Origin of the sequence: Nissabacter archeti (assembly GCF_018257325.1) — a bacterium.
GTDB classification, from domain to species: Bacteria; Pseudomonadota; Gammaproteobacteria; order Enterobacterales; family Enterobacteriaceae; genus Chimaeribacter; species Chimaeribacter arupi.
Genome location: NZ_JAERKB010000004.1, coordinates 288,358 through 333,651, shown reverse-complemented (window position 1 = coordinate 333,651; position 45,294 = coordinate 288,358). Strand labels below are relative to the sequence as shown.

At 57.5% G+C, this 45,294-nt stretch carries 44 protein-coding genes and 2 pseudogenes; 24 read left to right on the top strand and 22 right to left on the bottom strand.

Features of this window, described 5'->3' with window-relative positions; all coding sequences use genetic code 11:
* The 3 genes and pseudogenes from JK232_RS07600 to JK232_RS07590 all read left to right on the top strand — a co-directional run.
* Positions 1-508 (top strand): annotated as a pseudogene (locus JK232_RS07600) (T6SS immunity protein Tli3 family protein); the annotation flags it as partial.
* A 17-nt stretch (positions 509-525) separates the two neighbouring features.
* Complete coding sequence (locus JK232_RS07595; protein ID WP_212589007.1) at positions 526-1,242, top strand: T6SS immunity protein Tli3 family protein; 717 nt, start codon at positions 526-528, stop codon at positions 1,240-1,242.
* 41 nt (positions 1,243-1,283) lie between these two features.
* On the top strand, positions 1,284-1,976 hold the full coding sequence (locus JK232_RS07590) for a T6SS immunity protein Tli3 family protein (RefSeq protein ID WP_246538390.1): 693 nt from the start codon (positions 1,284-1,286) through the stop codon (positions 1,974-1,976).
* 21 nt (positions 1,977-1,997) lie between these two features.
* On the opposite strand, the gene JK232_RS07585 is transcribed toward JK232_RS07590, so the two are convergent.
* A complete protein-coding gene (locus JK232_RS07585) occupies positions 1,998-2,816 on the bottom strand; it encodes a helix-turn-helix transcriptional regulator (RefSeq protein ID WP_101836178.1) in 819 nt (272 codons plus the stop codon).
* Positions 2,817-2,956: 140 nt separating this feature from the next.
* Here JK232_RS07585 and JK232_RS07580 point away from each other — a divergent pair, with 140 nt between their 5' ends.
* Positions 2,957-3,388: a DUF2000 domain-containing protein gene (locus tag JK232_RS07580; protein ID WP_101828075.1), complete on the top strand. Its 432-nt coding sequence runs from the start codon at positions 2,957-2,959 to the stop codon at positions 3,386-3,388.
* A gap of 79 nt (positions 3,389-3,467) precedes the next feature.
* On the opposite strand, the gene JK232_RS07575 is transcribed toward JK232_RS07580, so the two are convergent.
* Positions 3,468-5,009 (bottom strand): methyl-accepting chemotaxis protein, encoded by a 1,542-nt coding sequence (locus tag JK232_RS07575; RefSeq protein ID WP_072927994.1) that lies wholly within the window; start codon positions 5,007-5,009, stop codon positions 3,468-3,470.
* 580 nt (positions 5,010-5,589) lie between these two features.
* On the opposite strand from JK232_RS07575, the gene JK232_RS07570 reads away from it, so the two are divergent.
* The 10 genes from JK232_RS07570 to JK232_RS07525 all read left to right on the top strand — a co-directional run bounded on the left by JK232_RS07570 (position 5,590) and on the right by JK232_RS07525 (position 15,849).
* Positions 5,590-5,955 (top strand): GtrA family protein, encoded by a 366-nt coding sequence (locus tag JK232_RS07570; RefSeq protein ID WP_072928318.1) that lies wholly within the window; start codon positions 5,590-5,592, stop codon positions 5,953-5,955.
* Positions 5,952-6,956 (top strand): glycosyltransferase family 2 protein, encoded by a 1,005-nt coding sequence (locus JK232_RS07565; protein ID WP_079205196.1) that lies wholly within the window; start codon positions 5,952-5,954, stop codon positions 6,954-6,956. The genes JK232_RS07570 and JK232_RS07565 overlap by 4 nt, the downstream gene beginning before the upstream one ends.
* On the top strand, positions 6,953-8,425 hold the full coding sequence (locus tag JK232_RS07560; RefSeq protein ID WP_072927995.1) for a glycosyltransferase family 39 protein: 1,473 nt from the start codon (positions 6,953-6,955) through the stop codon (positions 8,423-8,425). Before JK232_RS07565 ends, JK232_RS07560 begins: the two co-directional genes overlap by 4 nt.
* A gap of 313 nt (positions 8,426-8,738) precedes the next feature.
* On the top strand, positions 8,739-9,968 hold the full coding sequence (locus JK232_RS07555; protein ID WP_212589006.1) for an SfnB family sulfur acquisition oxidoreductase: 1,230 nt from the start codon (positions 8,739-8,741) through the stop codon (positions 9,966-9,968).
* A gap of 14 nt (positions 9,969-9,982) precedes the next feature.
* Complete coding sequence (locus JK232_RS07550; protein ID WP_072927999.1) at positions 9,983-11,188, top strand: SfnB family sulfur acquisition oxidoreductase; 1,206 nt, start codon at positions 9,983-9,985, stop codon at positions 11,186-11,188.
* A complete protein-coding gene (locus JK232_RS07545) occupies positions 11,188-12,555 on the top strand; it encodes an LLM class flavin-dependent oxidoreductase (RefSeq protein WP_072928001.1) in 1,368 nt (455 codons plus the stop codon). Before JK232_RS07550 ends, JK232_RS07545 begins: the two co-directional genes overlap by 1 nt.
* 83 nt (positions 12,556-12,638) lie before the next feature.
* Complete coding sequence (locus JK232_RS07540; protein WP_072928002.1) at positions 12,639-13,427, top strand: MetQ/NlpA family ABC transporter substrate-binding protein; 789 nt, start codon at positions 12,639-12,641, stop codon at positions 13,425-13,427.
* A 2-nt stretch (positions 13,428-13,429) separates the two neighbouring features.
* Positions 13,430-14,527: a methionine ABC transporter ATP-binding protein gene (locus JK232_RS07535; RefSeq protein ID WP_212589005.1), complete on the top strand. Its 1,098-nt coding sequence runs from the start codon at positions 13,430-13,432 to the stop codon at positions 14,525-14,527.
* Complete coding sequence (locus JK232_RS07530; RefSeq protein WP_072928005.1) at positions 14,511-15,164, top strand: methionine ABC transporter permease; 654 nt, start codon at positions 14,511-14,513, stop codon at positions 15,162-15,164. The genes JK232_RS07535 and JK232_RS07530 overlap by 17 nt, the downstream gene beginning before the upstream one ends.
* Before the next feature lie 145 nt (positions 15,165-15,309).
* On the top strand, positions 15,310-15,849 hold the full coding sequence (locus tag JK232_RS07525; protein WP_072928007.1) for a GNAT family N-acetyltransferase: 540 nt from the start codon (positions 15,310-15,312) through the stop codon (positions 15,847-15,849).
* 67 nt (positions 15,850-15,916) lie between these two features.
* Here the strand turns inward: JK232_RS07525 and JK232_RS07520 are convergent, their stop codons facing one another.
* The 6 genes from JK232_RS07520 to mntR all read right to left on the bottom strand — a co-directional run bounded on the left by JK232_RS07520 (position 15,917) and on the right by mntR (position 20,925).
* Positions 15,917-16,597, bottom strand: coding sequence for a type 1 glutamine amidotransferase domain-containing protein (locus JK232_RS07520; protein WP_212589004.1), 681 nt, complete (start codon positions 16,595-16,597; stop codon positions 15,917-15,919).
* Positions 16,598-16,715: 118 nt separating this feature from the next.
* The gene (locus JK232_RS07515) at positions 16,716-17,324 is read right to left on the bottom strand and encodes a TetR/AcrR family transcriptional regulator (RefSeq protein WP_212589003.1); all 609 of its coding nucleotides are present in this window, start codon (positions 17,322-17,324) and stop codon (positions 16,716-16,718) included.
* Positions 17,325-17,449: 125 nt separating this feature from the next.
* The gene (locus JK232_RS07510; RefSeq protein WP_101828080.1) at positions 17,450-18,262 is read right to left on the bottom strand and encodes a MetQ/NlpA family ABC transporter substrate-binding protein; all 813 of its coding nucleotides are present in this window, start codon (positions 18,260-18,262) and stop codon (positions 17,450-17,452) included.
* 16 nt (positions 18,263-18,278) lie between these two features.
* Positions 18,279-18,947, bottom strand: a complete 669-nt coding sequence (locus JK232_RS07505) for a methionine ABC transporter permease (protein WP_072928016.1) — start codon at positions 18,945-18,947, stop codon at positions 18,279-18,281.
* Positions 18,944-19,963 (bottom strand): methionine ABC transporter ATP-binding protein, encoded by a 1,020-nt coding sequence (locus JK232_RS07500; protein WP_072928018.1) that lies wholly within the window; start codon positions 19,961-19,963, stop codon positions 18,944-18,946. The genes JK232_RS07505 and JK232_RS07500 overlap by 4 nt, the downstream gene beginning before the upstream one ends.
* A gap of 494 nt (positions 19,964-20,457) precedes the next feature.
* Positions 20,458-20,925, bottom strand: coding sequence for a manganese-binding transcriptional regulator MntR (gene mntR, locus JK232_RS07495; RefSeq protein WP_072928019.1), 468 nt, complete (start codon positions 20,923-20,925; stop codon positions 20,458-20,460).
* 210 nt (positions 20,926-21,135) lie between these two features.
* On the opposite strand from mntR, the gene JK232_RS07490 reads away from it, so the two are divergent.
* From JK232_RS07490 to JK232_RS07460, 7 genes are all read left to right on the top strand, one after another.
* Positions 21,136-22,077, top strand: a complete 942-nt coding sequence (locus tag JK232_RS07490; RefSeq protein ID WP_212589001.1) for a metal ABC transporter substrate-binding protein — start codon at positions 21,136-21,138, stop codon at positions 22,075-22,077.
* Positions 22,074-22,853, top strand: a complete 780-nt coding sequence (locus tag JK232_RS07485) for an ATP-binding cassette domain-containing protein (RefSeq protein ID WP_072928023.1) — start codon at positions 22,074-22,076, stop codon at positions 22,851-22,853. Before JK232_RS07490 ends, JK232_RS07485 begins: the two co-directional genes overlap by 4 nt.
* Entirely contained in the window at positions 22,850-23,719 is an 870-nt protein-coding gene (locus JK232_RS07480) for a metal ABC transporter permease (protein WP_101828081.1), read from the top strand. Before JK232_RS07485 ends, JK232_RS07480 begins: the two co-directional genes overlap by 4 nt.
* A complete protein-coding gene (locus JK232_RS07475; RefSeq protein WP_072928026.1) occupies positions 23,707-24,528 on the top strand; it encodes a metal ABC transporter permease in 822 nt (273 codons plus the stop codon). Before JK232_RS07480 ends, JK232_RS07475 begins: the two co-directional genes overlap by 13 nt.
* Before the next feature lie 206 nt (positions 24,529-24,734).
* Positions 24,735-25,271 carry an SRPBCC family protein gene (locus tag JK232_RS07470; protein ID WP_241506196.1) on the top strand — a complete coding sequence of 179 codons (537 nt, stop codon included), beginning with the start codon at positions 24,735-24,737 and terminating at the stop codon, positions 25,269-25,271.
* Complete coding sequence (locus JK232_RS07465; protein WP_072928030.1) at positions 25,271-26,437, top strand: zinc-dependent alcohol dehydrogenase; 1,167 nt, start codon at positions 25,271-25,273, stop codon at positions 26,435-26,437. Before JK232_RS07470 ends, JK232_RS07465 begins: the two co-directional genes overlap by 1 nt.
* A gap of 285 nt (positions 26,438-26,722) precedes the next feature.
* Positions 26,723-27,211 carry a YciE/YciF ferroxidase family protein gene (locus JK232_RS07460; protein ID WP_072928031.1) on the top strand — a complete coding sequence of 163 codons (489 nt, stop codon included), beginning with the start codon at positions 26,723-26,725 and terminating at the stop codon, positions 27,209-27,211.
* A 354-nt stretch (positions 27,212-27,565) separates the two neighbouring features.
* Here the strand turns inward: JK232_RS07460 and JK232_RS07455 are convergent, their stop codons facing one another.
* The 5 genes from JK232_RS07455 to JK232_RS07435 all read right to left on the bottom strand — a co-directional run bounded on the left by JK232_RS07455 (position 27,566) and on the right by JK232_RS07435 (position 32,185).
* Positions 27,566-28,462, bottom strand: a complete 897-nt coding sequence (locus tag JK232_RS07455) for a manganese catalase family protein (RefSeq protein WP_072928033.1) — start codon at positions 28,460-28,462, stop codon at positions 27,566-27,568.
* A gap of 148 nt (positions 28,463-28,610) precedes the next feature.
* Entirely contained in the window at positions 28,611-29,117 is a 507-nt protein-coding gene (locus JK232_RS07450; RefSeq protein WP_072928034.1) for a ferritin-like domain-containing protein, read from the bottom strand.
* A gap of 434 nt (positions 29,118-29,551) precedes the next feature.
* Positions 29,552-29,698 carry a hypothetical protein gene (locus tag JK232_RS07445; RefSeq protein WP_165698514.1) on the bottom strand — a complete coding sequence of 49 codons (147 nt, stop codon included), beginning with the start codon at positions 29,696-29,698 and terminating at the stop codon, positions 29,552-29,554.
* A gap of 94 nt (positions 29,699-29,792) precedes the next feature.
* Complete coding sequence (locus tag JK232_RS07440; protein ID WP_212588999.1) at positions 29,793-30,800, bottom strand: cytochrome d ubiquinol oxidase subunit II; 1,008 nt, start codon at positions 30,798-30,800, stop codon at positions 29,793-29,795.
* Positions 30,800-32,185, bottom strand: coding sequence for a cytochrome ubiquinol oxidase subunit I (locus JK232_RS07435; protein ID WP_212588997.1), 1,386 nt, complete (start codon positions 32,183-32,185; stop codon positions 30,800-30,802). Before JK232_RS07435 ends, JK232_RS07440 begins: the two co-directional genes overlap by 1 nt.
* Before the next feature lie 356 nt (positions 32,186-32,541).
* On the opposite strand from JK232_RS07435, the gene JK232_RS07430 reads away from it, so the two are divergent.
* Positions 32,542-32,802: a hypothetical protein gene (locus JK232_RS07430; RefSeq protein WP_072928040.1), complete on the top strand. Its 261-nt coding sequence runs from the start codon at positions 32,542-32,544 to the stop codon at positions 32,800-32,802.
* 192 nt (positions 32,803-32,994) lie between these two features.
* On the opposite strand, the gene JK232_RS07425 is transcribed toward JK232_RS07430, so the two are convergent.
* Together JK232_RS07425 and JK232_RS07420 are read right to left on the bottom strand one after the other, a co-directional pair.
* Complete coding sequence (locus JK232_RS07425) at positions 32,995-33,291, bottom strand: hypothetical protein (RefSeq protein WP_072928041.1); 297 nt, start codon at positions 33,289-33,291, stop codon at positions 32,995-32,997.
* Between the two features lie 247 nt (positions 33,292-33,538).
* Positions 33,539-34,639: a tyrosine-type recombinase/integrase gene (locus tag JK232_RS07420; RefSeq protein WP_101828098.1), complete on the bottom strand. Its 1,101-nt coding sequence runs from the start codon at positions 34,637-34,639 to the stop codon at positions 33,539-33,541.
* Between the two features lie 289 nt (positions 34,640-34,928).
* On the opposite strand from JK232_RS07420, the gene JK232_RS07415 reads away from it, so the two are divergent.
* Positions 34,929-35,327, top strand: a complete 399-nt coding sequence (locus tag JK232_RS07415) for a hypothetical protein (protein ID WP_139300280.1) — start codon at positions 34,929-34,931, stop codon at positions 35,325-35,327.
* Between the two features lie 52 nt (positions 35,328-35,379).
* Here the strand turns inward: JK232_RS07415 and JK232_RS07410 are convergent, their stop codons facing one another.
* Positions 35,380-36,408 (bottom strand): ABC transporter substrate-binding protein, encoded by a 1,029-nt coding sequence (locus JK232_RS07410; RefSeq protein WP_212588995.1) that lies wholly within the window; start codon positions 36,406-36,408, stop codon positions 35,380-35,382.
* A 171-nt stretch (positions 36,409-36,579) separates the two neighbouring features.
* On the opposite strand from JK232_RS07410, the gene JK232_RS07405 reads away from it, so the two are divergent.
* Positions 36,580-38,691 carry a TonB-dependent receptor gene (locus JK232_RS07405; protein WP_212588993.1) on the top strand — a complete coding sequence of 704 codons (2,112 nt, stop codon included), beginning with the start codon at positions 36,580-36,582 and terminating at the stop codon, positions 38,689-38,691.
* Positions 38,692-38,741: 50 nt separating this feature from the next.
* Here the strand turns inward: JK232_RS07405 and JK232_RS07400 are convergent, their stop codons facing one another.
* The 6 genes and pseudogenes from JK232_RS07400 to JK232_RS07380 all read right to left on the bottom strand — a co-directional run bounded on the left by JK232_RS07400 (position 38,742) and on the right by JK232_RS07380 (position 45,007).
* Positions 38,742-38,885: a hypothetical protein gene (locus tag JK232_RS07400; protein ID WP_165698513.1), complete on the bottom strand. Its 144-nt coding sequence runs from the start codon at positions 38,883-38,885 to the stop codon at positions 38,742-38,744.
* A 105-nt stretch (positions 38,886-38,990) separates the two neighbouring features.
* Positions 38,991-39,551: an RBBP9/YdeN family alpha/beta hydrolase gene (locus JK232_RS07395; RefSeq protein ID WP_072928048.1), complete on the bottom strand. Its 561-nt coding sequence runs from the start codon at positions 39,549-39,551 to the stop codon at positions 38,991-38,993.
* Between the two features lie 298 nt (positions 39,552-39,849).
* Positions 39,850-40,317, bottom strand: a pseudogene (locus JK232_RS22830) (DUF6392 family protein).
* A gap of 79 nt (positions 40,318-40,396) precedes the next feature.
* Positions 40,397-40,864, bottom strand: a complete 468-nt coding sequence (locus tag JK232_RS07390; protein WP_101854677.1) for a DUF6392 family protein — start codon at positions 40,862-40,864, stop codon at positions 40,397-40,399.
* A complete protein-coding gene (locus JK232_RS07385) occupies positions 40,861-42,549 on the bottom strand; it encodes an S-type pyocin domain-containing protein (RefSeq protein WP_212588992.1) in 1,689 nt (562 codons plus the stop codon). The genes JK232_RS07390 and JK232_RS07385 overlap by 4 nt, the downstream gene beginning before the upstream one ends.
* A 238-nt stretch (positions 42,550-42,787) precedes the next feature.
* Positions 42,788-45,007, bottom strand: coding sequence for a putative bifunctional diguanylate cyclase/phosphodiesterase (locus JK232_RS07380; protein ID WP_246538388.1), 2,220 nt, complete (start codon positions 45,005-45,007; stop codon positions 42,788-42,790).
* Positions 45,008-45,294: the final 287 nt, after the last annotated feature.

Here is a 45,294-nt window from a genome sequence, read left to right as displayed (position 1 = left end):
GGCGTATAGCAAGAAATATGTCCACCCCTCCGAGCGCTATATTGCCGTTCCTTGGTGGGATTCCACGGCATTTACCGTCTCAAAGGATTATGGACAAACCTGGCAAACCGCATCATTTGCCACAAATACTCACTCTGTAGAACCTGAGGGAAGAGGCTGGAATCCATCAAGAGAAAACAATCTCTCATTTACCGTGGTAAATGATCAGGGGTTTCTGCTGACCCGGCAGGGCAATCTTTATATGAGTTCAAAACCCTTTGATGACCCACGTGTCCAACCTGGAGAAGCGGGTATCGACTTTATTGATCAAGATGGCAACAAAGATACTCTATTACCCAGAGAGTCTGGCCCTAAGTGGGGGCTTTCCTATATTGCGCCCAAAGTTATTGATCAATTAACTGATTCTCTCCTGGCCAACTGGCAGGATTTGCCCACCCAGGTTCCCGAGGTCAAAAATTATCAAGGTTGGGATCATATGCAGTGTGACCCCAATAAAGGGCTGCAATGATGTGGCGGGTAATTGCTATGAAGGCAAAAGGAATGACGCTAATGATGCTGACCAGCTTATTTGTCCTGTCAGGCTGTACCCGCCCGCAGCAGCCACCGACGCAGGTTATCTATCGTTTCGATGATCACCGTTACCTTGAATTAACAGGGTGGTTTTGCGAAGGGGCGCTTCATTATGTCGATACAGCACGAGGTATTCGCTCTGAAATTACCAGCCAGTTTTATCGGGCTTTTGCGGATAAATATATTCATCCCTCAGAACGCTATATTGCTATTCCCTCATGGGATTCCAGCGCTTTCATTGTGTCCAAAGACTTTGGAAAAACTTGGAAAATTGCACCATTTGCCACAAATACTCACTCTGTAGAACCTGAGGGAAGAGGCTGGAGTCCAAAAAGAGAAAATATGCTGTCATTTACCGTGGTAAATGATCAGGGCTTTTTACTGACGCGGCAGGGCAATCTCTATATGAGTTCAAAACCCTTTGATGACCCACGTGTCATGCCGGGCGGGGCGGGAATTGATTATTTAGATGTGGATGGTGATCCACACCACCTGCGCCCCGGTTCGGCCGGGCCAGCCTGGGGGCTGGAGTATCTTGCGCCGAAAAATATTGAATATATTACTGCCTCTGAACTGACAAACTGGCAGGATTTACCTACCCAGGTTCCCGAGGTCAAGAACTATAAAGGTTGGGATCATATGCAGTGTGACCCCAACAAAGGGCTGCAATGATGTGGCGGGTAATTGCGGTGAAGGCAAAAGGAATGACGCTAATGATGCTGACCAGCTTATTTGCCCTGTCAGGCTGTACCCGCCCGCAGCAGCCACCGACGCAGATTATCTATCGCTTCGATGACCACCGTTACCTTGAATTAACAGGGTGGTTTTGCGAAGGGGCGCTTCATTATGTCGATACAGCACGAGGTATTCGCTCTGAAATTACTAGCCAATTTTACCAGGCGTATAGCAAGAAATATGTCCACCCCTCCGAGCGCTATATTGCCGTTCCTTGGTGGGATTCCACGGCATTTACCGTCTCAAAGGATTATGGCAAAACCTGGCAAACCGCATCATTTGCCACAAATACTTACTCCGTGGAACCTGAGGGAAGAGGCTGGAGTCCAAAAAGAGAAAATATGCTGTCATTTACCGTGGTAAATGATCAGGGCTTTTTACTGACGCGGCAGGGCAATCTCTATATGAGTTCAAAACCCTTTGATGACCCACGTGTCATGCCGGGCGGGGCGGGAATTGATTATTTAGATGTGGATGGTGATCCACACCACCTGCGCCCCGGTTCGGCCGGGCCAGCCTGGGGGCTGGAGTATCTTGCGCCGAAAAATATTGAATATATTACTGCCTCTGAACTGACAAACTGGCAGGATTTACCTACCCAGGTTCCCGAGGTCAAGAACTATAAAGGTTGGGATCATATGCAGTGTGACCCCAATAAAGGGCTGCAATGATGTGGCGGGTAAGGGTAACCCTTACCCCATAGCCCGCTGATACTGGCCGGGCGTGACGCCCATAAACCGCCGGAACCAACGGGTAAAATGGGCCTGATCGGCAAACCCGGCCTGTAGCCCCGCCTCGCTGAGTGAACAGTGCCGGCGGAGCAACCGCATGGCATACCTGATGCGCGCCTGCCGCTGATAGGCGTGGGGCGTCATGCCGTAGAGGCGTTCAAACGCACGGAACAACCGGTATTGCGGCAAGCCCGCTTCTGTCGCCAGATCAATCAGGCTCACTGAGTCTTCAAGGTGCTCATCCAGATAGTCCCGTACCCGCCGCACGGCCGCCATCTCTGCGCCCGGCGGCGGTGCGCTGCGGCGTTGGGTGACGTGGCGCGCCAGCAATTTGTCCGCGAAACTGAGGTAAGCCTGATCGCGGAACAGGTGGGAACCGTTGATTTCTGAACAGTGATGAAGGGCGTGCAGGCAGGCGGCGACGTCCGGGTCACGGATAATCGGCCCGGCCAGCGCGGCAGCGGGCGCAGCGGCGCGCTCCCTGACTAATTGCCGCAGGTGGGCCATATCCACGTAAAGCGTGCGTAACCGCCAGCCCGCTTCATCAGTGGCCCAGCCCGCGTGGGGTTCATCGGCATCAATGGCATAGAGATCACCCTGACGCGCTGTGAATTCGTTGCCCCGCATCCGGATGCGGATACTGCCTGCGGTCAGCAGCGCAAAACAGGCGGTTTCATGGGTATGCACGTCATAGGCGTAATCCACAAACCGCCCGCGAATCAGCTCCGCCTGCAACGCCGGCGCACGCCAGATGGTGATATCTGTTCCGGTCTCTGACATCCGATACACCCCAGTCTGTAGGATTCTCTGCAATAGCGTTCAAGACGCCCCCTCCCCTTTTTAGCATAGTGATTCCCGACATGACACAACCTGTTAACCACATCACAACGTTAACCGTAGGCAGCAAGTAAGGGGAAAAAATGAACGAACAGGCACAATCCATCAAGCTGGAGCGCTGCGTCATCGTGCTGGATGAACAATTGCCCGCCGGACGGGCAGCCAACGCGGCCGCAGTGATCGCCTTGACCGTCGGGCAGCGCCATCCTGAATTAGTCGGGCTGCCGCTGACCGATGCGTCCGGCCACGCCCACCCAGGGTTAATCCCGATTGGGATTGCGGTGCTCTCGGCCACTGCGGAAGAACTGGGGGCAATCCACCGGCAGGCCACCGCCTCAGCAGAGGTGGATGTGGTGGACTTCCCGATTCAGGGGCAAATGACCACGAATTATGGGGAGTTTATGGCCGTGATGGCGCAGATCCCGGCTGATGAACTGCGGTACCTTGGCCTGGCGCTGGTGGGCGAAAAAAAGAGCATCGCCAGACTGGTGTCGAAAAAGAAACTGTTCAGCTAAGCCGCCGCACCCATAAAAACGCCCTCATCTGAGGGCGTTTTTCACATCATCCGGCCGTACAAGGCAGGGGTTATGCCGATCAGTGCTGGGTTTTGAACACCGCTACCGTCTGGCGCAACACATCGGACTGCTCCTCCAGTGAACCGGCCGCCGCCGCGACCTGCTCCACCAGCGCGGCGTTCTGCTGCGAGACTTCATCCATCTGTGTCACCGCGATATTCACCTGATTGATGCCGTGGCTCTGCTCCTGCGTCGAGACCGCGATTTCGCTCATGATCTGGGTCACGTTCTGGATGGCGGTGCCGATACGCTGCATACTTTCGCCCGCTTTCGCCACCAGTTTGCTGCCGGCGTGTACCCGCTCATCGGAGACTTCAATCAGCGCGCGGATATCTTTGGACGCAGACGCAGAACGCTGGGCCAGGTTGCGCACCTCGGCCGCCACCACGGCAAAGCCGCGCCCCTCTTCTCCGGCACGTGCCGCTTCTACCGCGGCGTTCAGCGCCAGGATGTTGGTCTGGAACGCGATGCTCTCAATGATGCTGATGATGCTGGCAATGCGTTCTGAGCCTTCCTCGATACCGGCCATGGTATCGATCACTTCTGTCACAATCCCGTTGCCCTCAGAGACGATGCTGCGCGCCTCTTTCGCCAGCCCGTTCACCTGTTCGGCGTGATCGGAGGTCTGTTTCACGGTGATGGTCAGCTGCTCCATACTGGCGGCGGTTTCCCCGAGTGAGGAGGCCTGCTCCTCGGTACGGGCGGAGAGGTCCATATTGCCGGACGCAATCTCTTTGGCGGCGTGCGCCACGGCGTCACTGGAGTCACGCACCCGGCCAATGGTTTCAGAGAGCGAACGGCGCATGGTTTCCAGCGCGCCCATCATCTCGCCAATCTCATCACGATGGGCGGAGAGAATCGGCGTCTGCAACTGGCCCTGCGCAATCTCTTCGCAATGTACCCGTGCCTCTTCAATCGCGTTCAGCAGGCGTTTTTTCAGCAGCACCACAATTGCGCCCATCGTCAGCAGGAACAGGGCAGTAAAGATGATAAGCAGCGTCAGGCTGAGGCGGAAGTTGGATTGCGCGGTCTCATTCAGTGAACGTGCATAGCTTTCGCGGTAAGAGAGCAGCTCATCCAGGGAGATTTCGAACTGGCGATCCAGCTGCGGCACCTGGGAGGTGATCATCTGCTCAAACCGGGCACGGTCGCCCTGTTGGGCCACGGCCATCAACGGCTTCAGGGCGTTGTCGTGGTAATCCTGCCAGCGCTGGTTAAAGTTGTCGGCCAACGGGGCCTCTTTATCGAGTTTTGGCCAGGCCATATAGCCGGAGAAAGATTTTTCCGCCAGGCCCATCACCCGCTGCGCGTTTTTCAGGGAGTCGGCCGCCGCGTCTTCTTTGCCCTGCTCACGGTACGCGATGTACTGGGAGAGGTGCACCCGCAGGGTACGGCTGTGGTTAATGGTATCCACAATGGAAAGCACCACGCGGATTTCACGGTTAACATCATTCAAAGAAGCATTGCTGCGCTGAAGGTAATAGCTGCTGAGGGCAATGCTGGTAATAAAAAGCAACGACAGGAATGCCAGGACAAGCAAGGTAAAACGGCGAATTGACATAGTGCTAACCTAAATAAGTCGCTGAGAGGGGAGAAATGTGAACATTAGATGACACGCCAGTATTAACGGCCGCAGCAGGGAAAAACTTGAGGGGAGTGATCAAAAAGCCAGCGGAAGGGAAAGTTTACGGGGCATGGGTTGCCGGCCGCCTCCCCCAATCTCGCTCAACCCCGCTTTTCCCCCGGATAAATCCCGTCAGGTTTGCTCTTTTTTTGAGCAGATAAACTTATGGATAGCTTTGCGCCGGCCTGTGATGCAGTTCAAATTTTCTGTATCAACTTTCCATCAATGAGGCCGGCGGGCAGCAAAAGGGCGCTTTATTTGCCGCTTCGCTTACAAAATGTTTAGTGAGGGCAATCAGGTTGTTGCAGGGCGTGCAGGCAATAATTTCCGGTGGCTTATTCTTTGTCAGAAATAATAAACATTATTTACATCATAGGAATTATTTATATTAGCTTTTCATAAAATTAAAAGTAATGATAATTACATAAATTCTTAATTTCCCGCCTGCGCGGGTTTTTTATTGATCGTTAAAAAAGCCGACGTTACACTGAAAAAAATTCTGCATGAAGGCATGGCTATGCTGAACACCTTTAAACGCTACCTGTCTGTTGGGGTGCTGAATACCTTAATTCATTGGGTCGTCTTTCTGGCGCTGGTCTATCTGATGGGCACCAACCAGTCCTTTTCCAATCTGATGGCGTTTTGTGTCGCCACCACCTTTGGCTTTTTTGCCAATGCGAAATGGACATTTAATAAAGAGTATTCTCTCTACCGTTATTTTATCTATGTGTCATTTTTGGGGCTGATGGCGGTGCTGTTTGGCCGGGCCGCAGATTTACTCTCCCTGCCGCCCTTGATCACCACGGTGTCATTTTCTTTGTTTAGCCTGGTGATTGGTTTTCTTTATTCTAACTTCATTGTCTTTAAGGACAGCAAAAGATGAAAATCTCCCTGGTGGTGCCGGTTTACAATGAAGAAGACGCGATCCCTGTTTTTTACCGCACCGTCAGGGGCTATCAGGCATTATCGGATTATGATATCGAGATTATTTTTATTAACGACGGCAGCCGTGATAAGACCGCGGAAATTATTCAAACATTGGAAGATCAGGACCCGCTGGTCACCGTGGTGAATTTTTCCCGCAATTTCGGCAAGGAGCCGGCGCTGTTTGCCGGGCTGGAGTACGCCACCGGTGACGCAGTCATCCCGATAGATGTTGACCTGCAAGACCCGATCGACGTGGTGCCGCAACTGATTGACCAGTGGCAGCAAGGGGCGGACATCGTGCTGGCCAAGCGTAAAGACCGCTCGTCAGACAGCCGCCTGAAGCGCCAGTCCGCCGGCATCTTTTACCGGCTGCATAACATGATCAGCCGCCCGAAAATTGAGGAAAATGTCGGGGATTTCCGGCTGATCTCCCGCGAGTTTGTTGAAAAAATCATTCAGTTGCCGGAACGGAACCTGTTTATGAAGGGCATCCTGAGCTGGGTGGGCGGCAACATCGCCATTGTGGAGTACACACGCGATAAACGGGTGGCAGGCAACAGCAAATTCAATGGCTGGAAGCTGTGGAACCTGGCGCTGGAAGGGTTTACCTCCTTCTCTACCGTGCCGCTGCGCATCTGGACTTACCTCGGGTTCGCCATCTCATTGCTCTCCTTTGCTTACGGTGCCTACATGGTCATCGACAAACTGGTATGGGGAAATGAGGTGAAAGGCTATCCCTCGCTGCTGGCGTCGGTGCTGTTCCTCGGTGGTGTACAACTGATTGGCATTGGGGTGCTGGGCGAATACATCGGCCGCATCTATATCGAATCCAAAGGCCGGCCGCGTTATATCGTCAAAGGCAGCCGACCCAAAAGCAATGTGATTCAACGCGATTTTGCCCGGAAAAACCGGCTTAACCCAGGTGACGCCGTCGCCCGAAACAGGAGGGAACCTTGAAAAATACTGTGATTTATCTTCCCCTGATGACGATTGGCGTCTGCATGGCGCTGGCCGGTATGGGGGCCAACTCATTCTGGGTTGATGAAATTTTCACGATGGAGTCGGTGACCAGCGGCTTCAGGAATCTCTACGTCAATTACCTGCTTAATGACGTCCACCCGTTCCTCTATAACACCCTGCTGTTTTTCTGGGTGAAAGCGTTCGGCATCAGTGAAACGGCCGCCCGCTCGCTGAGTTTTGCCTTTTCTGTCGCCACCGCGCTGTATGTCTATTTCCGTGGGCGCCAGCTTTTCAGCCAGGGGGTGATTACCCTCTACCTGCTGCTGTTCCTGACCAGTTTCGGTTTTATCCATTTTGCCCAGGAGGCGCGCTCCTATTCCCTGCTGGTGCTGCTTTCCACTATCCAGACGTTCGAATTTATCGCCTTTTTACGCGGCAACCAGAATAAAGCGGCGTTTTATCTGGCGTCGGTGCTGGTCTCCTGGACGCACATCATTGGGCTGTTTCTCACGGCGGCCTTTCTGCTGACGCTGTTTATCTCACGCCCGCAACGGCTGCGGATGTTTATTGAATTTACGCTGCTGATGCTGGTGAGCGTCTCACATTTTATTGTGATTTTTATGGTTTCCGGGTTTGGCGGCAAAAACTCCTGGGTGCAGGCAGTCAGCCCGGTGCACCAGATCTATAACGCCATCCATATCGCGTTCCCGGTGGCTAACCTGCCGAAAATGGTGGTGGGCGGCGGCATGGGCAGCCTGCTGGTGGCGCTGGTGTTCGCGCTGGTTTGCGCCTGGCCGTTTATCCGCCGCCCGCGCCACCCGGAGTTCGCGACCCCGCGTGATTACCTGCTGAGCCTGATTGTGCCGCTGGTGGCGTTTATTGCCTTGTCATGGCTGATTTCGCTCTATAAGCCGATCCAGCTCGACCGGACCATGTACATCTGCGCCCCGCTGGCGATTTTAATTGTGGCGCTGTTCCTGCAAGAGATAAAAACCGCCGGGGCGGTGGCAGCCTCACTGCTGGCGGTGGTTTCCCTGGCGTCCTCTTACAAGAACGCCTATTCCGAAAACCTGAATTACCTCAGCGGAAAAGAGAGTTATGACGAAAGCACGCTTTATATGGTGGCGGCCTGTAATGCCGGTTATTCGGTAGGGTATCTGTCGATTGAGTACCCGCACTGGAAATATAACGACTTCTACCGGCAGAAATATGCGCCTTACATGCTGAATGCGCGCTGCAAGGGGTTGACGACTTTACTGAACCCGCAAAAAGAACAGCCTGATCTGGTTCAGTTTAATCATCCGTCGCGTGTGGCCATTGATATGGCGCGGCCGTTACTGGCAGCCGGTTATAAATTTATCGACCTGCCGGATAATGAACGGAAATATAACCTGAATATTTTGGTTTCCCCGCGTTATGTGCAGGAAACCGGCGTGAAAATCCGTGACGTGCCCTTTAAGTCATAATGAATAATCAACGTGCGCCCCGGCTCAATATCGCTGGGGCGTTTTTTTTGCCTGAGAAAACCCCGCGTTATTCCCCCTTCCCGGTAAAGCTATTTATCTGCTAAGCATTGCGTTTATTACACTAAGCACAGGCTTTACACTCTGCTACCCGGCTAATTACACTCGCGTTAATACACCCGATGCCGTAGCGCACGGCGCATCTTAATTAAACAGCAATGCGTTTATTGCAGCCGCACGGTAATGCGTCATCCGCATTGCCCTGCCCCCCTGCACCCTATTTTCGTGTCAGACACAAACAGCCGGGAGAATAATCATGGTTGATGCTGTAACACCTGCGCCGACACGCTGGGCGGAAGCGCCGTCAGCGGCGCGAATCCGCACCGCCGCGCAAGCCCTGGAGGCCGCGCACGCCGTGGCGGCATTGGCCGCACCCGGTGCCGTGGCGCGTGACCGTGACCGGGTTTACCCGCTTGAGGCGCTGGCGCTGTTCAGCCGCAGCGGGCTGGGGAGCATCACGATTGCCGCCGAATATGGCGGTGCCGGCCTGCCTTTCACCGTGCTGGCCGAGGTATTCCGGGTGATTTCAGCCGTGGACCCGGCGCTGGGGCAAATTCCACAAAACCATTTCGGCCTGATCCGGCTGATCGATGAACTGGCCCCGGTGGCGCTGAAACAGCAGATTTTCAGTGCGGTGGTGAACGGGCAGCGCATCGGCAATGGCGGACCGGAGAAGCACACCCGGCATACGCTGGAGATGCAGGCCCGCCTGCGCACCACCGGGCAGGGGTTGCGCCTGACCGGTGACAAGTTTTACTCCACCGGGGCGCTGTTTGCCCACATTGTGGCGGTCAAGGCGCTGGATGACGCCGGGCAACCGGTGCTGGCGCTGATCCCGCAACCGGCGGCGGGGCTGGAGATTATTGATGACTGGTCAGGCATGGGGCAACGCACGACCGCCAGCGGCAGTATGCGGCTGCGCGAGGTGGCAGTCGCCGATGACCACGTCGTGCCGCTGGCCCCATTGGCGCAACGGCCCAACATTCAGGGCGCGATTTCGCAGCTGATCCAGGCGGCGATAGATGCCGGTATTGCCCAGGGCGCACTGGACGAGGCGCACGCCTTTATCCGTGAGCGCTCGCGCCCGTGGGTGGATGCGCAGGCTGAACGCAACGCGGATGACCCTTACATTCTGGCGGATGTCGGGCGGCTCGATACCGAACTGGCGGCGGCCAATGCGCTGCTGCACTGGGCGGCGCGCACGCTGGATGACACCGATGCCCGGCCGGTCACGGCGGAGAGTGCCGCGCGCGCGTCGATTGCCGTGGCACAGGCCAAAGTGCTGACCACCGAGGTCGCCTTGCGGGCCAGTGAGAAATTGCTGGAATGGGGCGGCAGCCGCGCCACGCTGGCTGAATTCGGGCTGGACCGCCACTGGCGCAATGCGCGCACCCACACCCTGCATGATCCGGTGCGCTGGAAATACCACGCCATCGGCGCGTACACCCTGAACGGCCAGCTTCCGGCCCGCCACTCCTGGATCTGAACAAGGACATCACCATGACGACCCACATTACGCCGCCCCGCCCGGCGGCACGGATTACGTCTGCGGCGCAAGCACTGGAGGCGGCAAATGCGCTGGCGGTGCGTTTCGCCGCCGGGGCCGCCCGGCGTGACCGCGAGCGCCGGTTGCCGCGCGAGGAGCTGGCGGAACTGTTTGCCTCCGGGCTGGGCGGCATCACCGTGCCGGCAGCCTTTGGCGGCCCGGCCCTGCCGAACGCGGTGCTGGCGCAGGTGATTGCCCTGCTGAGCGAGGCGGACGGTTCGATAGGCCAGGTGCCGCAAAACCATTTTTATGCGTTGGAAGTGCTGCGGGTGAACGGCTCACCCCAACAGCAGGCGCGCCTGTATGCGGAAGTGCTGGCAGGGGCGCATTTTGGTAACGCGCTGGCGGAGTTCAGCTCGGCGGCGGCGCACCAGCGCCATACCCGCCTGGTGCGCAATGGGGCGCACTGGCAGGTGATTGGGAAGAAATTCTATGCCACCGGCGCACTGTACGCCGGGCGGGTGCCGACGGCCGCGCTGGGTGAGGACGGCAAAGAGCGGCTGGTGTTTCTGCCCGCTGACGCGCCGGGGTTAACCATTGTGGATGACTGGTCAGGTTTCGGCCAGCGTACCACCGGCAGCGGCACCGTCACCTTTGACGCCACCCCGGCAGATGAGCAGGACATCGTCCCGTTCCAGACGGCCTTTGAGCGCCCGACGCCGGTCGGCCCGCTGGCGCAATTGCTGCACGCCGCCATCGATCAGGGCATTGGCCGTGCCGCCTGGCGGGATATGCTGGACTTTGTGCGCAGCCGGTCGCGCCCCTGGATCGATTCCGGCGTGGAGAAAGCCAGTGATGACCCGCTGACGCTGGATCGCATCGGGCAGCTTACGGCGCGGTTACAGGCCGGTGAGGCGCTGCTGGAACTGGCCGGTGAGGCGGTGGATGTGGCCCAGCGCCACACTGACGCTGCCACGGTGGCGGAGGCGTCCATTGCCGTGGCGCGTGCGCGCGCCTGGACCACGGAAACCTCGCTGGCGGCCGGAAACCTGCTGTTTGAGCTGGCCGGCAGCCGCGCCACGCTGGCGGAGTTTAATTTCGACCGCCACTGGCGCAATGCCCGCACCCATACCCTGCATGACCCGGTGCGCTGGAAATACCCGGCGATCGGCAATTATGTGCTGAACGGCGTACTGCCGCCACGTCGGGGGACGATCTGATGGCCGGGAAAGAGGTGCTGCTCAACGCCTTCACCATGAATTGTGTCGGCCATATCCACCACGGCATGTGGACGCACCCCCACGACCACTCAGCTGATTTCAACCAGCTGAGTTACTGGACAGGCTTGGCGCAGCTGCTGGAGCAGGGGCTGTTCGACGGCATATTCATCGCCGACATCCTGGGCGTGTATGACGTCTACCAGAACGGCATCGGCCTGACCGCGCGGGAGGCGATCCAGTTGCCGGTTAACGACCCGCTGATGCTGGTGTCAGCGATGGCCGCCGTGACCCAACACCTGGGTTTTGGCCTGACCGCCAACCTCAGTTATGAAGCGCCCTACCCGTTTGCCCGCCGCCTGTCGACGCTCGATCACCTGACGAACGGCCGCATTGGCTGGAACATCGTGACCGGCTACCTCGACAGCGCCGCGCGGGCGATGGGTATGCAAACACAGGTGGCGCATGACCGCCGGTACGATCAGGCCGATGAGTTTCTGGAGGTGGGTTACAAACTCTGGGAAGGCAGTTGGGAAGATGGCGCGCTGGTGGCGGATAAAGCCCGGCGGCTGTACGCCGATCCGGCAAAAATTCACGCCATCCGTCATCAGGGTGAATTCTACCGCATGGAGGGTTATCACCTGACGTCGCCCTCGCCCCAGCGCACCCCGCTGCTGTTCCAGGCGGGCAGTTCGGCGCGCGGCCTCGCTTTCGCCGGTCGCCATGCTGAATGCACCTTTGTTACCGGCAGTACGCCGGAAGCGATGCGCAAACAGGTACACGCCCTGCGGCAGGCCGCGGTGGACGCCGGTCGCCCGGCCGATGCGCTGAAAGTCTTTATGGGCGTCGGGGTGATTGTCGCGCCCACCGCCGCCGAAGCGCAGGAGAAGTACCGCGACTACCTGCGCTACGCCAGCCCGGAAGCGGGTATCGCCCATTTTTCCAGCTCAACCGGTATCGATCTGGCGCGTTTCGGGCTGGATGAGCCGATTCAGGCCGGGCCGACGCAGGCGATTGAGTCCGTCACCAAAACCTACAGCGGCTGGACGCGCCGCCGCCTGCTGGAACAGCACGCGATGGGCAGCCGTTACCCGCTGCTGGTCGGTGACCCGTCGCAGGTCGCTGACCAGTTGCTGCGCTGGATGGATGAGGGGGAGATTGACGGCTTTAACCTGTCGCGCATCCTCAACCCCGGCAGCTATGAAGAGGTGATCCGCTGGCTGGTTCCGGAGCTGCAATCCCGCGGCCGCTATAAAACAGCTTACCGGCCCGGCACGCTGCGGCAAAAACTGTTCCGGCATGGCGATCGCCTGCCCGCCAGCCACCCGGCGGCCGCGTGGCGCACCCCGGCCAGTGGCTTCACCAGATAACACCGCCGGATAATACGGCGCTTTTACCTTTACTTTTTTCATAGGGAAACGAGATGACAACACCACGCTGGAAACACGCCCTCATGGGCAAAAGCCTGCTGCTGGCCGCGTTGATGGCCTTGTCCGGCACAGCCGCGGCAGCCGACGGCACGCTGAAAGTCGGCACCACTGCCGCCTTTTCGCCCCCGCTGGAGACGGCGGCGGATGAGGCACGCAAACAGGGGCTGAACGTCGAGATCATCGAATTCAGTGACTGGATCGCGCCGAATGTCAGCCTGGAGAACGGCGACATTGACGTTAACCTGTTCCAGCATCGCCCATTCCTGGCGAACGCCAATCAGGAGGGCGGTTTCCACCTGGTGGCCTACGCCCCGGCGATCATCAACCAGGTCGGGTTGTATTCGAAAAAACATGGTGCGATAGCTGACCTGCCGGACGGCGCAAAAGTGGCGATCCCCAACGACCCGATCAACGGCGGGCGCGGCCTGCTGCTGTTGCAGAAAGCCGGGCTTATCACCCTGAAACCGGGCGTCGGCATCAAGGCCACCACGGCGGACATCGTCACCAACCCGAAGCATATCGACATTATCGAGGTGGAGGCGGTGCAACTGGCCCGCACACTGGATGAAGTCGATCTGGCGGTGGGCTACCCGCACTACCTGCGGCTCTCCGGCGTCATCGACCCCAATAAAGCGCTGCTGTTCGATGGGCTGGAGCACCCGGAGTATGTCATCCAGTTTGTGGTGCGTGACGGCCACCAGAACGACCCGCGCCTGAAGCAGTTTGTGGCGATCTACCAGCATTCACCGGCAGTGCGCGCCAAACTGGACAGTTTCTACGGCAAACTTTACCAACCCGGCTGGAACCCATAATCATGAGCGTGATTGAGCTTCCCAACCCCGGCCGCACCGCCACGGCGGCCATTCCCTGGCACTCCCATGATGAGGTGCACCTGCATCTGGCCGGGGTCAGCAAAGTCTACCCCGGCCAGCAGGTGGCCGCACTTCAGGCGGTGGACCTGACCATCCGCCGCGGGGAGATTTTCGGCATCATCGGCCGCAGCGGGGCGGGAAAATCCACGCTGATCCGCACCCTGAACCGGCTTGAACGCCCCACCGGTGGCCATGTGGTGGTGGACGGTACCGACATCGGCACGCTGGATGAGGATCAGCTGGTGGCTTACCGCCGCCGCACCGGCATGATTTTCCAGCACTTTAATCTGCTCTCGGCGAAAACGGTGCGGCAAAACATTGAACTGCCCCTGCGCGTTGCCGGGGTTGAGGCCGGGGAACGGCGGCAGCGGGTCGATCGGCTGCTGGCGCTGGTCGGGCTGGAGGCGCGGCAGGACGCCTACCCGGCGCAGCTTTCCGGCGGCCAGAAACAGCGGGTCGGCATCGCACGGGCGCTGGTGCATGACCCGGCGCTGCTGCTGTGTGATGAGGCGACGTCGGCGCTCGACCCGGAAACCACCCGCGCGATCCTTGACCTGTTGCGGCAGATTAACCGCGAGATGGGGATTACGATCGTGCTGATTACCCATGAGATGGATGTGATCCACGATCTCTGCCACAGGGTGGCGGTGATTGAGCGCGGGCAGATTATCGAACAGGGGCCGGTGTGGGCGGTATACGGTAACCCGCAACAGCCCACTACCCGCAGCCTGCTGACGCCGGGGCATGACCGGCTGCCTGCCCGCTTCAGCGACCAACTGAGCGCGACCCCGGAGACACCGGGATCCTCGCTGCTGGTGCGGCTGCGTTACCACGGTGACGGTGTCACGCCTGATCTTAACCGGGTGCTGGCGGCGTTTGACGGCGCGGTCACGCTGGTGGAAAGCGCGCTGGAAGCGATTCAGGGGCGTGCAGTAGGCCATTTGCTGCTGACGGTAACCCCGGCGGGCGGCGTGCCGCTGCCGCGTTTTGATAACATTGCCGATCGTGTGGAGGTACTGGGTTATGTCACTGCTGCTTGACCGCCTGTGGGGCGGTTTTCTGGACACCTTACTGATGGTGGGTGTGTCGTCCCTGCTGGCGCTGCTGCTCGGGCTGCCGCTGGCGGTGGTGCTGGTAGTGAGCGATCGCAACGGCCTGTATGAGAATGTGTCGCTGAACCGGGTGCTCGGCGGCTTTGTGAATCTCTTTCGTTCGATTCCCTTTCTGATCCTGATGGTGGCGCTGATCCCCTTTACGCGGATGCTGGTCGGCACGTCGTATGGCGTCTGGGCGGCGGTCGTGCCGCTGACGGTGGCGGCGATGCCGTTTTTCGCCCGGATTGCTGAAGTCAGCTTACGCGAGGTCGATCACGGCCTGACGGAGGCCGCACAGGCGATGGGCTGCAAGCGTGGGCATATCATCCGCCATGTGCTGTTGCCGGAGGCGCTGCCGGGGATTGTCAGCGGGTTTACCATCACACTGGTCACCATGATCAATGCGTCTGCCATGGCCGGAGCGATTGGCGCAGGCGGGCTGGGCGACCTCGCCTACCGTTACGGCTACCAGCGTTTCGACACCCAGGTGATGCTGACGGTGATTGTGGCGCTGGTGGCGCTGGTCACGCTGCTGCAACTGGGCGGTGATCGCCTGGCGCGCCGTCTTAACCACCGCGCCTGACCGGCGCGGCAGGGGATTCTTCTGCGTTTTTCAGCTTCCGTTTCCCGGATTTGTTGTTTTACTTCCGGTCGGCAGTCGGGAATAGTGCCTGTACGGCATACCCCTCCCGTTTATCTTCATGCCGTGCAGAGAGTGAGGAGATCCCATGAACCCGTACTGCTTTGTTGAAACCACCCCTGACGATCCCTGTATCACGCCGTTAACCGACGCGCTGGCGGCTGAATGCCGGCTTCGCTACGGGACACATTTCGGTGACCGGGAATATGGCCCGGCCTCCCTCTATTGCGCGCCGCAGGGGAGTTTTCTGGTGCTGAAGCGCGGTGATGAGGCGCTCGGCATCGGGGCGTATTCCGCTTATGACCACGACACCGCGGCGCTCTCCCACCTCTGGACGCGGCAGGATCAGCGCCGGCAGGGCGTGGCGCTGTATATGGTGCAGGAGCTGGAGCGCCGCGCCCGGCTGGCGGGTTACAAACAGGCGTTCTTCACTACCGGTTACCGCCAGCCCGAAGCGGTCAGCCTCTGCCTGTCGCTGGGTTACACCCCGCTGTTTGACGTCAATGCCGATCCGGCGCGCTACAGCGAACCGCCCTACGACGGCCACCTCTCGTTTGTGAAATGGCTGGTGCCGCTGACGGCCGTGAAACCAGGGCGGGCCGGAAATGATGTGGTGTCGTTGCCTTGAGCCGGCAATCGACCATAAAAAACCCGGACATCCATGCCGGGTTTTAGGTTTCTTCACGCCGTATCAATTATTGCGCGAACTGCTCAATCAGCCGCGCGGCGGTGGCGGCGGAGGACGTCGGGTTCTGCCCGGTGATAAGCCTGCCGTCAGTCACCACGTAGGAACCCCAGTCTTCGCCTTTGGAGTAGATCCCCCCTTTGGCAATCAGTTCATCTTCCACCAGGAAAGGCACCACGTTGGTCAGCCCAACCGCCTCTTCTTCCGTATTGGTAAAACCGGTCACTTTCTTGCCTTCCACCAGCGGCTTGCCGTCCGGGGTTTTCACATGGCGCAGTACACCGGGAGCGTGGCAGACAAAGGCCACCGGCTTGTTGGCCGCCACAAAGGATTCAATCAGCGCGATGGAGTGGCTGTCTTCAGCCAGATCCCACAGCGGGCCGTGGCCGCCCGGATAAAAGACCGTGTCGAAATCCGCTGAGGATACGCTGTCAAGGCGCACGGTGGCAGCCAGTTGCGCGGTGGCCTCGGCATCGGCTTCAAAGCGGCGGGTCAGGTCGGTCTGGAACATCGGTTCATTGCTTTTTGGGTCCAGCGGCGGCTGGCCACCGGCCGGTGATGCCAGGGTGATGTGCGCCCCTGCCTCTTTGAAGGCGTAATACGGGGCAGCCAGTTCTTCCAGCCAGAAGCCGGTTTTACGGCCGGTGTTGCCAAGCTGGTCATGGGATGTCAGGACGATTAATACGTTCATGGTGTCTCTCCAGATGTCAGGGTTTAGGTTTGTCTAAAATAGACCGGTCGTCTTAAAATTGTCTCTAAAAAAACGCCGCGAAGGCGTTTTTCATCAGCCGGATACGGCGGCTGTTTTATTACTGCGGCGGCAAATTAAGCCACTGCCGGGTTGCTGACATCGCCGCATCAAACGGCTGCGTATTGCGCGAAATTTTGACCATCACGCTTGCGCCCAGCCAGAGCTGGTAGAGGCTCTGCGCCATCTCATCCGGGTTCCCTTCAGGATGAAGCGACCCATCACTTATGCCTGCTTTCATCACCTCAGCCATATGCCGGGTGATGGCCTCAGTGCCGCGCTGAAGCGACGTCCGCATCGCTTCTGATAAATCTGCCACTTCCGTCCCGAGTTTCACCGCCAGGCATTTGCCCTGGCACTCTTCGAACGACTGGTTATCCCGCCATTGCTGGAAATAAGCCAGCAGCCTTTGGGCAGCCGTGAGATCCTGCCGGGAAAACAGCGCATCCATGTCGGCAAGGTACTCTTCAAAGTAGTTATCCAGCAGGGCTTCGCCAAATGCCTCTTTGGAGCTGAAGTAGTTGTAAAACGAGCCTTTTGGCACAGAGGCTGCGGTCAGGATTTCATTCAGCCCGACGGCTGAAAACCCTTTGGCGGCCATGATGCGGTTTCCGGTTTCGAGGATCCGCTGTTGAGTGCCGGCTGTTTTGTGTGCTGTTGTCTTGTTCATGAACTAACCTTAGCCTTAATTAGACCAGTCGTCTACAAAAATCTCAGATTATTTTTACCCTGCCCTTCAGCCATAAAAAACCCCAGGCGCCAGGCCCGGGGTTGTTGTGCGTATCAGAGCGGGAATCAGTTATTAACCGGGATCACCGCGCCTTTGTATTTGGTGCGGATCCAGTCCTGAATCGGTTTGGAGTGCAGCACGGTCACCAGCGCTTTGATGTCCGGCTTATTCTCGTCGCCGCGATGCACGGTGATGATGTTGGCGTATGGGTTGTTCTCGCCGCTTTCAACCGCGATCGGGTCTTTCACCGGGTCGAGGCCGGCATCGATGGCGTAGTTGGCGTTGATCACCACCGCATCGCCTTCGTCATTGTTGTACATCTGCGGCAGCAGGGAGCCTTCCACGTTCGGCAGGAATTGCAGGTTTTTCGGGTTGTCCACGATGTCGCTGATACGTGCGTCAGTTTTGCTGACACCCGGTTTCAGTTTGATCACGCCTTCACGCTCGAAAATAGAGAGGATGCGCCCCTCTTCCGCCACGGCGTCACGCATGATGACTTTGCCTTTGTTCGGCAGGTCTTTCAGGCTTTTGTATTTTTTGGAGTAGATGCCGATAGGCTCGATGTGGATCGCGCCTGCGCTGACAAAATCATACTCTTTGTCGCCTTCGTGGTCTTTCAGCACGCTGTTCAGGTACGGCACATGCTGGAAATAGTTGGCGTCGATGTCACGGCTGGCCAGCGCGGTGTTCGGCAGGATGTAGTCCTGGAACGGTCTGATCTCGAGGTCGATACCCTGTTTCGCCAGAATCGGTTTGGCCTGCTCCAGGATTTCGGCGTGCGGCACGTTAGACGCGCCCACGGTCAGGGTGTCTGCCCACGCGGAGAGGCTCAGGGCGGAGAGCGTGGCCGCAGCCAACAGTGTCAGTGCTTTTTTCATGGTTATTATCCGTCTGTTAACGTTTATCGAGCAGGGAAGTGATCAGATCGCCCACCAACTGAATGATGAACACAATGATCAGAATCATCACGGTCGCCACCAGCGTGACGTCGTTATGGTTACGCTGGAATCCTTCCAGATACGCGAGGTTGCCGAGGCCGCCTGCGCCAATCACCCCGGCCATCGCGCTGTAGCTGACCAGCGCGATCAGCGTCACGGTAATCCCGGAGACCAGCGCCGGGGAAGACTCCGGCAACAGCACGCGGAAAATCAGGGTGCTGACGCGCGCGCCCATCGAGCGCGACGCCTCAATCACCCCTTTGTCCACTTCACGCAGGCCGATTTCCACCAGCCGGGCATAGAACGGGGCGGCACCCACAATCAGTGCCGGCAGCGCAGCGTTGGCACCGAGGATGGTGCCGATCAGCGTTTTGGTGAACGGGATCAGCAACACAATCAAAATGATGAACGGGATGGAGCGGAACACGTTCACCACCACCGAGATCACCGAATAGAGCGGCTTATTCTGGAACAGGCCGCCGCGCGCGGTTAAAAACAGCGCCAGACCCAGCGCAATGCCCAATACGAAAGTGGCAATGCCGGACAACGAGGTCATGTAGAGCGTTTCCAGCGTGGCGTCCCAGAGTTTATCCACCTTCAGGTGCGGGAACAGGGAGGCGATCATTGGACTACCTCGGTTGCGATGTCGTGGTGTTGCAGGTCGTGCAAAATTTTCTCCAGCAGGTCTGGGGTGGCATTGAGGTGCAGCCAGAGTTCGCCAAACGCGCCGTTGGCGGTCTGGGTCATCTTGCCGTGCAGAATGTTGAACGGGAGCTGGTAGCGCAGAGCGAGTTCAGACACCACCGGCTGGTGGGCATTGGTGCCGGTAAAGGTCAGTTTCAGCACGCTGCCGCCCAGGGCTTTCACCAGTTGCGGGTCGAATGCCTCTTCCGTCTGCTGGTATTGGTTAACCTGGTTGACGAACTGGCGGGTAATCGGCTGTTGTGGGTGGGTGAACACCTGGATCACCTCGCCCTCTTCCACCACCCGGCCATTTTCCATCACCGCGACACGGTGGCAGATTTTGCGTACCACATGCATCTCGTGGGTGATCAGGACGATGGTGAGGTTAAGCTTGCGGTTGATGTCCAACAGCAATTCAAGGATGGCGTCCGTGGTTTGCGGGTCAAGCGCCGAGGTGGCTTCGTCACACAGCAGCACATCGGGGTTATTGGCGAGCGCACGGGCAATGCCGACACGCTGTTTCTGGCCGCCGGAGAGCTGGGAAGGATAGGCATTCTCCCGCCCCTGCAAGCCCACCAGCGCCACCAGTTCTTTCACCCGTTGTTGGATGGCTGCTTTCGGCGTCCCGGCGATCTGCATCGAAAAAGCGATGTTCTCGCTGACGGTACGCGACCAGAGGAGATTGAAGTGCTGGAACACCATGCTGATTTTCAGGCGCGCCCGGCGTAACTGTTCGCCGCTGGCCTGCGCAATATCCTGCCCGGCGACGTTCACCACACCGGAGGTCGGCTTTTCCAGCCCGTTCAACAGGCGGATCAGGGTACTTTTCCCGGCGCCGCTGTAACCAATAATGCCGTAAATCTGCCCGCGCTCAACGCTCAGGCTGACGTTATCCACCGCCACAATCGGCTGCTTATCGCCATTAAATATTTTCGACACGTTCGAAAGAACGATCATATCCCGTGGTTCCTTATCAATTGCCGCTATTTTCAGCAAGGTGCCGAATAAATAAACTGCCGCTGAGTGCTTTTATTTATAGATGAATAACTGGCATTCATAACATAAGTATCGCGTATGTTTGAGCATGCTAAAGAAAGCCTTTCACAAGCGAAAGTATTAAAACGCGATTGCTTATGGCTTTTTTTTCTAACCTTATATGTTTGCCGCCACACAGGGTAAGAAACCCTGAGGATGATGCAAAAACACGGGATTGACTGATAAAAAAGCGGCCGCCCAAAGGGCAGCCGTAATAACGGAGTGTCCGGAATGCCCGGCGCCCTGCCAGCTGTTTAAACGTGGCAGCAGGCTAAACAGAGCAGCCGGTTTACGGTGAGCGATTACGGGACAACGCCACTCTACCCAAAATAAGCGGTCGGGCGAACCAGGATATTTAGCTTAGGTTATGCGGAAAATGGCGTAGCGCTGCATTCCGGCCGCACGCCGGGCGAAGGTCAGGCCGGATCCCGCCCCTGCTCAGTAAACCGGCGGAAAACGTCCAGCGTTTCATCACTGACATGGTGTTCAATCCCCTCCGCATCGCGGCGGGCGGTTTCCGGGCTGATGCCCAGCGCCAGCAGAAAAGATTCCACAATCTGGTGGCGGATGCGGCTCTCGACCGCCAATTTTTCACCTTCCGGCGTCAGGAAGACCCCCCGGTAAGGCATCTGTACCACCAGGCCGGCCACTGCCAGCCGTTTCAGCATCTTAGCGACGGTAGGCTGTGACACACCAAGGCGGGCGGCGAGATCCACCTGCCGCGCTTCGCCAAACTCCCCGATCAGATCGGAAATCAGCTCGACATAGTCGTCGATAAGCTCGCGGCGATGGGCCTCGCGTACCTGTAGAAATCCCTGCACATGTTCTTCGACACCCAATAATGGGTTACTGCCGGACGGGTTGGTGTTGTCGTTCTGGGCCATCAACTTTCCTCATTTTTCCTGACCAATCCCCGGCATTTCACCCCGGTATCAGCATACTAACGGTGCCTATTGTAAACCATGCGCGCCTCATGACAAATTTCCTGCTGTTTTGCTTTTGCTATAAAATATAGCCTGTGCTATACCTGTTTAATAATCGATCTGATGCGGCCTGCCGCCGGATCGACCCGATGACGTAATAAGGGGGAAACAATGGCACGATTCAGGCAACTGCTGAGGTTATATGGCCGCTCACCGTTTACGCTGCGGCTGATGCTGGTGAGCATGGTCGTGGCGCTGTTCAGCGGCGCGGCGCAGGCTGAGGGCGGGCCGGAAAAAAAGTTCCGCGTCCTGACCACCTTCACCGTGATTCAGGACATCGCGCAAAATGTGGCCGGCGACGCCGCGGTAGTGGAGTCGATCACCCGCCCCGGCGCTGAGATCCATGACTACCAGCCGACGCCGCGTGACATTGTGAAAACCCAGTCTGCCGATCTGGTGCTGTGGAACGGGCTGAACCTGGAGCGCTGGTTTGGCCGCTTTTTTGAGAATGTACGCGATGTGCCGTCGGTGGTGATTACCCAGGGCATCACGCCGATGCCGATCCGCGACGGCCCTTACCGCAATAACCCGAACCCCCATGCCTGGATGTCCCCGCAGAACGCGCTGATCTACATCGAAAATATCCGCGACGCCCTGGTAAAATATGACCCCGCCCATGCTGACACCTACAACCGCAACGCCCGCGCGTATGCGGAGAAAATCAGCGCCCTGGATGCGCCGCTGCGCGCCCGCCTTAATAAGATCCCCCCGGCGCAGCGCTGGCTGGTGACCAGCGAAGGCGCGTTCAGCTATCTGGCGCATGATTATGGGCTGAACGAACTCTACCTCTGGCCGATTAATGCCGACCAGCAAGGCACGCCGCAACAGGTGCGGCAGGTGATTGACCGGGTACGGGAACACCAGGTGCCGGTGGTGTTCAGCGAAAGCACCATCTCCGACAAACCGGCGCGCCAGGTCAGCAAAGAGACCGGCGCACGCTACGGCGGCGTGCTGTATGTCGATTCGCTCTCTGCCGCAGGCGGCCCGGTACCGACCTACCTCGATCTGCTCACTGTCACGGTTGACACCATTGCAAAGGGGTTTAACCAATGACATCGACCCATTCTCTGCCGCATCTGGCCGTGGAAGGCATGAGCGTCACCTACCGCAACGGCCATACCGCACTGGAGTCCGCCAGTTTCCGGCTGCACGGCGGGATGCTCTGTGCGCTGATTGGCGTCAACGGCAGCGGCAAATCCACGCTGTTCAAAAGCATTATGGGCATGGTGCGCCCTTCGGCCGGGCGTGTGACGCTCGACGGTGAGCCCATCAGCCGGGCGCTGAAACAAAACCGCATCGCCTACGTGCCGCAGTCGGAAGAAGTGGACTGGAACTTCCCGGTGCTGGTGCGGGATGTGGTGATGATGGGCCGCTACGGCCGGATGAACTTCCTGCGCATCGCTGCGAAAGAGGATCACCGGCAGGTGGATGAGGCGCTGGCGCGCGTCGGCCTGACGGACTTGCAGCACCGGCAGATTGGCGAGCTCTCCGGCGGGCAGAAAAAACGCGTCTTCCTGGCGCGGGCGCTGGCACAGCAAGGAAGGGTGCTGCTGCTGGATGAGCCGTTCACCGGCGTGGATGTGCAGACAGAGAATGCGATTGTCGATCTGCTGAAGGCGTTGCGCGCCGAGGGCCACCTGATCCTGGTGTCCACCCATAATCTGGCCAGTGTGCCGGCATTCTGTGACAGCGCGGTGCTGATTAACCGCACGGTGCTGGCCGCCGGGCCGCTGGCTGACACCTTTACCCGCGCCAACCTGGAACGGGCGTTCGGCGGGGTGCTGGCATCGCTGAACCTGCCGGAGGCAATGGCGGGAGGCGCGCCATGATCGAACTGCTGCTGTTGCCGCTGCGCTATGACTATATGCTCAAGGCGATCTGGGTCAGCGGCCTGGTCGGCGCCGCCTGTGCGTTTTTGTCTGCTTACCTGATGCTGAAAGGCTGGTCGCTGATGGGCGACGCGCTCTCGCACTCCGTGGTGCCGGGCGTCGCCGGGGCTTACGCCCTGGGGCTGCCTTATGCGGCGGGGGCGTTTCTCACCGGGATGCTGGCCGCCGTGGCGATGGCGCTGGTGCGCCACCTCACCCGCCTGCGTGAGGATGCGATCATCGGTTTTGTGTTTTCGACGTTCTTTGCGGCCGGGCTGCTGATCGTCTCCCTCAACCCCACGGCGGTGAACATCCAGTCGATTGTGTTCGGCAATATCCTCGGTATCGCCGATGAAGACGTGATGCAGGTGCAGATCATCATCGGCGTGACGCTGCTGGTGCTGCTCTGCCTGTGGAAAGATCTGCTGGTGGTATTTTTTGACGAAGGCCATGCGCGCACCCTTGGCCTGTCGCCGCTGCGGCTGAAGCTGATTTTCTTTACGCTGTTCAGTGCCTGCACGGTAGCGGCGCTGCAAACCGTGGGGGCGATTCTGGTGATCGCGATGGTGATTACGCCGGGCGCGACGGCCTACCTGCTCACTGACCGCTTCCCGCGCCTGCTGCTGCTGGCGGTGCTGATTGGCGCGCTGACCAGCGCCCTCGGGGCGTGGCTCAGTTTCTATCTGGACGGGGCGACCGGCGGCGTGATCGTGACGCTGCAAACCCTGCTGTTCCTGCTGGCCTTTCTGTTCGCCCCCAAACATGGGCTGCTGGGTGCCTGGCGGGCACGGCGTCACACACAGGAGAAAACCGGATGGAATGGCTGACGGAACCCCTGGCGTTTGCCTTTATGCAGCGCGCGCTGCTGGCCTCGGTGGCGGTCGGCATCGTCTGCGCCCTGCTCTCCTGCTTTCTGGTGCTGAAAGGCTGGTCACTGATGGGCGACGCCATCGCTCACGCGGTGTTGCCGGGCGTAGTGTTGGCCTGGCTGGCCGGGTTGCCGCTGGTCATCGGTGCATTCGGCTCCGGCATGGTGTGTGCACTGGCGACCGGTTACATCAAAGACCATTGCCGGGTCAAAGAAGATGCGGTAATGGGCATTGTCTTCTCCGGGATGTTTGCGGTCGGGCTGGTGATGTTCTCGCGCCTTGATACAGACCAGCACCTGACCCACCTGCTGTTCGGCAATGTGCTGGGCATCAGCCACCCGGAACTGGTGCAGACGCTGGTGATTGCGGTGCTGGTGACCGGCCTGGTGCTGCTCAAGCAGCGCGATCTGGTGCTGTTCTGCTTTGACCCGGCGCAGGCGCGAGTCAGCGGCCTGCCGGTGACGCTGCTGCATTACGGCCTGTTGGGGTTGCTGGCGCTGACTATCGTCGCCGCGTTGCAGGCGGTCGGCGTGATTCTGGTGATCGCCATGCTGATTACGCCCGGCATTACCGCCTTCCAGCTCTGCCGCCGCTTCCCGGCCATGCTCACTGTGGCGGTATTGGTTTCGGTGTTCGCCTGTGTCAGCGGCACTTACCTCAGCTTCTACATCGACGCCGCCACCGGCCCGGTGATTGTGCTGATTCAGGCCGGGATGTTTGTGCTGGCATATGTGGGGGGCAGAGTACGACGCCACAAAGCCGGCTGATTATTTACATTTACTGTGGTCATTGGGCTGCGAAACACCTCTCTTTCATTGCGCCTTAACACCTCTCCTTAGCCAAAAAACAATAATTCCTTACGGATTATCCGCATTTACCCATGAACTGCCTGAAGTTTGCTTAACTGTATAAGAGGTTATCGGGCGGATCGGGCGATCCGCCTGTTTGTGCAAACAGTCAGGAGGGAATGATCTTGCAAGACTCTTATCTTGATGCCACCGGGGTGGAAGGCAGTGATGAGCCGGTGATCCGCCGCTGGATTACTATCGGCCGCCCCGCAGCAGAGTTGCACCGGCTCTGGCGGCAGCCCGCGACCCTGCCGTTGGTGATGGGCCATTTTGCCGATATTGAGGTGCTGAGTGACACCGAATCCCGCTGGCGGGTGGAGGGGCCGTTAGGCAAAAAGTTTGACTGGCAGGTGCGGATTGTCGATGAGGCCGAAGGGCAGTTTATCCTCTGGCGGACGCTGGAAGGGGCCGATATGCCGAATGAAGGCCGCCTCAGCTTTGCCGCTGCGCCGGGCAACAAAGGCACAGAGCTGACGCTGGAAGTGCGGTTTGACCCACCGGGCGGCGCATTGGGCGAAAAGCTGACCTCGATGTTTGATCTGGTGCCCAAAGAAACCCTGGGCAAAGCCCTGCGCCGGTTTAAAAGCCTGGCGGAAACCGGTGAAATCCCGCTGCTGGCCCCGCTGCCGGCCGCCGGCGATCGCAAAGAAAAGGAGGCATGATGCGCGCACTCTGTTGGAATGGCGTCAACGACCTGCGGGTCGAAACCGTGAACGATCCCACCATCATCAACCCAAAAGATGCGATTGTCCGCGTCGGGCTGACCACCACCTGCGGCTCTGACCTGCACATCATTGATGGGTTGATCCCCAGCATGAAAGAGGGCGATGTGCTGGGCCATGAGTTTATGGGCGAGATTGTCGAGGTCGGCCGCGAGGTGAAAAAAGTCAAACCCGGTGACCGCGTGGTGGTGCCGTCCTTCATCGTCTGCGGTTCCTGCTGGTTCTGCCAGCAACAGCTCTACTCCTGCTGTGACAACTCCCACCCACACCCGGAGCTGGCGGAGCCGATCCTCGGCTACCCTACCGCCGGGATCTACGCCTACAGCCACGCGTTCGGCGGTTATGCCGGTTCCCACGCGCAATATGTGCGGGTGCCGTTTGCGGATAACGACTGCTTTGTGGTGCCGGAAAATGTCTCGGATGAGCAGGCACTGTTCCTGTCAGACGCGGCGCCCACCGGCTATATGGGTGCGGACTTCTGCAACATTCACCCCGGCGATATTGTTGCGGTATGGGGCTGTGGCGGCGTGGGGTTAATGGCGCAGCAAAGCGCCTACCTGATGGGCGCAGAGAAAGTGATCGCCATTGACCGTTTCCCGGAACGGCTGGCGCTGGCGCGTGACAAGATCGGCGCGATCCCGCTGGATTACACCAAAGTGGATATTCAGGAAGCCCTGCTGGAGCTGACCGGCGGCCGCGGCCCGGACAGTTGTATCGACGCTGTGGGCATGGAAGCCAAGGGCGAAGGGCTGACGCAGGTGTATGACCGCACCAAGCAGTTGCTGCACCTGGAAACCGATGTGGGTGCCGCGCTGCGCCAGGCGATGATGGCCTGCCGCAAAGGCGGGACGCTCTCGATCCTTGGGGTGTACGGCGTGATGGATAAATTCCCGCTCGGCCTGATGATGAACAAAGGGCTGACGGTGCGCACTGCGCAGCAGCATGGCCAGCGCTATATGCACCGCCTGCTGGATCACGTCTCGAAAGGCGAGCTGGACCCGGCATTTATGGTGACGCACCGCTTCTCCCTGGAGGATGCGCCGCTCGGCTACGACATGTTCAAGCATAAGACCGATGGCTGCCTGCGTGCGGTGTTTAAACCCTGATCCTTTTCCCCTGCCCTGCATGGGTAGGGGAAAGCGAATAATATAAGGATGCCGGCCAATAACATCGGGCGTGTTAAACATACTCTGCTGATGAAACAGCGGTTGATAATTAAAATTCAGCCTGAAAAGAGGCGCGGTGGAAAATATCCGGACTTCTCTTAACCCGGTTGACTGGAAATTTCATCATTTTCCGCTATTACTTAAGTGAAGGATAAAAATTGCAACAACAGGTTATGCAATTTTAACGACATTCCCTACTAATGCAGCACAACAGAGGATAACCAGATGGCTATTAAGACCCTGAAGGATCTTTTCATTCATGATTTGTCTGATGTTTACAGCGCCGAGAAACAAATAACTAAGGCTCTTCCGAAAATGGCCCGTGCGGCTGAGGACCCTAAGTTAGTTGATGCTTTCAACACCCACCTGGAAGAAACCCAGGGGCAGATTGAACGTCTGGATCAACTGGTTGAAGCCACACCGGAAGTGCGCATCAAGCGCATGAAATGCCATGCACTGGAAGGGCTGGCTGAGGAAGCGCAGGAAATCATTGAAAGCGTTGAGAAAGGCCCGGTACGTGATGCCGGCCTGATTGGCGCTGCGCAGAAAGTGGAACACTATGAGATCGCCACTTACGGCACCCTGCACGCGATGGCCCTGAAACTGGGCTTCACTCAGGCGGCTGATCTGCTGGCAGAAACACTGAAAGAAGAGAAAGCCACCGACGAGAAACTGACTATTATTGCGGAAAGTCAGTCTGCCCCGGCAAAATAAGCGAAGCGTTTGACAGTAATATCCCTGCCCCGGCTTCTGCCGGGGTTTTTTTATGTGCGTTTACCGGAATACACGGCAAAAAAAAAGCCCACCAAAGGTGGGCAAAATGTCAACGTGATCTTCGTTACAGGGAAAATCGTTACCGCGCTATTGTAGCGAAGCGATTAATTCACCGGAACATTTCTGAGGGGTGCTGTTTATTTATTGAGACTATTCCTAGAGGGTGAGCGGAGGATTTATACAGCGAAGGGAAATAGTCTCGAAATAATTAACGGTGCGTTAACAAATTTGAGCAAATAAAAAGCCGCCCCAGGAGGGCGGCTGGTATTATCACAGCGTCAGTACTGTAAAAATTTATTTCTTACCGGTGGTGCGATCTTTATCAATCGGGTTTGCCGCGCCTAAATCAGCGCCGGTAACCGGGTTGACGTCTGGGGTGGATTGCAGGCGCATTGCCATGGCTTCCAGGTCGGACGCCTGCTCGCTGCCCAGGTTGACGGTGGCACCGCCGTCGCCGCCGTCCACCGCCGGTTGCGGATCACGCACGTAGTTGAAGTTCTCATCCGCATTCCAGCTACCGCGCACTTCACCTTCTCCGGACATATTGAAGTAGGTGTTGGCATATTCCGGCACCGGCGGCAGTTTGCCCGGCGGGAAGTTATTGCGGATGGAATAGAGTGCTTTTTCAAAGGATTTCTGGTGCGCGACTTCACGCGTCATCAGGAAGCCCAGGGCATCTTTAATGCCTGGGTCATCAGTGACGTTGATCAGGCGCTCATACACCAGCTTGGCACGTGCCTCAGCGGCGATGTTGGAGCGCAGGTCAGCCGTTGGCTCACCAATGGTATCCACGTAGGCTGCCGTCCACGGCACGCCTGCTGAGTTAATCAGGCTTGGGCCGCCGCCATACAGCAGCGAGGTGATGTGGCTGTCATTGCCGTTGCCGGTCAGTGAACGGTAGAGTTCCGCTTCTTTCTGTGTCCCTTCCGCCAGGTCGCCTTTTGCGCCTTTGTTCAGCATCGCAATGATAGTACCGATGATTTCCAGGTGGCTTAGCTCTTCGGTCGCGATATCCAGCAGCAGGTCTTTACGCCCTGCATCATCTTCTGCCAGGCCCTGGGTAAAGTAGCGCATGGCCGCGGCCAGCTCACCCTGCGCCCCGCCGAATTGCTCCAGCATTAAATTCGCCAGGCCTGGGTTAGGGCCGGCAACACGAACGGTATATTGGAGTCCTTTAACATGCTTAAACATTATATGCTTCCTCTTGTTTTGGACATACTCACCCGACTCCGCAAATTTAAGGGCAACGTTCACCCTGCCTTATTCAGGCATGGAATCGGAAATAGGGGATCATGCTATTTTCATCCCGGCACCGGAGTGCCGGGAGAAGGAAGAAAAACTATTTTTTTGCTTCGGTGTTGGGTGCTTCAGAACGTGCGAGGAATTTCTGGGTAACATCCGGCAGATGGTCCAGACACCATTTTGCCATTGCCACTTCCTGCTCCAGAATCTGGGTGAAAATACGTTCCCCTTCCTGGTCACCTACGACTTTTGCCGCGGCAATCAGCGAGGTATAAGAGGCAATTTCCAGATTTTCAAACACGTAACCACTGATTGCACCTTTAACTACTTCATCGCTGGCAAACATACCGCCCATTGCCTGCCCCATTGCGGTGGCTTTACCGGCAATATCTTTAAAGGTGGAATTAGAGGTGTCATAACGATCAATGACGCTTTTAACCAGACGTTGTTGATCTTTGGTTTCGCTAATATGCTGCTCGATACGCATTTTCAGGTCAGGATAATGCTCAAGGCGACCGGCCATACCTTTCAGCATGGTTTCAGCTTGTTCTTCCATCGCGTGAGCGTCCCGCAGCCAATCAAGATAATTTTCTAGCGTTGTCATACGTTATCTCCCAGTTATTCACCGTAGAACATCATTTTCCGTTACATGATTAAGCGTAGTCGTAAATGACCATTTATCCAGTCCGGCAGCAGGCAACTTGCCTGGAAAACGCAGGATTTACGGTATTAACCCCCTGAAAATAATAAATTTGGCTGTTCCCTTTTGCGTACCGGGCGTGAGGCCGGTTCAGCGCGAAGCCGCAGGAGACGCGGCCCGGCGGCGTTTATTGGTTTTGCATAATGCCTGCATAATTTATTGTTTTGCGAAGAAAGCAGCAGATAACGCAGAGGAGGTTTTGAGAGGATTCCGAAAGGCGTTTTTAGCAGGGGAAATAACATTTACCCGCCGGTATCGTAATGATACCCGGCGGGTAATGAGTTTAAGCCGTTAATAACGACCGGGGCGGTAATAACATCAGAAACCCACATCTGTTATCAACGCCAGAACACCGCGACATACGTCCCAATCACCACCACAAATATGGCCCAGGCGGTATAGGCGATGACGAGGTTAGTTTTACCATCGGGTTGGCCTTCATGCGGATCATCTTGTATTTTTCCCGGTAATTCGCTGTCTTTCATATCCTCTTCCTTTTAGCAGTACCTCAACGGTGGAACACTATTCTGACCAGAAAAGCGCCTTGTTTTGAAGGTATAGATCAGCATCGGGGTAATATCAATTTTTCACCGTGGCAGACTGCCGGTGAATTTTCCCCCTGAAGACTGAAAACACATAGGTGTTATAAAACAAGGTGAACGGGATAACCAACACGTAACCCACCAGCACAAACCCCTGCGTTGCCGGGGGCGCGGCGCTGTTAAACAAGGTTAAATCCGGCGGCAGCACATACGGGAATAACGTCAGCGCGACTGCCAGAAAAACCAACGTCACCGCCAGCAGCAGTGTCATTAACGGTAAGAGGGTCAGATGATGCGGTAACACCCGGTAAAATATCCCCGTCAGGACTGCCAGCAGCAGCACAAAGGTGACCCAGACCGGGGTGTCATGCCAGCGTGCGGCGTTGTGCGCGTTCAGGTGGATCATCCAGGTCAGAAATATTGCACAGAGCAGCAGCGTCAGCCCGCCGAGCCAGGCCGCACGCTGCCGGTACTGGCGGCTCAGCTCACCGGCCATACGCCAGATCAGCCAGCCGGCACCCATCAACAGATAAACCGCCACCAGCAGCCCGCCGCTGAACAGGGTGAATGGGGTGCACCACAACAGGGTTTCCGGCGGGGCCGCGCCACCGGGGATCCCCTGAATCACGCTGCCGAATAATATGCCCTGAAAAAACGCGGCAATCAGGGAACCGGCAAAAATCGCCGCATCACACAGCCAGGGGCGGCGTGATACCTGCCGGAACTCCACTGCCGCGCCGCGCAATACCAGCGCCATCGCCATCACCAGGGAGGGCACCAGCATCGCCGTGAAAAAGGCGCTGTACGCGGCGGGAAACAGCGCCAGCATTCCACCCAACAGCAGCACCAGCCAGGTTTCATTGGCGTCCCAGATGGGCAGGATGGAAAGCGCCAGCCGGTGGCGGTCGGCGGCTTGCGGGGTCACCCCGAGCCAGATGCCGACGCCCAGGTCAGTGCCGTCCAGCAGGATGTAGGTCAGCAGTGAGAAGGCCAGCGTCACCGTGGAGATGATCGCCAGCCCGTCTTGCCCGGTTAAGAACTCCATTACTTTTCCTCCGGCTGTGACAGCATCTGCCACATTTCCGGCGCGGCGCCCTGCTCCCCCGCTTTGGGGCGCGAACCGAGGATCCGCAGCAGGAGTTTAAAGCCGATGCCGAACGTCAGCAGGTAAACCGCGGCAATCACGGCTATCACCGCCAGCGCCAGCGGCAGGCTCAACACGCTGTGACTTTCACTGGTGCGCATCAACCCATACACGGTGAACGGCTGCCGCCCGGATTCCGTCACCACCCAACCGGCGAGCATGGCGATAAACCCGGCCGGGCCAAGGGCCACCATCAGCCTGGCCAGCCCGCGGCTCTCAAATAACCGGCTCCTCAGCCACATCACCAGGCCGGTGATCGCGGCCAGCGCCATCAGCAGCCCCAGCCCGACCATTACCCGGAAAGCAAAAAACACCAGCGGCACATTGGGAATGTCCGCAGGCGGAAATGCCGAAAGCGGCGTGATGGTGCCGGTCAGGTTATGGCGCAGATAGAGTGAGCCGACATGCGGGATAGCCACTTCTGCCCGGTTTTGTTGCTGTTGCTGGTCCGGCAGGGCGAACAGCCGCAGCGGCTCACCGTCACCCGGTGCGGGCCGCTGCCAGCTTCCCTCCATCGCAGCCACTTTCTGCGGCTGGTGCGCCAGGGTATTTTCCCCGTGCAGATCCCCCACCAGAATTTGCAGTGGGGCAAAAAGCATCACCCCAGCAAGGCTGACGGCATACATCACCCGCGCCTGGGGATGGTGCCGGTCACGCAGCAGGTGCCAGGCCGCGCAGGCGGCGATTAACAGCGCAGTCCCCAGCACTGACGCCAGCAACATATGCAGGAAGCGGTACGGGAATGAGGGGGTGAAAATCACCGCCCACCAGTCAGTGGGGACGAAGCGCCCGCCGTTTGCGAGGGCGAACCCGGCTGGGGTCTGCATCCAGGAGTTGGCGGCCACAATCCAGAATGCGCTGACAATGGCCCCGACGGTCACCATCAGGGTGGCGCACAGGTGCAGGCGTGGGCCGATTTTCTTCAGGCCGAACAGCATCAGCCCGACGAAACCTGCCTCGATGAAAAAGGCGACCAGCACTTCATAAAACATCAGCGGGCCAATCACCGCCCCGGCGCGCGCCGTAAACGGGCCCCAATGGGTGCCGAACTGGAACTCCATCACCACGCCGGTCACCACGCCGACGCCCATGTTCAGGGCAAAAATTTTCTGCCAGAAATGCATGATGTCCAGATAGGCCTGGTGCCGGGTACGCACCCAGAGAAACGTGATCACGCTGAGGAACAGGGACAGGCCGATGGCCAGCGCTGCCAGAACAATGTGAAAGCCAATGGTAAAAGCAAATTGTGCGCGGCTGATAAGCAACACAAGATCGTGAGTATGCATGGTCCCTCCTCCCCAAAGTCTATGCGCGGCCGGGCACTTTGCAAGGCAGGACACCAGAGGAAAAAAGAGGATGTGATTGATGTAAGGGAAAAAGCCGCCGGCCGGGATAACCGCCGGTGAGAAAAATGAGCGGTTCTGAAAGACAATGCAGCGTGTAAATGATATTAATTGATTTGTGTGAACACACTCTCAACTTGCACATTGGCCGATCAGGCAAGCTGGATCCGGCCTATAGTTATAGACGCGGCAGAACCGCGCTGATTTATATTCCTATTATTCATCATATTCTTAACGACGACTTTCATTTAGATATGACAGACAATGCTGCGTACTGACAAGCCAAGTAAGGGTTAGCGATGAAAAGAAAGATCCCTATTCTCAAAAATACTTATGAACAAATTTATCACGATGCGGGGCCGCACCATGCGATCCCGTTGTTAATTATGTCCAGTGAAGCCGGAACAGAAGTATTCTTTTCACCAAAGCTCAATCAGTTGCAGCTGTTGGCGGCACTCGACATTGCGATTATCAATATGACGGCTTACCGGGAACGGGTCGGCCACCAGGATATCACTGCCGGGGTGCCTGACACGGCCAATAATGAGCAGGCCGGGTAACCGATACCCAGCCGGATTGGCATAAGGGCAAAATAATGGGTAACGTCCAATGCTGATTGCGCCATCCTGGGCAATCAGCATCTTAAAGGAAACCTTTTGATTATTAAGTCATTATAACGGTATGATTGGCCGGCATATCGCAGGAAGGCAGCTGGAAACACAGCCGGCAACAGGTCATCAGGCCGGAGGGTATTACAAACTCCCATCGGTATTCATAAAATCATCGTTATTACGTGCCGGCAGACTGCCCATAATTCCCGCCCAGTGTTCAACCTGCTCTTTACTGATATATTTTACTTCCGCTGTACCGGGGTGGCTTTCTGACGGTGTGACATACGCAATGCATGGAAAGAACCGGGGCCGGTTTTGAAAAAGTAACTCTTCGACCTCTTCATTATTCATGAGAGGGTTTATTCCCGAACCGGGAAACAAAAGGTACTCATCAAACAGCCACGTTCTATATTCCACTATATCGGTTAATAGCTTCATAGCGGTTCCCTTATTCACTTTCTATAGAGGGGCATCACCTAATGAGTATGGTGCATATAAAATATTTTGGTAGCTAATACCCAGCATGATTTACATTAAAATAACAGGAGAATTATAGCGGAAGCAGGAGAAGCCTCTACTTCAACTACTTACTTTTGCAGCTTTATTTTTAATTCTCCTATAAAACCGATTTACTGCATAACTTAACGCAAATATCTTAGCGGTTATTTGCCCCGGCGTGACGGCGTCACGCCTCTGTATAGAGCATTGCGGTGGGCGGCAGCGTCAGTTGCACGCCGCCATATTTATGGGGCAGCGTCAGGTAACTTTCGGCCGTGATAAGGGTGGCCACATCAGCGGAGAGTTTATCCAGCGCCACCTGCATTTGCGCCAGATAATCATGCGTATCATAGACTTTATCAATACCCTCAAGCGCATGGTTCATGATCTTACGCGCCACATCATTGGGGACACCCAGCGCAGAGAGTTTAGATCGGGCCGTACGCCGCAGGTCACGGGTGGTAAACGGCTCCAGCCCCAGCCCACGTTCCGCCCGCACCAGCCGCCGCAACGATTGGGTGATCGCACCTTTTGACAGCGGTTGCGCTGCATTCAGCGGTGACGGCACCAGCCACGGGCTGTCTGGGGTGTTGGCCCGCTCAAGCGCCTCGATGCATTCCCGCATCAGCGGGCTTATCGGCAGCGTGTGATCGCGTTGTGATTTATTGCGCCGCCCCTGCCGCCAGATGCCCGCCTTAAGATCAAACTCATCCCGCCGGGCGCGGATGACTTCATCCGGGCGCCGGGCGGAGAGCAGGCAGAGCCGCAATGCCCAGCGGCTCTGTTCTGACAGCTCCCACATATCCAGCCCATGCCAGAACACCCAGATTTCGGCATCAGTCAACGTGCGCTCGCGGGGGGGGGCATTGCGCCCACCCACATCGCGGCGTTTCATTGACCCAAGTGGGGAGTGGTCAAGATAACCCTGGGTTTCCGCCCAACCGAGGAACTGTTTGCACAGGGCGAACACCCGTTTGGCCTCAGAGATTTTGCCTTCGGCCAATAACAGGTTAAACAACCGGTTAAGCCGCAGGCGTGAGACTTTTTTCAGCGGCAAAGCGCCAATACCCGGCAACACATGGTTCAGCAAGGAAGAGATGGCAATCTCCGGCCGCCGACGGGTGATCATCAGTGACAGCCGGATCCAGACACGCATGATCTCTTCAACCGTGCCCTCTTCGTCCACATTGTCCAGCACCGCCAGCGGCGTGGCACGGATTTCCTGCATATAAGCCACCACATGCTGCCCGACATGTTCGCTGGTGAAATCGATCTCGGTGGTTTTCATCATGTTCATTTTTATGGAAAGAAGGGGAGAAAATCAGTGGCGGCAGTTATAACAGGTTGTGTGCAGCAGCTCAAAAGGTTTGTGACTCCATACCTAATAAGTCTGGCGTCACAGAAGCGCATTTTGGAGAAAAATGACGGGTTCAGGTGTACCCAGAATACGGCGGTGATTTCCGGCCCGCGTCTCTTTTTTTGGCCGTGATCGCCTTTCGCTGCGCTTCGCGGTTAGACGTTTTCGCAGAGCGGCAGTATGCTGTTAATCAGGACTTTTTTTCTCGGGGAGCGTGAAGATGGCGGTAACCAGGAAGCAGAATGTCGAACACTTTATGCCGTATGTGGAAAGGATGCTGGCCGGCCACATCCTGCAACCGGATGAACACCACGATCGTCAGGCACTGGCACGGGTAGCGGACGGTTGCCGCTCTGTGGTGTTTGTGCCGGTGGAGACGGTACGGCTGGCGGGAAATGTGGTGGGTTACCGGATGACAGAGGCGGATCGCCGTGACTATTACGAGCGGCGCGCTGAACAACTAATGCGGCAACAGCGCGTGATTGAACATGCGCAAAACCAGCGGGATGCCCGCCGCGCCAAAAAACTGTTCGCCCGCCTCGGCTTGCCGCTGCCGCCGGAAGTGGAGGCCCTGGCCAGTGCCGCCTTGTCAGATCCTGATAAACTGCCCGAAGAGTAAAACAGGCGCCCCCGTGATGGGACGGGGGAACATTTTCCTTATCTACCCCCCTTCACTCCGGCCCCAACCCCTTCAACATGCGCGTTGCCCCGGCTTCACTTAACCGGTAACCGAAAAAGCGCAGGTAGAAATCCTGGGTAATTTTCACCATATCGCTTTGCGGGAAAAGGTCCGGGTGCAGCAGTTTTGCCGCCCACGGGATCTGGAGCGCAGCTTCAGTGCCGTAGCGATCCCACGGGAAGACACCGGCCGGGTTGCGGTATACCCGCTTTTGCTGCACCGCCTTCAGCGCGGAGAACAGCGCGGCGTAGTCTGACGCTGCAAGGGTGCCGGCATCTGCCCCGAGAATAATCACATCCGGCTGCCAGGCGAGGATCATCTCCGGGGAGATTTCATGCAGGTTGCCTTTGATCGCTGCGGCGGCATTACGCCCGCCTGCCGCCTGAATCCACTGGTCGATCAGCGTGTCGCTGCCGTCTATTTTTAACGGATGCAGGGAGGCAATATGCAGCACGGCCGGCCGTTGCGCGGGCGTCAGTGAAGCGGTGCGCTGGGTGGTTTGGGTGAGTTGCGTATCCAGATAGCGGTTATAGGCGTCGGCCCGCGCGGCAGCTTCCGGCGTGCCCAGCACCACGGCGGTGGTCAGCAGTGATTTTTTCAATGAGGGATAATCGGTAAAGCGCATCTCCAGCGTCGGAATGTTCGCCTGGCGGTAGGCCGGGGCATCGCCGTCACCTGCCGGAACAAATACCACATCTGTCTGCCGCGCAAGTAAGGCCTCACTGTTAAAGGTGATGCCGTGCACGCTGAGCGCCTGAGCCAGCGACGGTTGCAGGCGGAACATCCACGGGCGGGTTTCAGGATGGTTGACCGTTGCCACAATGTTGCCGCCTGCACCGAGCGTCATTAACAGGGAGTGGTGCGCATACCAGGCATCGGCAATGTGCCTGACCTGCCCCGGCACGGTGACCGTTTTCCCCGTATCATCGACAACCTGCCGGGTTGCTTCTGCGGCGAATACCGGGGAAACAGCAGCAAAAAACAGGGAACAAACCGCAATCAGCCTGAGGTGACCGTTCATAAATACCTACGTGGGCGAAACACAAACGCCTTAAGCTAGCATATCGTTATATAATTTTATATACATCGCTATGATGGATGCGGCTTATTGATCGTTATATACAATAATACATATCGATATGTTAACCTTCGCGCCCTTGATTCTTTACTCCGGCCATTGGCCTGCTACCTGATGATGACCACCTCCCTTTTTGCCCGCCGCGTCGCAGCACTTGCTGTTGCTGCTGCGCTGCCCGCCTATGCCGCTGCCCCGGACGACACCCTGACCGTGACTGCCACACCTTCTGCCACCGACACCCCCGCACCTGAGAAACAGGCATCGCTCGGCAACCTGGGGAAACGCGCTGTCCGTGACACGCCTTACGCGGTTCAGGCGGTATCACCGCGTGTGATGCAGCAACAGCAACTGAAAGACATTAAGCAAATTTACCGTTATCTGTCCTCTGTGCAGGGTGACGGCGCGCGGCCGCAGAGCCGCGGTATGCAGGGCAGCGTGGTACAAAACAGCCTGATAGATGGGTTGAATGTGGTGTCGACCACCGCGTATCCGGTCGAGCAGTTTGACCACCTTGAGGTGCTGAATGGCCTGGGTGGTGCACTGTATGGCCCGGCCAATCCGGCGGGGATGTTCAACCTGGTGTCAAAACGCCCGACCGATCTGCCGCAGCGCTCCATCACGCTGGGCGGCGGCACTGACGGCAGCCGTAAGCTTGCCGCCGATCTCAGCGGCCCGCTCGACAGCGATGACCGGGTGCGTTACCGCCTGAACCTGGTGGATGACGAAGGGCACAGTTATGCCGCCAACAGCCGCCAACGCCGCCAGTTGGTGGCTCTTGGCCTGGATGCTAACCTCACCGATCAGACAGTGCTGGAGACCACGTTCAGCTATTACCACTATTACCAGAAAGGGCTGCCGGCCAGTTATGCGCTGGCCGACGGCGTGGCGTTTCCATCAGCATCGCGCATCGATCAGGATCGTTCCGGCCAGTATTATGCAGGAAATGATGATAAAACCCTGACCGCCGCCGTTCACCTGAAACACGATTTTGACGGCAACTGGCTGGGCGAAATCGCGGTCTTGCGCCAGATTGCCGATCGTGAATCCACGGCAGTCACCAATACCTTCCTGAACGGTAACGGCGACTACAAAACCACCGCATCCAGCGCGACTGCCAGCCGTTTCACCATTAACAGCTATTTCGCCAACCTCACCGGCGAGGTGGAAACCGGCTGGCTGAAACATGACATCGCAGCCGGGATGCGCGGCTTTGTCTGGAAAAATTATAATCCGCGCAACGGCGGCACCGTGACGCTGGGCCAGGCAAGCCTGAAGGATCCACAGGCGTTTGCCGAACCCGATTACCCTGACTTTACCGATCGCTACCACTCCGCGACCACCACCCAGCAGTCGTTTTTGCTCAGCGATACCCTGACATTCTCCCCGCAGTGGAGCCTGCTGCTTTCCGGCAGCCAGAGCTTTTTAACCTCAGCCAATTACGCCAAGAGCGGCCGGCGCAGCAGCGCCTCTGATGACAGCGGGTTCAGCGGCTCCGGCAGCATCATGTACAAACCGGTAGAACCCCTGACGCTGTATGTCACCTATGCTGACAGCCTGCAACAGGGGGATGTGGCGCCGGTTGGTGCCACCAACGCCGGATCGGTGCTGTCGCCCTACCGCAGCAAACAGGTTGAAGTGGGCAGTAAACTGGCGATCGGTAATGCGTTACTGACTGCGGCGCTGTTCCAGATTGACCGGCCTTACGCCTACACCAACAGCGGGGGCGACTACGCGGTAGACGGCGCACAGCGCAACCGCGGGCTGGAGCTGATGGCGGATGGCGACGTGATGCCGGATCTGCATCTGTTTGGCGGTGTAACCTGGCTTGATCCGCGCCTGCGCGACACCGCGAGCGCGGACACTGAAAACCGGCAGATTGTCGGGCTGCCGCGCGCCACGGCCAGTGTGCTGGCAGTCTATACCTTGCCGGGGCTGCGCGGCACGGAAGTTCATGCCGGGGCGCATTATGTCGGCCGCCGCCCCACGGATAACGCCAACGATAACTGGGTAGGCAGCTATGCCACGTTTGATCTCGGCAGCAGTTACCAGACCACGCTGTTCAATACCGCGACCACTTTCCGGCTGGACATCACCAACCTGACCAATCGCCATTACTGGACGAATATTGTGCCGGGCGGATTGAATGGTTACAGCGGTGCAGGCTATGCCTCCGCGCAACTGGGCGATCCGCGTATGGCGGAACTGTCAATGCAGATTGCATTCTGAGGAGGGGGAAAGGCGGAAGGTTAACCCGGCGCAGTGCGCCGGGCTGACAATCAATGCTTTGGCGTCTCTTTGGGCGGCTCTTTGTCGCCGGACTCCGGTGCGCTATGCGGATCGTCTTTGTCGTTGGCATGGGAAGGCGACGGGTTTTTGCTCTTATCGTCCTGTTGTTGGCTGGCAAACTGTTGCTGGCTCATCACGTGCTCCTCAATGGTTAACGTTACTATCCAGATTTCGTCAAAAAACGAAAGTGAATTAACAGTATAGACAATCAGACACAGAATGCCGGTTTCCCGCTTCCATCATACTGACTGGAGCTGGTTACCGGAGAGCTGGTTAATCAGCACTTCGCATAACGGCCACTCGCCATACCCGGCCGCACTGTGCAGATGGCCGCCGCCGCGGATAATCACCAGCTCACTGCCCCACGCGGCGGCAAACTGGTTGGCGCGGGTCAGGCTCAGGTGTTCATCGTTATCACTGGCGACCAGCAAGGAGGGGAACGGCAGCGCAGTGAGGCTTAACGGCCGTTGGATGCGGATCGCCTCCAGCGCGTCGGGTGCGTCCACATCTGCCGGGGCCACCAATAGCGCACCTTTGATGGTGAACCCTGCACCGGGCATGGGCAACATTTGCGCCGCCCACTGCGTAATCGCTACCGCCCCGCAACTGTGGCCAATTAACATCACATCGCCGGTGAGCGGTGCCAGCGTCGCGGCGATGCCGTCGATCCAGGCCTGGCGCGCCGGGCAGTCCCAATCCTGCTGTTGCACACGGATAATCTGCGGGTATTTCTCTTCCAGCAGCGTTTGCCAATGTTGCGGCCCGGAGTTGGTGTAGCCGGGCACCGTAATGAAATGCATGATCCTATCCTTTTGAGATGCAACGTTTTGGTAAAAGGCAGTATAAACGTGACGGTGTCACTTTGGCATGCCACGGGTGTATTTAGCCTGAATTTTCCTGCCCTCTGATCAGTACAACGCAGGTGGAAAACTGTGCGTGCTAACGGTGTAGTATTCTTTAACTATCGTCAATAGCGTTTATCTTTTAAAGCACAAACAGGCTTTTTACCTGTCAGAAAGGAAAGGCCGGGAAAAAAAACCCGCTCCACGCGCTGCCCGCGCAGTGACACACGCGGGCGGGAGGGTAAAGGATATAAGGCTACCAGCGAAGTTCGGACGTGGGCATAAAGGCGACGGCTCTGACATTATCCATCACGTCATAGCTGATTTGCATACTGGTAGGTATAGGCCGCCCTTTTGATTCATACAGATCTGTCCAGCCAAACGCGCGTTTCATCACAATGAAGGGAGGCGCACTTCTTAATGGCGACCCAATATTTTCATGTACCCAACTGCGGGACATATTTTCTAGCAATGGTGACGGCAATTTATTTGGGAAAACCCAGTTTTTAAACTTATCATGCTGGATTGTCAGCATAATTTACTGAAGAACTCGCCCGGCACGCCGGAATGATAGATAAACCCCCTCTTTCGCCATATCCAGATTAAGATCAGGATCACCTGAAAATCCGGTAGGGGGAGTTTTATAGGGAATAAGTTCAGCCTCAAGTAAATCTTTATAGGATTTTCCCAGGCTATTTATTAAGGCGTCTACGTTTACTGTCATTTGTACAGCCCTATTCATATCGGCAGGGCTTGCCTGCCATTACTCTGCCTGCACAAAAATCTATACAGGCGGACGGGATTTACCATCTTAATCTTGAGGTTGGAAGGAAGTTTATCGACTTAGCCATATCAGCCATATCATATAAAATGATCATCGTTATAGGTATATGAAAATCTTCTATTTTAAAACGTTCCCTCCAGCCGAACTCTGTTTTCATGACAATTTTAGGGGGGATGCTTTTATCCGGTTTTCCAAAGGTTTCATGCACCCAATCTCGGGACATTTCTTGTTTAAGTGGGGATGGGAGTTCATTAGGAAAAACCCATTCCGTCTTGTCAGATCTCAACCGCAAAGCAATATCACTGAGTGCTTTCTCTTTATCGTTATCAAAAACCAAAAAAATACCTTCACTTTTCATATCCAGTGTCAGGTAAGGATCACACTGTGTGCCTTGCGGCGGCGTTCGGTAGGTTATAACCCCGGCCTCGAAGATAGCTTGATATGGCTTTTCCAAACTACGTATGAGCAATGTAGTATTTATAGTCATTTGTATAACCCTAATTCTGTGTTAATTCTGTGCATTTCTTGTCTGCACGCGTCCAGTTCTGCCTCTGTAGCGCCATATTCTTCTATCAGTACCGGTTTAATTTGGTCAAAATCCTTATTTATGGCCACACGTAGGTTGTAAGAGTCCGGTACCATCTGAGAACGGTTTCGTCCACCATAGGTCGCACTGTTCTGGCGGTGTACTTTCTCAGGAATGGCAATGGCTGCAACTTGATCGGCCATAGGCTCAATTTCATCTGGTGATAACTCAGAATATTCCCGGCGTAAGTACAAAATTACGGCCTGACGTGATGGCATGTGATCCACATGATAATGCCCCTGCCTGGAGCGTCCGTTAAAATCACGGTACGGTTTTACCTCCAGAAACTCCACCGGCGGCTTGCTCAGATAAATATAAATCGGCGGAATGTCCGCCACCGGCAGAATGAGGATGTAATCCGCGAAACTTTTCTCGTCCGGCGCCGGGCTGGTGGTGGCCCGGATACCGGTACTGTCCGGCAGCGGGTTCACCATCACCGGGTTTGGCAGGATCGGGCGGTGCTGGTTGCCGGTGTTCGTGGGAACATGCACCCCGGAATGATCCGGCGTCCAGATAATCGTGACGGGCTGTTCTTCCTCGGTGGTGAAGGTGTACGCCTGCCGGGCGCTGTCCCAGGCCATCTGGCGTACCCGCACGCTGTCCCGGCCCGGCGGCGTGTGCCAGCCGCGCGGCACCGGGCTGCCCTGCGCATCGCTTTCCCAGGTGAAACGCACCCGGCTCGGGGCGGTGCGCATCTGCTCAGCGCGCATCCGGTCGATAAAGTCCTGCTCGCCGTCATTGAGCCGCCCCGGCATCATGCCGACCAGCAGCCCGGCGACCGGCGCGCCAAAGCCCCCGGCGGCCACCGTGCCTGCGCGTACTGCCCAGGTGCCGTAGGTCGTGAAGCGCCCCGCCACCTGCTCAAGTACCGCCGCCCCGGCGGTGGCGGTGTGTGCCCGCGCGGCGGCGCTGGCGGCGGCAACCGCCGCCTGATAGTCCCTCTCCTCATGGTTGCCGTTCAGCCAGCGGTAGAGCGCGCTGCGCTTTTTGGGTTTTGGAATATCCTCCGGCGCGGGCGGTTTTCTTTTTGCCGCCTGCGCGTGCTGCGGTACGTCCGCCTCCGGCAGCGCCTGGAAAATCCCCATCTCGGCAAAGTGGGTGTGCGGCTCCGGGGCGTCCCCGGCATCGTTACAGCCCTCGCCACGCAGACAGGATTTGGCGAACACCCGGTTGCGCTCGCGTGCTGCTGCCTGCTGTAACGCCTGGGTTTCCCGCTCCGCCTGCCGGGCGGCCAGCATCGCGGCGTGCTTCTCCTGCGCCACCTGTTGCGGCGAGGGGCCGCGCCCCAGCCACTCCCCCAGCGGGGCGATAATGCGGTTGGTGCCGGGCGGGCAGCCACAGCTCACCAGCCCGCCGTCAACGGCTACCGGGCTGCCATGAATGGTAAAGCGCGTGTCGCCGTCAATCACCCGGCCGCGCCGGCCGCACTTAGGGCAGTCGGTGGTGACATCGCCGCGCCGGATAACTGCGTGGCCATAGACGTTGTACTGGGCGAGCGGGAGTGAGGGGAGCAGCCGTGCGCCGGTGGTGGTTGTGTCACAGGAGAGCGCTTTGCCGCGCCCGTGAATATTGGGCCGGTATCCCATGATTTACGCCCCGGTAACGCGCAGGAAATCTTCCGGCATCGGCACGATGAGGAAGATACGACTCTGGGAACAGGTAATAGCGTGCGGCATAAGAAGCCCCTTCAATTCATATGGATAAATTGCGGGGTATCATACGCTTAACAAAAGAGCCGGGTGATGTGCCACATGGCACACCGGGCGGCACTGCCGGTGTCATTTCAGGAATTGCGCAGGTAAAGGCAAAGCGTTATAGCAGGGTTTAATGCGGCGTTGATTCCGATTTCGCCAGCAGCGCCGGCAGTTGGTCTTCCGGGATCGCGCGGGAAAAGAGATACCCCTGCATCTCGTCGCACCCGGCTTCGGCCAGGGCGGCCATCTGCCCGGCGGTTTCTACCCCCTCGGCGGTAACGGTGAGGCCCATCGCCCGCCCCAGGCGCACCACGGATTCCACAATCGCGCCCGAATTCTCGCCGACGCCGAGATTACGGATAAACGAACGGTCAATTTTAATTTTATCCACCGGGAAGCGGCTGAGGTAACTGAGGCTGGAGTAGCCGGTGCCGAAATCATCCAGCGCGATTTTGAACCCGGCTTCGCGCAACGCCATCAGGGTCTGGCGTGCTTCGTCATCATCATTCAGCAGCACGCTTTCCGTGATTTCCAGTTCAATATGGGCCGGGTCCGCCTTCTCTTCTGCCACAATGGCTTTGATCCGGTTGGCGAAATCACTGGAGCGGAATTGTACCGGTGACACGTTTACCGCAATAAACAAAGAGGGCCAGGTATGGGACGCCCGGCACGCCTGCCGCAACACCCATTCGCCCAACGGGATGATCACCCCGTTCTCTTCCGCCACCGGGATAAACTCGTCCGGCGAAATGGTGCCGCGCGTCGGGTGCTGCCAGCGTAACAGCGCCTCCAGCCCAATCACATGCTGGCCGGACATATCAACCTGCGGCTGGAAATGCACTTGCAGCCCGGTATTGTTCAGCAGCGCGTTGCGCAGATCGGTGGCAATCTCCTGACGGGTCTGCACCGAGTCATCCATCGACTGTTCAAAATAGCGGAAGTGGCCGCGCCCCTCATATTTTGCGACGTAAAGCGCAATGTCCGCTTTGCGCATCAGTTCGCTGCGCTCCATCGCATCGGCCGGGGCCAGCGCCACCCCAATACTGACGCCAATAAAGGTATCATTCCCCGCCAGCATAAACGGCCGTTCAATCGCCGTGTGGATCCGCTGGCAGAGCGCCTGCACATCGCTCAGGTCATGGACGTCCGTCTGCACCACCACAAACTCATCGCCACCGATGCGCGCCACGGTGTCTGTTTTGCGCACCAGCGCAGAAAGGCGCGACGCGACTTCTTTGATCAACCCATCCCCGGCGCTGTGGCCCAGGGTGTCATTAACATTTTTAAAGCGATCGAGATCCAGCACCAGCAGCGCGGTAAACCCGCCGTTGCGCGCCGTCAGCGCCAGCGAATGGGAAAGCCGGTCTTCCAGCAGCGCGCGGTTCGGCAGCCCGGTCAGCACATCGTGGAAAGCCAGATGTTGCGCCTGGGCCTCACTGGCGCGCAGCTCAATCATTGACTGGTTCAGGTTCAGGGCGGAGCGCCAGAGCGAGCGCACAATCACCGCAATCACCCCAATCATCAGCACGCCAAACAACGCGGCCGCCGGGCCGACATAGCTCAGCATCCGGCTGCCCGGCCGGTCTGGCTGCCAGGTCATGTAGCCGACCTGGTGGGTGTGTTTGGCATACACCGGAATGCTGGTCTCATCCGGGCGGGTGGTGGCCTGCGGCGTAAAGTGCAGGCCCTGGATCAGGCCGCGCTGCGAAAGATCCGACAGAAAGCCGTCATTCAGCAACCGGATGCTGACCAGGGTAAAGGTCGGTTCGCGCGGCAGTAATGCCCCGTGGATCTGGTTGGCGGCAAACACCACCGGGTTCCCTTCCACCATCGCCACATCCGTCAGGCTTGGGGCGCGGCTGCGCCGCAGATTCTGGTCAGTGACATTGGCCAGCGTCGCCTGCCGGCTCTGCGCGCGCAGTGTGGTCAGCAACGGCACGATCTCAGGCGGCAACAGCCGCGGGTCATCACTGCCCATACCGTTGATTGAGGCGAACACCATCCGGTTATCCGGCGACAGGATAAACACCTGCTGGTGCTTGAACATGTTATAGAGCCAGGCGCCGACATTATCATTCAGCCAGGTGATATCCGTGGGCGTCCCGGCCACCTTACGCGCCACCGGCTCCCAGGCCGCCACGCTGCGCTGTTGCGCGGCCAGTTCAGAGAGGCTGTGGGTCAGTGAAGAGGTAATGATGTCCGCTTCCTGTTGCTGCGCCCGCTGGTCATTCTGGTGGCTTAACCAAAACAAAAACACCCCGATAGCGACAAACAGGATCAGCAGCACCGCGCTCAGTGGGTAGAGCATCTGCCGGTTAAAACGGCTGCGGAAACCTTCAGGAAGTTTCATGTCACTGAGCATGTCGGGTCCGTGTGAAGAGGGGGCTGGGTTCGTTAAGATTAGTACAAAAATCAATCTTGCTAATCATTGGCAGCCGATCCCATCAGGCTGACAGGGCTTGACCAGCAGAATGGATTTTTTTCACTGACGGCAGGAAACGAAAACGCGGGTGACATTCACACTGCGTTATAAAACAGTGGCTTGAAGAATCAATTGGTTACGTTATATTCATAACAGATATATTTATAACGATAAGGCATAAGCATAGCCAATATTGTTCTGGTTGCCCTACCCTA

Bases quoted from the DNA above. Each gene is read 5' to 3' on its own strand.
- JK232_RS07595 (WP_212589007.1), top strand. From the start codon at position 526: ATGAAGGCAAAAGGAATGACGCTAATGATGCTGACCAGCTTATTTGTC.
- JK232_RS07590 (WP_246538390.1), top strand. From the start codon at position 1,284: ATGATGCTGACCAGCTTATTTGCCCTGTCAGGCTGTACCCGCCCGCAG.
- JK232_RS07585 (WP_101836178.1), bottom strand. From the start codon at position 2,816: ATGTCAGAGACCGGAACAGATATCACCATCTGGCGTGCGCCGGCGTTG.
- JK232_RS07580 (WP_101828075.1), top strand. From the start codon at position 2,957: ATGAACGAACAGGCACAATCCATCAAGCTGGAGCGCTGCGTCATCGTG.
- JK232_RS07575 (WP_072927994.1), bottom strand. From the start codon at position 5,009: ATGTCAATTCGCCGTTTTACCTTGCTTGTCCTGGCATTCCTGTCGTTG.
- JK232_RS07570 (WP_072928318.1), top strand. From the start codon at position 5,590: ATGCTGAACACCTTTAAACGCTACCTGTCTGTTGGGGTGCTGAATACC.
- JK232_RS07565 (WP_079205196.1), top strand. From the start codon at position 5,952: ATGAAAATCTCCCTGGTGGTGCCGGTTTACAATGAAGAAGACGCGATC.
- JK232_RS07555 (WP_212589006.1), top strand. From the start codon at position 8,739: ATGGTTGATGCTGTAACACCTGCGCCGACACGCTGGGCGGAAGCGCCG.
- JK232_RS07550 (WP_072927999.1), top strand. From the start codon at position 9,983: ATGACGACCCACATTACGCCGCCCCGCCCGGCGGCACGGATTACGTCT.
- JK232_RS07545 (WP_072928001.1), top strand. From the start codon at position 11,188: ATGGCCGGGAAAGAGGTGCTGCTCAACGCCTTCACCATGAATTGTGTC.
- JK232_RS07540 (WP_072928002.1), top strand. From the start codon at position 12,639: ATGGGCAAAAGCCTGCTGCTGGCCGCGTTGATGGCCTTGTCCGGCACA.
- JK232_RS07535 (WP_212589005.1), top strand. From the start codon at position 13,430: ATGAGCGTGATTGAGCTTCCCAACCCCGGCCGCACCGCCACGGCGGCC.
- JK232_RS07530 (WP_072928005.1), top strand. From the start codon at position 14,511: ATGTCACTGCTGCTTGACCGCCTGTGGGGCGGTTTTCTGGACACCTTA.
- JK232_RS07525 (WP_072928007.1), top strand. From the start codon at position 15,310: ATGAACCCGTACTGCTTTGTTGAAACCACCCCTGACGATCCCTGTATC.
- JK232_RS07520 (WP_212589004.1), bottom strand. From the start codon at position 16,597: ATGAACGTATTAATCGTCCTGACATCCCATGACCAGCTTGGCAACACC.
- JK232_RS07515 (WP_212589003.1), bottom strand. From the start codon at position 17,324: ATGAACAAGACAACAGCACACAAAACAGCCGGCACTCAACAGCGGATC.
- JK232_RS07510 (WP_101828080.1), bottom strand. From the start codon at position 18,262: ATGAAAAAAGCACTGACACTGTTGGCTGCGGCCACGCTCTCCGCCCTG.
- JK232_RS07505 (WP_072928016.1), bottom strand. From the start codon at position 18,947: ATGATCGCCTCCCTGTTCCCGCACCTGAAGGTGGATAAACTCTGGGAC.
- JK232_RS07500 (WP_072928018.1), bottom strand. From the start codon at position 19,963: ATGATCGTTCTTTCGAACGTGTCGAAAATATTTAATGGCGATAAGCAG.
- mntR (WP_072928019.1), bottom strand. From the start codon at position 20,925: ATGGCCCAGAACGACAACACCAACCCGTCCGGCAGTAACCCATTATTG.
- JK232_RS07490 (WP_212589001.1), top strand. From the start codon at position 21,136: ATGGCACGATTCAGGCAACTGCTGAGGTTATATGGCCGCTCACCGTTT.
- JK232_RS07485 (WP_072928023.1), top strand. From the start codon at position 22,074: ATGACATCGACCCATTCTCTGCCGCATCTGGCCGTGGAAGGCATGAGC.
- JK232_RS07480 (WP_101828081.1), top strand. From the start codon at position 22,850: ATGATCGAACTGCTGCTGTTGCCGCTGCGCTATGACTATATGCTCAAG.
- JK232_RS07475 (WP_072928026.1), top strand. From the start codon at position 23,707: ATGGAATGGCTGACGGAACCCCTGGCGTTTGCCTTTATGCAGCGCGCG.
- JK232_RS07465 (WP_072928030.1), top strand. From the start codon at position 25,271: ATGCGCGCACTCTGTTGGAATGGCGTCAACGACCTGCGGGTCGAAACC.
- JK232_RS07460 (WP_072928031.1), top strand. From the start codon at position 26,723: ATGGCTATTAAGACCCTGAAGGATCTTTTCATTCATGATTTGTCTGAT.
- JK232_RS07455 (WP_072928033.1), bottom strand. From the start codon at position 28,462: ATGTTTAAGCATGTTAAAGGACTCCAATATACCGTTCGTGTTGCCGGC.
- JK232_RS07450 (WP_072928034.1), bottom strand. From the start codon at position 29,117: ATGACAACGCTAGAAAATTATCTTGATTGGCTGCGGGACGCTCACGCG.
- JK232_RS07445 (WP_165698514.1), bottom strand. From the start codon at position 29,698: ATGAAAGACAGCGAATTACCGGGAAAAATACAAGATGATCCGCATGAA.
- JK232_RS07440 (WP_212588999.1), bottom strand. From the start codon at position 30,800: ATGGAGTTCTTAACCGGGCAAGACGGGCTGGCGATCATCTCCACGGTG.
- JK232_RS07435 (WP_212588997.1), bottom strand. From the start codon at position 32,185: ATGCATACTCACGATCTTGTGTTGCTTATCAGCCGCGCACAATTTGCT.
- JK232_RS07430 (WP_072928040.1), top strand. From the start codon at position 32,542: ATGAAAAGAAAGATCCCTATTCTCAAAAATACTTATGAACAAATTTAT.
- JK232_RS07425 (WP_072928041.1), bottom strand. From the start codon at position 33,291: ATGAAGCTATTAACCGATATAGTGGAATATAGAACGTGGCTGTTTGAT.
- JK232_RS07420 (WP_101828098.1), bottom strand. From the start codon at position 34,639: ATGAAAACCACCGAGATCGATTTCACCAGCGAACATGTCGGGCAGCAT.
- JK232_RS07415 (WP_139300280.1), top strand. From the start codon at position 34,929: ATGGCGGTAACCAGGAAGCAGAATGTCGAACACTTTATGCCGTATGTG.
- JK232_RS07410 (WP_212588995.1), bottom strand. From the start codon at position 36,408: ATGAACGGTCACCTCAGGCTGATTGCGGTTTGTTCCCTGTTTTTTGCT.
- JK232_RS07405 (WP_212588993.1), top strand. From the start codon at position 36,580: ATGATGACCACCTCCCTTTTTGCCCGCCGCGTCGCAGCACTTGCTGTT.
- JK232_RS07400 (WP_165698513.1), bottom strand. From the start codon at position 38,885: ATGAGCCAGCAACAGTTTGCCAGCCAACAACAGGACGATAAGAGCAAA.
- JK232_RS07395 (WP_072928048.1), bottom strand. From the start codon at position 39,551: ATGCATTTCATTACGGTGCCCGGCTACACCAACTCCGGGCCGCAACAT.
- JK232_RS07390 (WP_101854677.1), bottom strand. From the start codon at position 40,864: ATGACTATAAATACTACATTGCTCATACGTAGTTTGGAAAAGCCATAT.
- JK232_RS07385 (WP_212588992.1), bottom strand. From the start codon at position 42,549: ATGGGATACCGGCCCAATATTCACGGGCGCGGCAAAGCGCTCTCCTGT.
- JK232_RS07380 (WP_246538388.1), bottom strand. From the start codon at position 45,007: ATGAAACTTCCTGAAGGTTTCCGCAGCCGTTTTAACCGGCAGATGCTC.